Annotated in this window: 31 protein-coding genes (1 of these 31 running past the window's edge); 18 read left to right on the top strand and 13 right to left on the bottom strand. The window is 46.6% G+C overall.

Going from position 1 to position 57,671, the window contains the following annotated elements:
• Positions 1-672 carry the 3' portion of a thiazole synthase gene (locus IKG78_RS18805; protein WP_085490344.1) on the top strand. It extends 99 nt beyond the left edge of the window, so the window shows 672 of its 771 coding nt (coding positions 100-771); its start codon lies beyond the left edge, outside the window; the stop codon is at positions 670-672.
• 130 nt (positions 673-802) lie between these two features.
• Positions 803-2,068: a 2-iminoacetate synthase ThiH gene (gene thiH / locus IKG78_RS18800; protein ID WP_290946419.1), complete on the top strand. Its 1,266-nt coding sequence runs from the start codon at positions 803-805 to the stop codon at positions 2,066-2,068.
• Between the two features lie 129 nt (positions 2,069-2,197).
• Here the strand turns inward: thiH and IKG78_RS18795 are convergent, their stop codons facing one another.
• Positions 2,198-2,986, bottom strand: coding sequence for a type II secretion system protein (locus tag IKG78_RS18795; RefSeq protein ID WP_290946417.1), 789 nt, complete (start codon positions 2,984-2,986; stop codon positions 2,198-2,200).
• Between the two features lie 165 nt (positions 2,987-3,151).
• On the opposite strand from IKG78_RS18795, the gene thiE reads away from it, so the two are divergent.
• The 7 genes from thiE to IKG78_RS18760 all read left to right on the top strand — a co-directional run bounded on the left by thiE (position 3,152) and on the right by IKG78_RS18760 (position 14,988).
• On the top strand, positions 3,152-3,784 hold the full coding sequence (thiE, locus tag IKG78_RS18790; protein WP_290946410.1) for a thiamine phosphate synthase: 633 nt from the start codon (positions 3,152-3,154) through the stop codon (positions 3,782-3,784).
• A gap of 124 nt (positions 3,785-3,908) precedes the next feature.
• Positions 3,909-4,733, top strand: coding sequence for a type III pantothenate kinase (locus tag IKG78_RS18785; protein ID WP_290946403.1), 825 nt, complete (start codon positions 3,909-3,911; stop codon positions 4,731-4,733).
• Between the two features lie 18 nt (positions 4,734-4,751).
• Positions 4,752-6,242, top strand: a complete 1,491-nt coding sequence (locus IKG78_RS18780; RefSeq protein ID WP_290946395.1) for a hypothetical protein — start codon at positions 4,752-4,754, stop codon at positions 6,240-6,242.
• A gap of 51 nt (positions 6,243-6,293) precedes the next feature.
• Entirely contained in the window at positions 6,294-8,342 is a 2,049-nt protein-coding gene (locus IKG78_RS18775; RefSeq protein WP_366075861.1) for a nucleoside-diphosphate sugar epimerase/dehydratase, read from the top strand.
• 3 nt (positions 8,343-8,345) lie between these two features.
• Positions 8,346-10,334 carry an OmpA family protein gene (locus tag IKG78_RS18770; protein ID WP_290946384.1) on the top strand — a complete coding sequence of 663 codons (1,989 nt, stop codon included), beginning with the start codon at positions 8,346-8,348 and terminating at the stop codon, positions 10,332-10,334.
• Between the two features lie 262 nt (positions 10,335-10,596).
• Positions 10,597-12,765, top strand: coding sequence for a GNVR domain-containing protein (locus IKG78_RS18765; protein WP_290946376.1), 2,169 nt, complete (start codon positions 10,597-10,599; stop codon positions 12,763-12,765).
• Positions 12,766-12,981: 216 nt separating this feature from the next.
• Entirely contained in the window at positions 12,982-14,988 is a 2,007-nt protein-coding gene (locus tag IKG78_RS18760; RefSeq protein WP_290946465.1) for a glycoside hydrolase, read from the top strand.
• Positions 14,989-15,023: 35 nt separating this feature from the next.
• On the opposite strand, the gene IKG78_RS18755 is transcribed toward IKG78_RS18760, so the two are convergent.
• A complete protein-coding gene (locus tag IKG78_RS18755; RefSeq protein ID WP_290946371.1) occupies positions 15,024-15,611 on the bottom strand; it encodes a flavodoxin family protein in 588 nt (195 codons plus the stop codon).
• Positions 15,612-15,706: 95 nt separating this feature from the next.
• Between IKG78_RS18755 and IKG78_RS18750 the strand changes: the two genes are divergently transcribed.
• Complete coding sequence (locus IKG78_RS18750) at positions 15,707-16,762, top strand: phosphatidylglycerol lysyltransferase domain-containing protein (protein WP_290946368.1); 1,056 nt, start codon at positions 15,707-15,709, stop codon at positions 16,760-16,762.
• 22 nt (positions 16,763-16,784) lie between these two features.
• On the top strand, positions 16,785-17,159 hold the full coding sequence (locus IKG78_RS18745; protein ID WP_290946366.1) for a hypothetical protein: 375 nt from the start codon (positions 16,785-16,787) through the stop codon (positions 17,157-17,159).
• Between the two features lie 119 nt (positions 17,160-17,278).
• On the opposite strand, the gene IKG78_RS18740 is transcribed toward IKG78_RS18745, so the two are convergent.
• From IKG78_RS18740 to dnaK, 3 genes are all read right to left on the bottom strand, one after another.
• The gene (locus IKG78_RS18740) at positions 17,279-17,926 is read right to left on the bottom strand and encodes a hypothetical protein (RefSeq protein WP_290946362.1); all 648 of its coding nucleotides are present in this window, start codon (positions 17,924-17,926) and stop codon (positions 17,279-17,281) included.
• A gap of 145 nt (positions 17,927-18,071) precedes the next feature.
• Complete coding sequence (gene dnaJ, locus IKG78_RS18735; protein ID WP_290946359.1) at positions 18,072-19,214, bottom strand: molecular chaperone DnaJ; 1,143 nt, start codon at positions 19,212-19,214, stop codon at positions 18,072-18,074.
• Between the two features lie 306 nt (positions 19,215-19,520).
• The gene (gene dnaK, locus IKG78_RS18730; protein WP_290946355.1) at positions 19,521-21,422 is read right to left on the bottom strand and encodes a molecular chaperone DnaK; all 1,902 of its coding nucleotides are present in this window, start codon (positions 21,420-21,422) and stop codon (positions 19,521-19,523) included.
• Between the two features lie 614 nt (positions 21,423-22,036).
• On the opposite strand from dnaK, the gene IKG78_RS18725 reads away from it, so the two are divergent.
• Positions 22,037-22,294: a type II toxin-antitoxin system Phd/YefM family antitoxin gene (locus IKG78_RS18725; RefSeq protein WP_014545032.1), complete on the top strand. Its 258-nt coding sequence runs from the start codon at positions 22,037-22,039 to the stop codon at positions 22,292-22,294.
• Positions 22,287-22,604: a type II toxin-antitoxin system RelE/ParE family toxin gene (locus IKG78_RS18720; RefSeq protein WP_290946351.1), complete on the top strand. Its 318-nt coding sequence runs from the start codon at positions 22,287-22,289 to the stop codon at positions 22,602-22,604. Before IKG78_RS18725 ends, IKG78_RS18720 begins: the two co-directional genes overlap by 8 nt.
• Positions 22,605-22,618: 14 nt before the next feature.
• On the opposite strand, the gene IKG78_RS18715 is transcribed toward IKG78_RS18720, so the two are convergent.
• The 3 genes from IKG78_RS18715 to IKG78_RS18705 all read right to left on the bottom strand — a co-directional run bounded on the left by IKG78_RS18715 (position 22,619) and on the right by IKG78_RS18705 (position 26,187).
• On the bottom strand, positions 22,619-23,191 hold the full coding sequence (locus IKG78_RS18715) for an FISUMP domain-containing protein (protein WP_290946461.1): 573 nt from the start codon (positions 23,189-23,191) through the stop codon (positions 22,619-22,621).
• A gap of 81 nt (positions 23,192-23,272) precedes the next feature.
• Positions 23,273-24,367, bottom strand: coding sequence for a fibrobacter succinogenes major paralogous domain-containing protein (locus IKG78_RS18710; protein ID WP_290946349.1), 1,095 nt, complete (start codon positions 24,365-24,367; stop codon positions 23,273-23,275).
• Between the two features lie 242 nt (positions 24,368-24,609).
• A complete protein-coding gene (locus tag IKG78_RS18705; RefSeq protein ID WP_290946347.1) occupies positions 24,610-26,187 on the bottom strand; it encodes a leucyl aminopeptidase family protein in 1,578 nt (525 codons plus the stop codon).
• 102 nt (positions 26,188-26,289) lie between these two features.
• Between IKG78_RS18705 and IKG78_RS18700 the strand changes: the two genes are divergently transcribed.
• On the top strand, positions 26,290-27,267 hold the full coding sequence (locus tag IKG78_RS18700) for a porin family protein (protein WP_290946345.1): 978 nt from the start codon (positions 26,290-26,292) through the stop codon (positions 27,265-27,267).
• 6 nt (positions 27,268-27,273) lie between these two features.
• Complete coding sequence (locus IKG78_RS18695; protein ID WP_290946343.1) at positions 27,274-28,260, top strand: calcium/sodium antiporter; 987 nt, start codon at positions 27,274-27,276, stop codon at positions 28,258-28,260.
• A gap of 137 nt (positions 28,261-28,397) precedes the next feature.
• Here the strand turns inward: IKG78_RS18695 and IKG78_RS18690 are convergent, their stop codons facing one another.
• The 5 genes from IKG78_RS18690 to lepA all read right to left on the bottom strand — a co-directional run bounded on the left by IKG78_RS18690 (position 28,398) and on the right by lepA (position 35,065).
• Positions 28,398-30,482, bottom strand: a complete 2,085-nt coding sequence (locus tag IKG78_RS18690; RefSeq protein ID WP_290946341.1) for a hypothetical protein — start codon at positions 30,480-30,482, stop codon at positions 28,398-28,400.
• Positions 30,482-31,351, bottom strand: a complete 870-nt coding sequence (locus IKG78_RS18685; protein WP_290946339.1) for a PHP domain-containing protein — start codon at positions 31,349-31,351, stop codon at positions 30,482-30,484. The genes IKG78_RS18690 and IKG78_RS18685 overlap by 1 nt, the downstream gene beginning before the upstream one ends.
• 2 nt (positions 31,352-31,353) lie before the next feature.
• On the bottom strand, positions 31,354-31,950 hold the full coding sequence (locus IKG78_RS18680) for a hypothetical protein (protein ID WP_290946337.1): 597 nt from the start codon (positions 31,948-31,950) through the stop codon (positions 31,354-31,356).
• 357 nt (positions 31,951-32,307) lie between these two features.
• Entirely contained in the window at positions 32,308-33,165 is an 858-nt protein-coding gene (locus tag IKG78_RS18675; RefSeq protein WP_290946334.1) for a S26 family signal peptidase, read from the bottom strand.
• A 79-nt stretch (positions 33,166-33,244) separates the two neighbouring features.
• Entirely contained in the window at positions 33,245-35,065 is a 1,821-nt protein-coding gene (gene lepA, locus IKG78_RS18670) for a translation elongation factor 4 (RefSeq protein WP_290946332.1), read from the bottom strand.
• A gap of 240 nt (positions 35,066-35,305) precedes the next feature.
• On the opposite strand from lepA, the gene IKG78_RS18665 reads away from it, so the two are divergent.
• From IKG78_RS18665 to IKG78_RS18655, 3 genes are all read left to right on the top strand, one after another.
• Positions 35,306-35,731 carry a peptidylprolyl isomerase gene (locus IKG78_RS18665; RefSeq protein WP_366075869.1) on the top strand — a complete coding sequence of 142 codons (426 nt, stop codon included), beginning with the start codon at positions 35,306-35,308 and terminating at the stop codon, positions 35,729-35,731.
• A gap of 2 nt (positions 35,732-35,733) precedes the next feature.
• Entirely contained in the window at positions 35,734-36,747 is a 1,014-nt protein-coding gene (locus IKG78_RS18660; RefSeq protein WP_290946328.1) for a hypothetical protein, read from the top strand.
• A gap of 195 nt (positions 36,748-36,942) precedes the next feature.
• Positions 36,943-57,671: hypothetical protein (locus IKG78_RS18655; RefSeq protein WP_290946326.1), on the top strand; the 20,729-nt coding region annotated here is incomplete at its 3' end.

Below are 57,671 nucleotides of genomic sequence, written 5' to 3'. Positions count from 1 at the left end.
AAGGATGCAGGCGCTCAGATTGTAACGCTTGCCGTTCGCCGTGCAAACACGAAGGAACACGAAAATATCCTCGACTACATTCCGAAAAACGTCACGCTTTTGCCGAACACGTCGGGCGCTCGCAATGCCGAAGAAGCTGTCCGCATCGCTAGGCTTTCTCGTGAACTCGGTTGCGGCGACTTCGTGAAAATCGAAATCATGCGCGATACCAAGTACTTGCTCCCGGACAATGCCGAAACCATCAAGGCTACTGAAACGCTTGCGAAGGAAGGCTTCGTGGTGATGCCTTACATGTACCCGGACTTGAACGTGGCTCGCGACCTCGTGAATGCAGGTGCTGCAGCCGTGATGCCGCTTGCATCTCCGATTGGTTCGAACAAGGGCCTTTGCACTAAAGACTTTATCCAGATTTTGATTGACGAAATCGAACTCCCGATTATCGTGGATGCAGGCATCGGCAAACCGTCCGAAGCTTGTGCTGCCATGGAAATGGGCGCTGCTGCCATTATGGCAAATACCGCCCTTGCAACGGCAGGCGATATCACGCAGATGGCTTCTGCATTCAAGCTTGCAATCGAAGCAGGCCGCAAGGCTTACCTTGCCGGGCTTGGCCGTGTGCTTTCCCGTGGCGCATCTGCCTCCGATCCCCTCACCGGATTCTTGAGGGACTGATTTTTTAGGTACTAGGTCTTAGGTATTAGGTTTTAGGAAAATAATTGCACCGAAGGTGCCTATCTAATCTAGCCCTTATAGCCTACAACCTATAACCTAACATTGACTATTGACTAACGGCTATTGACTTATGGAAAACGAACGCAAAGACAACAATTACTTTTTTGATTCTGGAAATCTCTCGCCGGCGGCTTTAGAACGCAAGCACAGGATCGAAACAGATCCGTCTGTCCGTACGGACATCATGGAATACTTGCCGGGAATGGAAGTGATTCATTCCGATATCCGCGACAAGGTTCTGGCTGCATTCGATAGCTACGATGCGTCCAAATATACGGCGCGCGATGTGCAGTTTGCTCTGCAGCACGACACATGCTCTATTGAAGATTTCAAGGCTTTGCTTTCTCCAGCTGCCGCTCCGTTCCTTGAACAGATGGCTGCCAAGGCAAAGATTGAGACGGGTCGCCATTTCGGCAACAACGTCTATCTCTTTACGCCGCTCTACATTGCGAACTACTGCGAAAACTACTGTGTCTATTGCGGTTTCAACTGCTACAATCACATCAAGCGTATGCAGCTGAACATGGAACAGATTGAGCATGAGATGAAGGTCATCGCCGATAGCGGCATGGAAGAAGTTTTGTTGCTCACGGGCGAAAGCCGCGCAAAGAGCAGTGTCGAATACATCGGCGAAGCTTGCAAGCTTGCCCGCAAGTACTTCAAGCTCGTGGGTGTCGAAGTTTACCCGGTGAACGTTGATGAATACAAGTATCTGCACGAATGCGGTGTTGATTACGTGACGGTGTTCCAGGAAACCTACGATCGTAAACGTTATGAACAACTTCATTTACTCGGTCACAAGCGCGTATTTCCGTACCGCTTTGATTCTCAGGAACGAGCGTTGATGGGCGGCATGCGTGGTTGCGGTTTCTCTGCATTGCTTGGCCTTTCGGATTTCCGCCGTGACGCACTCGCAAGCGCTCTGCATGTGTATTACTTACAAAAGAAATATCCGCATGCCGAAATGAGCCTAAGCTGTCCACGTCTCCGTCCGATTGTGAACAACGAAAAGATCAGTCCGCTCGATGTTCACGAAAAGGAACTTTGCCAGGTGCTTTGTGCTTACCGCATATTCCTTCCGTTTGTGGGCATTACGGTTTCGAGCCGCGAAAGCAAGGAATTCCGCAACGGCATCGTGAAAATAGCCGCAACGAAGGTTTCTGCAGGCGTCTCGACCGGTATTGGCGACCACGAAAGCAAATACAGCGGTCACGACGATGGGGAAGGCGGCGATGAGCAATTCGAAATCAACGATGGCCGCAGTATCGACAAGATGTATGCCGACATGAGCGGCGAAGGCATGCAGCCCGTGCTGAACGATTATTTGTACGTTTAGAGGCTGGTAAACTGGGATTTGTAACGAAACTTCAGTTTTTCCGACCTTTAAAAAGAATGTAAAAAAGCCCCATCAGTTATGAGTGGGACTTTTTAGAAATTAATGACAAATGACTTAACAGCTAATCTTTTATCTGCTATTTCTACAACCCTTTCTGCCGTAAGTAGAGAAGCAAACTCCGTGATCAGATTTGAATGCCGATTGCCAGTTTCCATTATGGGGATTTAGGAACACTTCAACACCAAATCCTTCATTACCAGGAGTCCATTGGACGCTCATCGTATATCGAGTATTGGCGTTCTCTTTACCACGGTTGAGAGCTTTGCTTATAAATAAGGGTTGTTTTGGGGCTGTGCGATACCATTCTTGTTTGCCATCAGGGGAGTAGAATGTTGATGTGAATGTTTCTCCCCCTAGTTTCTCTTTTCCTGCAAGTCGTGCTGCAACAATGTCTGCGACTCCTTCAAAACGTGCTTCTTTAAGGGCATTGTACCATGTTCCTGATGATCCAATCAGTTCGCAAATGTTAATTGATTGGCCGCCAATTTTATTATTGGCTTTATCGTGGCTACCTTGGACATTTATAGATGTTGCATTATGCAATTCTATTACAAATAAAGTTGCTCCTTTATCTGATGAAAGACCCGTTGAAAGATTTGTTGCTAAATTTGCTGCTTTTGTTTTACTTGCGGATGCTGGCGTGTACTTTGAAAATGCATCCAGGTCTTCAATCAGAGCCTTGTTTAATGCATCTCTCAAGTAGTATAGTTTCATCAAATCTACTTTTTCACGTGTTTTTTCCGCTACTCCAAATAAATTCGGTAATGCGACCGTTGCTAAGAAACCCATGATTGCAAAAACCACCATGAGCTCGATGATTGTCACCCCTCGACGAGATTTTATATTTGAATTAGTCATAATCAGCCTCATTGAATCATATTTTTTAGAAATGCAAAACAATTTTGCTGCTTTTGGGGAAATATACATAAAAAAAAATTATTTAAAAGTGACATGACGCACTTTTAAATTCTAGAAGGAAGTATTCCAATGTGGAAATGCCGTTTTTTTGCTAATTTGGGCAATATGAAATCGTTTGATACTACGCTTTATTTCATTACGGATAGTACTTCCGTACCTCCAGAACGCTTCTTGTCGGTCGTTGAATCGGCCTGCAAAGGGGGAGCGACGCTCATTCAAATTCGCGAAAAAAGCCGCACGACACGCGAATATATTGAACTTGCATCGGCAACGCACGAAATTACGAAGCGTTATAATATACCGTTGATTATTGATGATCGCGTTGATGTGGCTCTAGCGGTCGATGCTGAAGGTGTGCATGTTGGACAGACGGACATGCCGGTGAAGACCGCTCGTCAATTGATGGGTGCAGATAAAATAATTGGTGCGACAGCAAAGACCGTTCCGCAGGCTCTAGAGGCTTACGAGCAAGGCGCAGACTATCTTGGTGTCGGCGCTATTTACCCAACAACGACAAAGGTAATCACTATACTCACTAGCGTTGATACGCTCAAGGAAATCGTGAAGGCGGTTCCGATTAAGGTTAATGCTATTGGAGGTTTGAATAAGAACAACATAGATGTTCTCAAGGGCTCCGGAATTGCTGGAATTTGTGCGGTCTCGGCTATTATGAAATCCGCGGACCCAGAACTCGCGACGCGTGAACTGAAACAAGCGTTTTTAGGTATTAGGGGATAGGAGTTAGGTATTAGGTTTATAATTGTGGCTTCGCCACCTTATATGGATACACGAAGTGCATGATTCTATTCCTAAAACCTAAACCCTGAAACCTATAACCTGTTATTTACTATATTTCGCTACGATGAAAAAGAATTTGAAAAAATCTTTGTCGTTTGTTGTCGATGTGGGTAACTCGCATACCGTTCTTGGTATATTCAAAGATGACAAAGTTGTGGATCATTGGAGGCTTACGACTCGTAAGGAAACGACTTCTGATGAAGTGATGAACCGTGTTGGTGGTCTCATTCATTTTTCAAAAATCAAGCCGGAATCGGTTACGCATGTAGGACTTTCTACTGTGGTGCCTTCGTTGGAACGCCCGTGGGTCAAAGCTTTGCAAACGCTTCTCAAGCGCCCGGTACAAGTGGTGAGTTCCTCAAATTGTCTCAATTGTCCAATTGCGTATCCAAATCCGAGCTCGCTTGGTTCCGACCGCCTTTGCAATGTAATCGCTCTTCGGGAACGCGGCTTTTCAGATGCTATCGTTATTGATATGGGTACGGCAACCACTTTTGACGTAATGAAGGATGGTGGATTTGCCGGTGGAATCATCATTCCTGGGATTAGCGCAAGCTTGGACGTGCTTACCGAAAAAGCGGCTCGACTCCTGCCTGTTAGCATTGAATGGCCAAAAAATCTCATTGCCAACAATACTGACGATGCCATTCGTGCCGGACTCCTGTTTGGATTCATGGCCGAACTTGAAACGCTTGTTGCAAAAATCAAGCATGAAATGGGAAAAAAGGATGTTCCTGTGTTTGCTACGGGTGGATGGGGGCGTACTGTTGTGGGACACACCAAAATCATTGATACGTACGATCCTTACTTGACGCTTGATGGCGTCCGTCTAGTAGCGCTTCGCGGTGATTCTGCTGCCGAAGTCATTGACAAAGATGCCGAGGAATAATTCATTCGAGAGGTGTTTATGAGAGCATTTCTAGTGGCCCTTGCTTTAACGACGATGGTTTTTGCCGAATCGGGACGCTCTCCGGTCTTTGGTTCGGAACGAACTCGCAACTTGCGCGGACTGGATTATGCTCCGATGCTTATGGAATACCATCGCCAGACGGTTGGTGAGGAAAATCATTTTTTCACTTATCCGCGTCGCGATACGACGTTCCATAAGAATTTCGAAAAGAATAATTCCAATGCAATGGTGTTCTTTAAAAGCGATAGTGGTTCTTCTCACAAGTTTGCGATTGCTGTAAGTCCGATTCTCGGAATCGATTACAAGTCATCGTCTGCGTTGGGCGATACAATTTGGCCCGCTATTGATGGAGGGCTTTTCATTCGTGGCTTTGCCGATTCTCTCGATTTTGACCTTGATGCGAGAATTTATTCTGAAGGTCATGCTGCTAAAAAGCCGAAAAGTTATGATCATGAAGTTTTTGATGTCCAGTCTAAGGATAAGGGCGATGGTGGAATTGACTATGTGAGTTATGCTCGCTATCGTGCTCACCTTGGGCTTAACTATGGTTGGGTTCGTGCTCAGCTAGCTCGTGATGTCTTGCACTGGGGGCCCGGATACTACAATAACCTTTCGCTCAACCAGTTTGCGCTTCCGTATAATATGCTTTCAGTGGATCTCATTTTTGGTCCTTTGCGTATTTATAGCGTCTATGCCGACTTTCGTGTGAATTCCTGGAGCTACAGCAAAGATAATTTGAATGATCGCAATTTTTATGGTCATCGTTATGAGCTCGCTTTGGGAAAATTTACTTTAGGCATTTCTGAACTTCAAATTCTTTACAATGAGAATAAACCGTGGCTCTTTGTTCCCATTGTGCCACTATTTATTGAAAAGGGTAACTATTCTGAACGTGTGAACAATGGGGCGCTCGCTTTTGACATGAACGTTCAGCTATTCAAGAAAGCTCGTCTCTATGGCGAGTTCTTCCTTGACGACATGGAATCGCCTTATGCTGTTTATCAGAACCGTTACAGCAATAACCGTTGGGCGGCTATGTTCGGTATGCAAGTTGCTCATGACACAGAAGTGAAAAATAAGTTGCTTCAACTTGGGTCTATCGCTGAAATTGCGCGTGTAGAACCGTTTGTCTATTGCCATTACGATACGGCTCGAGCTCAGATTGCGCATTTGGGACTTCCGTTGGGCAATCCAAACGGTCCGAACTCTCTAGCCATTGATTGGACTCTGTATGGTCAGCTCCATTGGAATCGTGCTGCCAAGTTCTTTTTCGGACTCCATAACAAGTGGCTTTGGAAAGGGATTGATTATGGCAGCGATATTGATGATCCGTATAAGACGCAACGCAAGAAATTTATTCAAGGAGCACCACTCCAATACACAATTTCACCCTCATTTAGCTATATCGGGAGGTATGCTTCATTCGAAATAGACTTGACTTTTGGCGATATAAGGGCGTTTTTTGTCCGTTCTACCTTGCATTGGTAGAATTTTATAACTAATTTTTAAGTGATATTTTACAAAAAGCAGATACAAAGTATGAATATAAACATGGCGAAAATAACACAACTGTTTGTTAATTTTAGAGTTCGTAAACGTATTTTAGCGTTAGCGGATGGTTTTATCGTTGTTGTTGCCGGCCTTTTTTCAAGCTTCTTCCTTTCTTTATCCCCTTCATCTATAGATCCCATTAGAAAAACCGATTTACTGGCAATTTTCTTTTTGAGCGTACTCATGTGCTTTGGAAGTTTGCTCTTTTTTGGCGCTTACAACAAACTATGGAGATACTTAAATCGTTCTGACTACTTGAGTTGCGTTAAAGGAGTCTTTGTCGGTATTCTCGTAACGCAGGTGTTTTTTTATATCGTTAGAGGTGACCTGCACTGGCAGTTCGCTATCGCGCAAATGATAATGGCGTGTATTGGCGTCTCGCTCTTTCGATACATGTTCAGGAATGCGTTCATTACTCTTACTGAAACTGGACGAATCGAAGGACGGAAAAGGCGTACCATGATTATTGGTGCGGGTAATGCGACAAAGCTTTTGTTGGATGAAATTCGTTATAGTTCGAATGATGCCGAAAAGGGACTTGAAACATCCGCTGCGGCTGAAATTTATCCCGTCTGCCTTATGGATGACGACCGTTATAAAATTGGCAAGCCGTTTGAAGGCGTGCTTGTTGCTGGCGGTACTAGCGATATTCCCAAAATTGCAAAACTTGAAAATATTGAACAAATTCTTTTTGCCATTCCGAGCTGCCCTCCTAAAGATCGTCAGACTATTTTGGATATCTGTAGCAAGACCGGACTTCCGGTGAAGGTGCTTCCTTTTATCGGAAATCTTTTGGACAGCTCCAATGTCGGTAATGGTACGACTAATTTTGCAACTCAGATTCGCGATATCAAGGTTGAAGATTTGCTTGGCCGCGATCCTATCAAATTTGACAACAAGGATATTCGCGCCTATATTGAAGATAAAGTCTGTATGGTGACTGGCGGTGGTGGTAGCATCGGTAGCGAACTTGTTCGTCAGATCGCCAAATACAATCCTAGGCAAGTTATCATTGTCGATATTTACGAAAACAATGCTTATGATATCCAGCAAGAACTTGTGATGGAATATGGTAAGTCGTTGAATTTGGTGACGATTATCGCTTCAGTCCGTGACTATTTCCGCATGAACCAGATTTTCAAGAAATATCATCCGGAAGTGATTTTCCATGCTGCGGCCCATAAGCATGTTCCGTTGATGGAAAATAATCCAATGGAAGCAATTAAGAATAACGTTGTTGGAACGTTCAATGTGGCAACACTTTCGATGTTTAACAACGTAAAGAAGTTTGTGATGATTAGTACCGACAAGGCGGTGAACCCGACTAACGTCATGGGTGCTTCGAAACGCTGCTGTGAAATGATTGTCCGCTTTATGTCTTTGCAGAAAGACAGCAATACAGAATTTGTTGTCACGCGCTTTGGCAATGTGCTCGGCAGTAATGGAAGCGTGATTCCGCTGTTCAAACGTCAAATTGAACAAGGTAAGCCTGTAACGGTGACGCATCCCGATATTATTCGCTACTTTATGACGATTCCTGAAGCTGTAAGCCTTGTGCTTGAAGCTGCTAGTATCGCTCATGGTGGTGAAATCTTTGTGCTCGATATGGGCATGCCTGTAAAGATTGTGACGCTTGCCGAAAACTTGATTCGCATGTATGGCAAGGTTCCATATAAAGATGTTCCAATCAAGTTCACTGGTCTTCGTCCGGGTGAAAAGATTAAAGAAGAGCTTTTGATGGATGAAGAAGGACTTGAAAAAACTAAGAATAAACTTATATTTATAGGTAAGCAGATCGATATCGATACATCTAAGTTTATTAATGAATTGTGGAAATTGAAAGGTGCTGCAGCTGAAAATAATGATGAGGTTGCAATTCGGGCTCTGCATGAAATCGTTCCGACGTTTACAACTCCGGAGGAATTTAATAGGACTGTTTTACAGCAGTCGAGCCTGAAAGATTCTAATAAAGATGATAATTCGAGTGGGAAAGAACAAATAGATTTCAACAACCAATCAATCTCAAAAGAGGGATAAACAATGAAGAAGGTCGCTTCGTTAGCGTTGCTAACAACAACTCTCGCCTTTGCTCAGGCTGGAATCATGGGCGGCTCAGAAGGTTTGCATCAAATTAATGCAAAAACTCTGGGACAATGGCAGGTCAACTTTGGTACAGGCGGAAACATTTCGTTTGGTTCCTGGGGCTTGTCTCGTGGTGGTGTCTATGAAATGAACGGGAAAAAGTATTCGTTCAATGACGTAGATTACTCTCAGGCCGGCAATTTTTTTGTAAGTGTGGGCGTGTTGGATTTCATCGATATCGGAGCTTCTCTTCCGGTGTACTATGAACATGCTAACTCCAACGGTCCTAGCGGTGCTGCGAACATGTGGACTACAAGCCGTGGCGACCTAGATCTCTTTGCTAAGGTTGGTCTTCCGTTTGCTTCTGACAGTTCGGGATTCTTCAAAACAGCCCTTATGCTTGACCTTTACATCCCGACTGGTGAAATAAGTGCCGGTGTGCGTCCTCGCCATACTTGGTACTTGAATGGAAATGGATATACGCATCCGTTCACCGCTGACGATTTTGTCTTCGGTGCGGGTCTCGCATTCTCGTTCGATTTTACCAAGGTGGGGGCGCCGATTACGTGGAACCTCGCTGCAAGTTACGTTTATCCAATCAATAATGACCAAACCAATACGCTTGTCTATAGTACGGGTATCAACTGGCTCGCTCTTCCGTGGATGACTCCGTTCCTCGAATTCTCTGCGGAAATGCGTCTCCAGAGTGTTGGCAGATACAAGTTTGACCCGATGGTGGATCCGATGCTCATCACTCCGGGTTTCCGCTTCCATCTCCCGTATAACATTGAATTTGCTATCGGCCTTGAAGTGGCTGTCCGTCTGTTCAAGACCGGCTTTGATCATGATGAAGATGTCAAGGGTGGTGAAGATCACACGATTTACTATGTTGGCGAACATGGTGAAAGAGTCTCTTATGGCTATGCTAGCGCCCCGCTTCTTTCCGGTGCAGCACTCTTGAGCATTGCTCTTGATGCAAAGAGAACGCCGAAGGATACGGATGGTGATGGTGTCCCGGATGGTGACGATAAGTGCGCTCGTACTGCAAGGGGGCTTGAAGTCGATGCTGATGGTTGCCCAGTTGAAGATGCTATTGCTATTGCTCGCGAACGTGCTTTGGCAGATTCTCTTGCTCGCGTAGATTCTGACAAGGATGGCATTGTCGATCTCAAGGACAAGTGCCCGAATACTCCGGCTGGCATCGCTGTTGATTCTCTTGGTTGTATGCTTGACTTTGATAAGGATGGCGTTGGCGACGCTCAGGACAAGTGCCCGAATACTCCGGTAGGCATCACTGTTGATGCTTCGGGGTGCCCGCTTGACTTTGACAAGGATGGCGTGCCTGACTTCCTCGACAAGTGCCCGAATACTCCGGCTGGCGTTGAAGTTGATTCCCTCGGCTGCTTGCTCGATACGGATAAGGATGGCATTGCTGACTTTAAGGACAAGTGCCCGGGTACTCCGGCTGGTTACTCTGTTGACTCTCTCGGTTGCTTGCCTGACTTCGATAAGGACGGCGTACCTGATGTTATTGATCAGTGCCCGAATACACTCCCAGGCGTTCGCGTTGATGAAAAGGGTTGCCCGCTGAACAAGAAGGAAGACCTCGATCAGTTCAAGAAGGGTATTCAGTTCAAGACTGGTTCTGCAAAGCTTACCACGAGCAGCTATAGTACGCTCAAGGATATCGCAGAATTGATGAAGAAGATTCCTGAAGCTAACCTTGAAGTGCAGGGTCATACGGACAACAAGGGTTCTGACAAGAAGAACCAGAAGCTCTCCGAAAATCGAGCCAAGGCTGTCGTGACCTATCTCAAGAAGCGTGGTGTTGAAAAGGATCGTCTCCGTGCTGTTGGTTATGGTAGCTCTAAGCCGATCGCCGACAACGACACTAAGGCGGGCAGAGCCGAGAACCGTCGCGTAGAACTCGTTCCGTTCACAAAATAAGGACGTGCAATCTCTATAAGTAGTTAGGAATGGATGTATCCAATAATTCCGATTGGGTACATCCTCACTTAGAAAAGAATCCATATTGTGTATGCATTATGGATTCTTTTTTTTTAAATGAATTTTGTATAATTTTCTTATTTTTTTTGTTAAAACGACAAATATTAAATGACAGATAAATTGAAATAATCTATTTTTGTGATAAATAGGCTACATTACCCAAAAAACATTAGATTGTTTTGCCTAATTCTCAGGAAATGGTATGTCTGAAAAAGAAGAAAAACAAGTTATAGGCCAAGTCGCAACTCAAGCGTCTCAGGCTAACGATACAATCACTTTGCTCGAAGCAATAATGATTCTTTGGGGCAAAAAGTTCACCCTGCTGATGTTCGTCCTCTGTGGTGCCGCTATTGGGTTTGCCATATCAAATTGGCTTCGTCCGCAATTTACGAGTGACGTTCTTTTGCAGATAGATGTCAAAGGTAACAAGGCTGGCAAGGCTATGGGGGACATGGGTGCACTTCTTGATGTGGCTAGTCCTGCCGATGCTGAAATAGAACTTATCAAAAGTCGTATGGTCTTGAACTATGTTGTTAATGCTGAACATCTTTGTTTCAAGGCTACTCCAGTGGGGGCTGGCGATCGTTTCTTCCATCGTGAAGGGCGTATGGACTTGGATTCGCTTTACATTCCTGAAATTGCACGTGAAGAAAAATGGATGGCAAGAGCAATTGCTTTGGATTCATTTGAAGTTATTTCTCCTGACGAGCAGGTCTTGTTGACTGCAAAAATTGGCGAATTGGCTAGAGCTGGCTATGGCGGAGATACTCTTGATATTCGCGTGTCTAAAATGCTTGCGCTGCCTGGCCAGATGTTTAGGCTTTCTCAAGATAGCGAATTAAGGACGATTGCTGACTTAAAGAAAGCCCTAAAGGTCAGTGAAAAAGGCAAACAAACGGGTATTATTGAAGCAAGCTACAATCATCATTATTCTGATAGAGCTGCTTCCATCCTTAATACGATTGCAAGAACTTATTTGCGCCAGAATGTCGAGATGAGAAGTGCCGAAGCTGCAAAGACTCTTGAATTTTTGGAAAAGCAACTCCCTGGTGTCAAAGCTAAATTGGATAGTGTCGAAAAAGTTTTGGCGGATTACCGCTTTAGCATCGGTTCTGTGGATATGACGGGCGAAACACAGGCTCACTTGCACAAGGAATCTGATTTGCAAAAGCAGTTGCTGGAATTGGAACAGCAACGTCAGGCTGCAACTCGTTTGTTCAAAGAGGAACATCCTAATGTGCAGACGATTGTTAAGCAGCAGAATAAACTCAGAGCTGAAATTGCAAAGTTGAAAAAGAATGCTGAAAAGATGCCGCTTACTCAACAAGAAGTGGCGCGTCTTAAGGAAGATGTTGCTGTTAATAGTGAAATTTATACGAACATGTTGAACAACGTCCAGCAGTTACGCATTGTCCGTGCTGGTGAAGTGGGTAACGTTCGTATAGTTGACTTTGCTCAGATGGATTCCATTCCGAGCAAGCCCAAGAAGATAAACATTATCATTTGTTCTGTCGCTGCATTCCTTATGCTTGGTATTCTTTGGGTATTCCTCATGCGCATGATGCGTAATGGCGTTCGTAGTGTTACTGAAATTGAACGTGAAACGAATGTTAGCGTGCTTGCAAGAGTTCCTGAACATCCGAACAAACTTCGTTCCAAGGCTCAAATTTTTGTGCAGCAAAATCCGGAAGACACGATTAGTGAATCGATTCGTTCTATTCTTACTGCAATTGACTTTTCGTTTAACGTGAACAAGGAACATCAGGTTATCATGGTAGCAGGTCTTGTTCCTCACGTGGGTAAGAGCTTTGTGTCATTGAACCTCGCTGCTTCGTTTGCTCTTGTGGGTAAAAAGGTTCTGTATATTGATGCTGACATGCGTAAAGCTTCTTGTCGCTTTACACATATTGGACTTACGGATGTTCTCATGGGTAAGAGATCCTTCGAAGAATGCGTTTATAGAAAGAGTGGTATTAAGGATTTCGATATTCTTGAATCGGGTAAGTTTAAGTTGGCCGCATTTGAACTTCTGCGTGGCGAAAGTTTTAAAAATCTTATAGATGAAATGCGTCCGAAGTATGATAAGATTATTATTGATACTCCACCGACAAGTTTGTTGGCTGATGCTTACATGATTGCGCCTCTAGTTGATATCAACCTCATTGTTTTGCACTATGGGTTGCATTCTATGGACGCTATCAAGGAATCCTTGCAGAACTTGAACCGTTATACCGATAAGCCGAAGGCGTTCATTTTGAACCATTGCGAACATAGAACCGGTTATGGCTATGGTTACGGTTATGGCTACGGTTATGGTTACGGTTATGGTCATTACGGATCTTATGGTAAGAAGTCCAAGAAAGATGAATAAATCTTAAATTTTTATTTAAAGATGCTCGCCTTTATAAGGCGGGCTTTTTTTGTTGAGCAATTTTTTTCGTGCCTATAAAAAGGACTTTTTATCCATATTTTTACAGGCTATGCAGTCCTTTTTTTCGTAAAATAATTGATTTTTAGAAGAGTGTTTCCCGTTTGTCATTTTAGATACTTGAATAGGAGCTTGTATCCGGGGTACGCTGTGGAACTTATGAATGGGGTTGAGAACGTGACGAGTAAACTGATTTGGATGATTGCGGCAGGACTGGCATGCGGTGCTGCCAATGCACAGACGAAAGTCGTTGTGGATCCTGGCAAAAAATACCAGCTTTTCGAAGGCTGGGGCACTAGCCTTTGTTGGTGGGCCGAGCTTGTTGGCGCTTGGAACGAAACCAATCGCGACCAGTTCCTGGGGGCGCTTGCCGACCCTGATACGGGCCTTGGCTACAATATATTCCGTTACAACATTGGCGGCGGTGACCAGCCAGGTCACAATCACCTCACGAAAGGTGACGGCGGCGGCAAGGTTCCCGGTTACAAGCCCACGGAAAAAGGCAATTTTGACTGGACCGCAGACCCTGCTCAACGTGGCGTGGCCCTTCGGCTCAATAAGGTTGTCAAGGACCCAATCTTCGAGGCGTTCAGCAATTCCCCTCCGTGGTGGATGACCAAGAGCGGCTGCGTCTCGGGCAGTAGCGACGGTTCCGACAACTTGAAAGAAGATTACTTCGACGATTTTGCGGATTATCTTTCCGAGGTCGCTCTACATTTCAAGACAGAATGGGGGCTCACGTTTCGTACGGTCGAGCCTTTCAATGAACCGAGCGCCGGCTGGTGGAAATCGAACGGTGGCCAGGAGGGTTGCGGTTTCAAGAACAACCAGTCCAAGATGATTGTGGAACTGGGTAAGGCTCTCAAGAAGAAGGGGCTCTTCCCGGAAACGTCTGTGAGTGCGGCCGATGAGACGTCCATCAAGCAGGCTCACGACCAGCTGGGCAATTACTCATCCGAGGCGCTTTCTTATTTGGGTCAGGTGAACACGCACAGCTATTCCGATGGAAGTTACCGCAAGCAACTTTATAATAGGGCTTTCGGCTTGGACAAGCGTCTTTGGCAGTCCGAAACAGGTCCATTGAGCAAGAGCGGTGACGAACATATCGCCTTATGGATGGCGAATGTGATTATCCAGGACTTGCGGGACATGAAGGCTGAGGCCTGGGTGGATTGGCAGATTGCGGACCCCGCTGAAAATTGGCGTTCTATCAAAGCAGACCACAAAAAGCAGACCTTCTCTTATATGCCGCGCTATTACATGCATGCAGCGTTCAGCCGTTACATCCGTCCGGGTTCGCGCATTATTGACAGTGACAATGGCAATACCGTTGCCGCCCTGCGTCCTGACGGTGCGCTCGTCATTGTGGTGCGTAACAGCGGTTCCAGTGATGTGAAGTACAATTTTGATTTGACGAAGTTCGTTAAAATCGGGGCTAGTGCAAAGGTTGTGCGTTTTGAACTTCCCGGCAGTCTCACGCCGCAGTCCGATATTGTGACTGCAAACAAATTGCTATCTATGACTGCTAAATCCAACACTGTAACAACGATGGTCATCGACGGTGCTGAAGGCGGAGTATGCGAAGAGAGCAAAATAATCTCTTACGTCAAGATTCACAATGGCGACTGGAACGAATCGACCGAAGTCAAGGTAAATCCTGGCGACTCGCTCGTGATAGGCCCGCATCCCTACGATGGTGGCCGTTGGACATGGAAAGGTCCGAACGACTTCTATTACTTGGGTCGCGAAGTTCGCTTCAAGAATATGCAATGGCAAATCAGCGGTATCTATACGGGAACGTACGTAAACCCGTACGGCTGCGAAAGTTCCCTCAAGGTAAAAGTCGTCGTTGACGACCCGAAACACCCGTACGTGGAACCGGATACGGGGAAGACTAAAATCATTTCGCAAAATGCTCCGGCTGCTCTTGCCAAAGTGACTGTGTCGAAACGCGGGGGAGACTTGCTTGTCAGCACATTGCTCCTTGAGCCGTCCGCAAAATCTGCGCCGCTACAGTTCACGATTCACGACCTGAATGGCGTGCTCCTGATGCGTAGGCGAATAGACGGTTCTGCCGTGATTCCGGTTACATCGTTAGCGCAAAAACCGTATGTCGTGCAAATCCATAGTGCTGGGAAAAACATTTATCGTAAAACGTTCTATTGATGCTTGGGCTTACGGAGAGTCGTGTTTAAAGCTTTTTAAAGAACACTTTTGTGAAGCTTGTTGGCGAATTTTCTGCACTTTGCAATTTCGCGTGAGGTGAGAACTTTGTTCTTGATGGTTCCGCCTTTTTGCAGTACACCCGCAATATTGAAACCGCTCCAGCACAGGATTTCCTTGAGAGCGCGGACGGTCCCCGCCGACTGCCGGAATAAAATGTTGAACGGCCAGGCCGTTGAGCAAGTGGTGATTATGACGGCTTTTTTGCCTTTTAACAAAGGAATCGGGTAACCGCGTTCGCTGTGGTCCATCATGCCGTAAACCCAGCGGTCAAATAACGTTTTCAATTGACCTGTCATGTTGCCCCAATAGCAAGGCGAACCGACAATCAGTCCGTCGCAATCTTGCACCAAACGCAAAACTTCCTTGGCATCATCTTCGGGAAAAATACAATCGTGAGTACTGCGGCATTCCATGCAACCGGTACACGGGCGGAATTGCAGTTTGCCGACATCGACATAAAAAACTTTGTCTCCACAAGCCAACAGTTCATTGCGGACTATGCTCAGCATTTGACAAATGTTGCTATTGGGACGTGGACTGGCATTCAAGATGACGTATTTCACTTTTGGACTCCTTTTTTCTAGTTATTGAACACCTAAGGTGTGAAAAAGTGTTACTCTAAAAAAATAAATCCTAAAATATTTTAAATTGATATAAGGTGAAATATGAATTCGCTAGCCTCTTTATGACTCTTGATTTCAGGACTCCAGAACTTTCGGACAGATCCGCTGTCGCTTTAGCGGTGGCGGCGTCTGGTTATACAGGAAGCGACGCCGGCTTCGCGAACATCTATTTGCTCCGCAAAAAATACGGCACGCAGGTAGCCCTGCAAGATGGTTTCCTATTCCGGTACTACAATGGGGGAGGGAGCCGCCGGGGCTATGCATTCCCGCTAGGAGCTGGCGACCCGTTCAAGGCGCTTGAGCTGATTGTCGATGAAGCGCACGAATCGGGTCGTCCGCTGGAATTTTGCCTTGTCGATGAGCCTCGTTCGCAGATTTTGCGGGAGTATTTTGCAAATGCGGGGGCGAGTGAGGAGCCTGTATTGCATTTCGAGTATAACCGTGGCGATAGCGACTACATCTATTCTGCCGAAAGTCTTGCTGATTTACCTGGGAACACCTATCGCAAAAAACGCAACCATATTTCGAAATTCAGCCGTACTTATGCTCATTACGAACTGCGAAAAATCGCTTGCGAAAATATCGCTGAAGCACTCGAAGTAGAAAAGGCTTGGCTGAACAGCGGCATGGCGGGAGGGCTGAGCAATTCGAATCGTGAAAACGTTTTCGATTCTGTCAATGAATGCGAACAGCCTGCTTGGGCGGAATACTCCGAAGACGAAAAGTCCCGTTTGATGGAATTCTGTGCCATCCAAGAGGCTTTACAAAATTTCGAGGAACTCGGTATGAAAGGCGATTTGCTTTATGTTGATGAAAAACCGGTCGGTATGACTTTGGCTTCCGAAATCACGCCCGGAGTTTGGGATATTCATTTCGAAAAAGTCATCGGCGAATATGCGGTCAATGGCGGCTATGCGATCATCAACAGGTTGTTTGCCGAGAGCCTTGTGGCTGTTGGAGCGAAACTCATCAATCGTGAAGAGGACATCAACATCGAAGGCCTCCGCAAAGCGAAACTTTCGTACTATCCGCTGACGATTTTAGACAAAACTCATGTAACATGTCATTCTGGGGGCACGAAGTGCCGATAGAATCCATAACATATAAAAACAAATGCTTTCTTCCATCCTCTCAAAACAATCCTGTGCATCATGCAAGTTCTGCTGTTCTTTCCGGCGGCAGAGCCTTTGGGAAACTCAGCTTTTCCCTCCCGAAGTTGTCGAAAAACTCAGCCATCCGAACGAATACGGCGTAATGGGGGAGTTCCGCGACTGTCAAATTGTCCTTGGCGGCTACCGCACCGACGACACCGAAGAAGAAGTTCCTTGTACCTTCCTCAATCCGCACAAAGGCTGTATCCTGAAAGCAGAAGATAAACCTTTTGACTGTTCCATCTGGCCGCTCCGCATTATGGACAAGGATGGTGAACTCGTCATCGCGCTCACGCCTACATGCCCTCTATCGGCGCAACGCCCCGGCGCGAGCTGATAGAACTTGTAAAGAATGGACTCGGCGAAAAAATTTTTGAGTACGCTAAAGCGCATCCGGAAATCATCAAAAAATACCGCGATGGTTTTCCGATAATTTATCTTTAGTAAATATCACTTTTAGAAACTTGTATATCCGATTTGCAGAAACCATTTCTTCTCGAGATCGCGGCTAAAGTTCTTCTCGAAACGAATCCCTCCATCTACAATTATCCGGCTAATATCATCATCCAGATAAATATTGGCTCTGAGGCCTAAATTATTTTGGAATGTAAAGCTTTCCCTGTGAAAACCCTTAGTAATGGTTTCTGTTACAAATCGATGCTTGTTGATGACGCCAAACCAGTCGTTAGGTAATATGGGAAAATAGAGTGAGCCATGCATTAGAAAAGACATGATTCCAGCGATGTAAAAATACCGTTCAATTATTATTTCGTTTTCTTTTGAATAAGATAAAGAAAATGGAAGTGCAAGGAGTAAACTCGGTAATTGGAGCAATGATTCGTCAGATACAGTCTGGAAGCGATCCGTGGGTGCAATTTGGAAATGGAGGAAATCTATTCCCACTTGCAGCCCATAACTGTCAAAAGGATAGAAGGACATTCCAATGCTTAAATCACCTACAGGAGTAGTCCCTTTTAAGGATTGGGAATAACCTCCTGAGATATAGACCAGTTCACCAGAATACGATTCGCTTCGTTTACCACGAATATCGCAAAATGCCGATGTTGTCAAAAAAAGTAAAGCTATAATGAAAACTTTTTTCATATAAAATTCCAAAATCGCATTTTGAAAATAATATACAAAAACTCCCGGACATCGCTGTCCGGGATAATTTTTCAATGAGTGTGTAAACTGCGAACAACCTCATACCTCAAAGGCACGAAGTGCCGCGTTTCTCTCGTCTTTCGTCTTATTTGAACAGATTCTTCATTTTTTCCAAGAAACTTTCTTCCTGTGCGGTTTCCCTGTCATGACGGAGATCGGCAAGCTTCTGGTAAAGCTCCTTCTCTTCGCGAGAGATGTCCTTCGGAATATCGACGCCAATTTGCACGTAGAGACTTCCGCGGTCGCCCTGTTTCTTGAGCGGGTAGAGGCCCTGATCGCGCAGACGGAGAACGCTACCGGCTTGAGTGCCAGCGGCAATCTTGATCTGGATTTCGTCACCGCTGATGGTCGGGATACGCTGTGTGCCGCCAAGCACCAGCTTGTGGACCGGAACCTTGACTTCGCAATGCAAATCGTCGCCTTCGCGGCTGAAGAAATCGTCCGGCTTTTCGGCAATTACGACAAGCAAGTCGCCGCAAGCGCCACCGCGCGGACCGCAGTTGCCTTCGCCACGGAGGTTCAGGTACTGCCCTTCGCTTACGCCAGCCGGAATCTTGATGGATATTTCTTCGCTTTCCTGGATGCGGCCTTCGCCGTGGCAGTGAGAGCATGGATTGGCAATTACTTCGCCAGTGCCTCCGCAATTGGGGCAAGCGCTTTCGGAAACCATCTGGAAGAATCCGCCCGACACGCGACGCACGCGACCCGTACCGTGGCAGGTGCTACATTCCTTGACATTCGTACCGCCCTTGCCGTTACATTCCGTACACGGCGTATAGCGTTTTAGACGAACCTTCTTGGTGCAACCATCGAAGATTTCCTTGTAACTGAGAGCTACCTTGATCTGCAAATCGTTTCCACGCGGAGGCCCTGCCTTGCGAGAACTTCTGCGGCCACCGCCTCCGAAACCAAAACCGCCACCAAAGATATCGCCAAACTGGCTGAAGATATCGTTGAGGTCGAAGCCGGCACCACCGAATCCGCCACCGCCAAAACCGCCACCAGGAGCGTTAAAGCCGAACTGGTCGTAGTTCTTGCGCTTTTCGGGATTAGAGAGCACGTCGTAAGCTTCGGCAGCTTCTTTGAACTTTTCTTCAGCTTCCTTGTCGCCCGGATTCTTGTCCGGATGGTACTTGATAGCAAGCTTCTTATAAGCGTGCTTGATTTCATCAGCACTTGCGTCCTTGCCGACGCCCAAAACTTCGTAATAATCTCTTTTTTCAGCCATAATATGCCTTCGGCATTTAGTAGACAGTAGGAAGTAGACAGTAGACAGGGAAAAGCTTTGTTGTCCTTTAGTAACTGCAAACGTCCTAATTCATACTAATAAACAGATACCCTTATTTACACAAAAAGGATTGCTCCCTAAAAGAGAGCGAATCCTATTTTGTAAGTTGCAGATGGAGGATGTATAAACTAATGTTTTAGATCCTTCGCCCTTCGGCAGGCTCAGGGACCTTATTAAAGGTTGGTGAGCTAGTCGAACCACGCTCAGGATGACACTTCCTACTTCCTACCGTCTACTTCCTACTAATTAGTCAACCACTTCCGCATCGACGACTTCCGGGCCATCGCCCTTCTTGTCGTTCTTCGGCTGTTCAGAAGCACCCGGCTGCGGACCCGGTCCCGCCTGGTTTGCACCGGCGGCCTGGGCCATGGAGCTTATCATGCCCTGGAGCTTGTCCATAGCGGCCTTGATCTCTTCCTTGGTGCCGTTATCCTTCTTGGCCTTGATGTCGTCGATAGCAGCCTGGAGCTGGCTCTTGGTATCAGCCGGGAGCTTGTCGCCAAATTCCTTCAACTGACCTTCAGCCTGGTAAGCCATCTGTTCGGCCTGATTCTTGATATCGACGAGTTCGCGCTGTTCCTTGTCCTTGGCTGCGTTAGCTTCGGCATCCTTGACCATCTTGTTGATTTCGTCTTCAGACAAACCGCTAGAAGAAGTAATCTTGATGGACTGTTCCTTACCGGTTTCCTTGTCCTTAGCAGACACATGCACAATGCCGTTTGCGTCGATATCGAAGGTCACTTCGATCTGCGGCACGCCACGCGGCTTCTTCGGAAGGTCGGTCAAGTCGAACTTGCCGAGCGTACGGTTATCACGGGCAAATTCGCGTTCGCCCTGGAGCACGTGAATCGTCACAGCCGGCTGGTTGTCTTCGGCAGTAGAGAACACCTGGCTCTTCTTGGTCGGAATCGTGGTGTTACGGTCGATGAGCTTGGTCATCACGCCACCGAGAGTTTCGATACCCAAAGAAAGCGGGGTCACGTCGAGCAACAGCACGTCCTTCACGGAGGAGTCACCGCTCAAAACAGCGCCCTGAACTGCAGCACCGATAGCCACCACTTCGTCCGGGTTCACAGTCTTGTTCGGTTCCTTGCCGAAGAACTTGCGAACAGCTTCCTGAACGGCCGGGATACGGGTAGAACCACCCACGAGGATCACTTCGTCAATCTCGGACAGCGAGAGACCCGAGTCCTTGATAGCCTTGCGGCACGGTTCCATAGAACGTTCCACGAGGTGAGCGGTGAGCTGGTCGAACTTTGCACGGCTGAGGGTGAGGTCGAGGTGTTTCGGACCAGAAGCGTCAGCAGTGATGAACGGAAGGTTGATGTTCGTAGAAGTCGTAGCAGAAAGGTCGATCTTAGCCTTTTCAGCAGCATCCTTCAAACGCTGCAGGGCCATCTTGTCCTTCTTCAGGTCGATGCCAGGATTTTCTTTCTTGAATTCGTCGTTGATCCAGTCGATAATCACTTCATCGAAGTTGTCACCGCCGAGCATCGTATCGCCGTTGGTGGCCTTCACGCTGAACATGCCATCGTCGATTTCGAGGATGGAAATATCGAACGTACCGCCACCGAGGTCATACACGGCGACCTTTTCGCTCTTCTTGGAGTCGAGACCGTAAGCAAGAGCAGCTGCCGTCGGATCGTTCACGATACGGAGAACTTCGAGGCCTGCAATCTTACCAGCGTCCTTTGTAGCCTGACGCTGAGAGTCGTTAAAGTAAGCCGGAACCGTAATCACAGCCTGAGAAACGGACTGGCCGAGGTAATCTTCGGCGATCTTCTTCATGGTCTGGAGGACGGCTGCAGAAATCTCAGGAGGTGCAAACTGCTTGTCGTCAATCTGGACGCGGACCGGATCGGAACCCGTGCCGACGAGCTTGTAAGGCATGTTCTTTTCGGCAGCGGAGCATTCGCCAGCCGTACGGCCCATGAAACGCTTGATTGAATAAATCGTCTTTTCCGGGTTCGTGATTGCCTGGCGCTTTGCAACGTGGCCCACAAGACGTTCACCGTTCTTGCCAAATGCGACGATAGACGGCGTAGTGCGGAAACCTTCAGCGTTAGCGATAACAACCGGCTTGCCACCTTCCATAACGGCCACGCAGCTGTTGGTCGTACCCAAGTCAATACCAATAATCTTACCCATGATGGAATCTCCTATTTTAAATTCTTGCGGCTCCTTGGAGCCTTTTTTGTTTCGCCGTCAATAAAGCAAAACTCGTGCCAAAAGCAAAAAACGCCCGTTTTGTTTCGTTATGAAACAAGAAAGCCCCCTAAACTATGGTAAAAACGCCGTGTTTCATATTTGAACGTAAAATTGATTTCCAAAAATACAAAACAAAACTGAGCAAAAATACAAAACGAAAACTGTCAATTTTAGTTGCCTCAGGCGGACAAATGGCATATACCTAACCAACCTAAGTGGGTGGGGGAGGCATCCCCCTGGTTCGCACGTCGTTGCTCTCCACCCCCTCGCCTAAGGGGACACCCCTTAAAACCCCCGAATTGTCATGCCCGAAGAAATTTTCATCCAACTGTTATTTTTTTTGGCATTATTGAAATTTATATTATGAATATGGAAATTAAGATCAATATAAATATCGAAAACGATATTGAATGTAATGTAGAAAACGTTGTTGAAGATGATTGCAAGATGCCCTCATCCAAGCGCGATTGACTATATGTAGTATCAGAACACCGCGATAAATCTTGACATATCATAATTATGATATTATATTATCATAATAAAGGGAGATCTCCATGCCGAACATTCGACCGATTTCTGACTTGCGCAACAACTTTACGAGTGTTGCAGAAACCGTACACAAGTACGACGAACCCATGTATCTGACCAAGAATGGCGTGGGCGACATGGTCGTGATGTCCATCGAGTGTTATGAAAAGCAGATGGCCCAGCTGGAACTCTATTCGAAACTTGCCGAGGCTATTTCCGAAGTGGAGCGTGGTGCGGAATGCGCCGATGCTGAAAAATTCCTGAAGGACCTGATGAATGGCTAAAAAGTACGAAGTCGTCGTCACGCCTTCGGCACAAAGGGACCTGACAGAGATCAAGATTTATTTTACGAACATTCTAAAAACGGCTTCAAATTCCGTTTTTGAGAAATTCCTTGAGCAGGTCAGGCTGTTGAAGGTGCATCCGTTCACCTATCCCGTCCATCAGGATTCGCTGCTGAAACTCGTCGGCTACAGGGTCATTCCTATCGACAACTATCTGATGTTCTATGTGGTCAGGGGTGATACGGTCCAAATCCATCGCATACTCTACGCCAAGCGAAATTACACTCAACTATTGGGCATAGGCGAATAATAATTCAGATTTTCCTAGTCCTTGAGACAGCGAACCGATCTTGCATCGAATTTGAAATCCCAGGAATATGCAACCGCCATGCTTGATGAAAAAATAAAATTACTAGCATATTGGTCTGTATATTGGTCAATCGTCCAGTAAATGATTGTTTTGCCAAAGCCAAAGCTTCCGGTTTGTCCTTTGATATTTCTGTATCCAGATAATTGTACATCAAATCCAAAGTCATCATCTTCATCGGCACTTGATAAAATCGTTCTAAGCTCAACAGCTTCTTTTTGGCTAGGAATGTGCCATCCTTCGGGACAAATACCTTGTCTAGGTTCATCAAACGGTTCACAGTTATGGTTATAGCCACAATGTGAATCTAAGGTATCAACGGCAGCAGTCCAATCATAAAGACGTCCATATTTTTCGCAATATTCATCATTGTCTTCGTAACACCAACTATGTTTTCCTACAGCTGCGTTACCGGAATCTGGGGCGTATTTCAAATCTTCAGCCATCCAAATTTGATTGCCAATTACAACTGTTTTATAGGAACGTCCATCTCGAGAATCAAGTAACGGGTCTCCATAAACTGGCGTTATTGCGTTAGAACTGCTTGAAATAGCTTCACTAGAACTACTACTCGACTTTACGCTACTGCTAGAATTGTCATTGCGAGAACTCTAAGAGTTCGTGTCAATCTCACTACTGCTGGATGCTGGAGTAACGTCTTCATCCATGACGCAACGGACTGAGTATCCTTGATACTTGACGTAGGTGGTCAGGCGCCAATTGTCGTCGTCATAGTACAGACGCATGTAGTATGCGTAGTCGCTTCCGTGCTCAGTAGAACTCCAGAACATCGCGAATTCGCCCTTGCTGTAATAGTTTCCCCAGCCGTCCCAGTAGCCGGCAGGCAATGCTGAGAAGCCAAAAGCATCTGTGCCGTTGCCTCCGATATACCATCCGGATGTAGATTTGAGCACCTTGTCTGCTGTTGATTTTCCACCAACTGCTGTGAATAATGTTTCCCATTCTGCCTTGCTTGGCAAATGCCAACCTTTTGGACAAACTCCCTGAATATTTTCAGCAGGAAGAGAACACGTGTGTTCGTAGCCACATTCGCTTTCTGACTTGCCTACCGCAATAGCCCAGCGGTAAAGACGACCGTAGGTAGCGCAGTTGGCAGCACTCTCGTCACTGTAACCGTAGCAGTAACTAAAGTCCTCGATCTCATAGGCTAGGTTCTGTGCCATCCACATCTGGTCACCGATTTGTACGGTTTTATAAACCTGACTATCGCGTTCGTCTAGAATTTCACCATATTTACCCGCTACAAGAAATTCTTGATTTAGGTATTCCGTTGAAAAACACTTATACTTCGTGCAGTCGTATGTTCCCGATGGCACTACTTTCGCTTCGGCATAACTTTGCGGAACATTGTTTTTACTTGATGAAGACTCTACTTTGCTTACAGAACTGTTACTCGACTTTATGCTGCTACTGGATCCTATCGTTCCTTCGGAACTCCATGACGATGTGGCAATCTTACTGCTGCTGGATTTTTTGTCAGTGCTGGAACTGGATCGGAGATTCCCAGACGAGTCGGGGATGACAGAAGAAGACGATTCAACTGAAGAATCGTCGTCCGAGCGTGGGGCTAAACCGCTGCTGTCGTCACCGCAGGCGGCAAGGTAAAGACCTGCTACAACAAGTGCACAAATAGGTTGCTTCTTTATAAAATGGATCGTTTTACTAAGGCTGCGAAAAATCCTCATAGATATTCCTTTTCCAAACTCTTTTTTAACAAAATACAAATTTTTTTATGGGAAAATTCTCGCATTCATGGTAATGATAAAATAAACTGCATGACATTTATCTACAAAAGTCATATGACTTTTGCAGATTTATATGTTCGCATTGATCCTGATGTCAAGAAAAAATACGAGGTATGAATTTTGACGTTAAAAGGGGGGCTTATATTCCCGAAATTGATTGAAAAATCTAATTTCAGTTTCTTTTAGCACACTCTATATTCGTCTTCGCAGGCGATAGCGTCGGTTTCGAGGTTTTCGCCGTCTTCGTCCGCTTTAGACATTCTTCTGGCAAGTTCGATGAGCGTCTGCACGCCAAAGCCCGTTGCGCCGTATTCGGTGTATTTCCAGGCCTTGTTCACGAAGGCGGTGCCTGCGATATCCCAGTGTGCCCACGCAGTGTTCTCCGGCACGAATTCTTGCAAGAAGAGGGCGGCTGCAATGGCTCCAGCGTCGCTTCCCGTGTTCTTGAGGTCTGCGAATTTGTCCTTGAGTGCATCGGCGTATTCTTCTTCGAGCGGCATGCTCCAGAATTTTTCACAGCAGGCTTCACCGCAGTTGATGACCTTGAGTCCAAGGTCGTCGTCGTTGCTGAAGAATCCGGCGACAGCGTAGCCGAGTGCGCGGACCATAGCTCCTGTGAGTGTCGCCAAATCGACGATATGCGTTGCTCCGATTTCACCGGCTTCGGCAAGACCGTCCGAAAGCACGAGGCGGCCTTCGGCATCGGTGTTATCGACCATGACCGTCTTTCCATTTTTCGCCTTGAATATGTCTCCCGGCAGCACGGACTTGAATCCGATGGCGTTTTCGGCGAGGCAGCACACGGCGCTCACCTTAATCGGGAGTTCCAAAGTTGCGATGGCTTGTATGGCGGCAAGCACGGTCGCGGCACCGCTCATGTCGCTGATCATTTCGGGCATGGATTTAGGCGGCTTGAGGCAGAGTCCGCCCGTGTCAAACGTGAGACCCTTGCCAACGAGAACCAAGTGGTCGCTGGAGGTGCGGGCGTTTTTGTCCGCGTTTTTTGTGGACTTCACTGCACTTTTCGCGGCTTTTCCGGCAGACTTTGTGCCGTTGTAGGTGAGCGTAACCATGTACGGTTCGTGCGAACTGCCCTTGCCGACAGTCACAAGTCCCATGAAGCCTTCTTTTTCGAGCTGCTTCATGTTGCGGACTTTGATGGAAAGACCCGGCGTGTATTTCGCGATGGTGTTTGCGTTTTCGACAAATTCTTCGGGATAAAGGTCGGAGGCGCAAGTGTTAATCAAATTCTTGGCGAGGATCACCGCTTTCTGTTCTACAGCGACTTCTTCGGCAATCTTCTTGAATGCGGCGGCTTGTTCTCCCGCGACAATTTCAAACGTGACTTGGAAAGCGTCCTTTTGCTTGCTCTTGTATGCATCGAACTTGTAATCGGCGTAATGGAGACCATGCAAAATGCTCTTGATCTGCTCTGGCGCGGCATCGGCAAGCATGACGGACACCATCGGAATTTGGCGTTTGCTTGCTCTTTTCGCGAGGCGGTAGGCGGCCATGCGCAAGTGGTCGAGGTTCGAAAGTCCGCGTTCCTTGGCAGCATCCACAAAAATGGTGGAAGTTCCATCAATTTCTAAAAGTTCCAAATCTTCAAACGGGCCGTCTTCCATGCCGTTCAAGACGGATTCGACTTGTTTTTCTGCGTTTTCCGACAATACATTGGAAAACTGGACGGATTTTTTAACGAAAAAGAGGGCACTGACATTGGCTTTGCCCGAAGCGGTAGATACAATATTTGTTTTCATATACCCTAATCTAGTATTTTATTATGGACCCGCATGTATTTTATACTGGTCTCATAAGGATAAAAAATCTATAATATTACTGATTACATTGGAGGATTTGCTATGAATCTGAAATACATTGGAATTTTAAGTGCTTTTGCTGCTTCTGTTGTCATGGCTCAAGAAGCTGCTCCTGCTGCCGAGACTTCTGTGCCTGCCCAGTCTGCGGTTGAAGCTCCTGTTGTCGAGGCACCTGCGGCAGCCCCTGCGAAAGAATCTGCTGAAGTGTCCGCACAAGCTGTGCCAGAGGCTGAACCTATGGCCGTTCGCGGTGCCGATGCCGCTCAGCCAGTACAGAAAAAGAAAAAATTTGTCTATCGCCCGGTTTATAGGCCTGGCGAGGTGGAACATCTCGGTCGCCCAGTGAAAACGATTTACGTTTCGGAACCTGTCGTTGCCGATACCATTGACATGAACCAGCTTCGCGGCCTCGTTCCGATTAAATTCACGTTTGGCCTCCAGGGCTTTATTGGTGCAGGGTACCTTTCTGGCGACAACGGCTATTATGATTACGAATACGACAGCTATTCCGGCTTGACTTGGAGCGTTGGTGCATTTGCATTGTTCCCGCTCGATGAATACAACATGGCCTTCAAGGCGGGTGTACTGTTTGAGCATAGCAAGGTTCGCAGCAGTTTCGAAACTTATGATAAAGATAAAGAAAGCGTAAGTGAATGGCGTGCGTCCTTTAGCCAGTACCGTATTTCTATCCCGTTGCTATTGTCGTTGAAAGCGGCTAGGTCTAGAATCCATCTCGATGTCGGTATCCAGCCGTCTATTGCTGTTGCAGATGAATTTAAACTTAAGAACTCCAAGGATAAATCAGTTGGCGGTACGTATGACATGATGGATAACGAAAGCCGCGAACCTCTGGACTGGTCGATTGTCCTTGGTGTTGGTTTCCGCGTCAACCGTTACGTTGGCTTCGATGCTAGATTCAACTGGGGCATTGACAATATGTACGACGACTTTAACGAATGGCGCATTAATGATTTGTCATCGAAGTCGTTTGCTATCGGTGCTACGTTCTACGTGTTTTAATAGCAAATGATACTTTCTGTATTGGCGGTCGTCATAGGCCTTGTCGTTTTGGTCTGGAGTGCAGACCGGTTTGTGGATGGGGCCGTTGGCGTGGCCCAATTTTTGGGCATGAGCACGTTCCTTATCGGAATGCTTGTTGTTGGCTTTGGAACTTCGGCTCCCGAAATGGTCGTTTCCATTTTGTCGGCGATGAACGATACTCCGCAACTCGCTCTTGGTAATGCTTACGGCTCTAACATTGCAAACATTGCTTTGATTCTAGGGGCGACAGCGCTTGTCGCTCCTGTTGTCGTTAAAACTCAGGCCATGTTGCGAGACATTCCGATTCTTATTTTGATGACGGTTCTTACGGTTTTGTTGCTCAAGGACGGTAACGTATCTTTCGCGGATGGTGCCGTTTTGCTCGTTGCTTTTGTGGCTTTGACTTTGTTCAATGTCTTCATGGAACTGAAGGAAAAACGTAACCGAGAAAAGGAATCAGAATCCTCCGGGGAACCAGCTCCTGTTAAATCTTCTATCGGGAAGTCTGTTTTGTGGTTGCTTGTCGGGATAGCGCTTTTGATTGCAAGTTCGCGGCTGCTGGTGTGGGGGGCGGTCAACATTGCTCAAACTCTTGGCGTGAGCGATTTGCTGATTGGGCTTACCATAGTCGCTGTCGGCACGTCTCTGCCGGAATTGGCGAGTTCGATTGCTGCTGCCCGTAGGGGTGAAAACGATTTGGCTGTCGGCAATGTCATCGGTTCTAATGCGTTCAATACGCTTGTCGTGGTCGGAATTGCGGCTGTGATTGCTCCGATAAACTCTACCGACCCCGAAGTGTTGAGCCGCGATTTGCCGATAATGTCTGCCCTCACGCTTTTGCTGTTTTTCATTTGTTTTCCGCTCAAGAACAAGGTGGGCAAGCGTGTTGGTGGCTTTGGACGTATCGGCGGAGCGCTGTTCTTGTGTCTCTATGTCGGTTATCTCGTGTTGCTCGGAATACAGAGCATTTAATCGTTTGGCGTCATTCTGAGTGACCGTTAGGGAGCGGAGAATCTAGTCATTTCTTGAGTTGCATAGTAGAATTGACTGGATCCTTCCACCTTTGGTGTCAGGATGACGAAAGTGCTGCAGCCCTGATGACGAAAGTGTTAATTTCCGAATGTCCAGACGATGCCGTAAGCGAAGCGGAGGCCTTCGGGCGTGTAGCCTGATTCCGGCATGTAAATGCTGTGGTTGAAGTTCTCTATGCGGCTGTAAAGTTCAAACGAGAGAATCTGCATGCGGGCTTCGAAATCCATTGCCAAGTAATGGGATAGTTCGACGACTTCCGGTTCGCCTTTTTCGTTGATGGTGCAATCGTAACGGTTATTGAACCATTGGAAATCCACGCGGACGCTAACACCAAGCCTATCCTTGACAAAACGGTTTTGCCAATGGATACTGCCCTTGTAGTAAAGCGATGGCGTGTCGAATAGCTTTGTGCGAGTGATTTTCTGACCGCGCTCAAAGTAAAATTTCCAGTTTCCGAGGCGGAACCCGATTTGCATAATCCAGTCGAGCGTATGGGCGTGATCGAGGTTTTCGTAACGGAATGCTGATTCGAGGGAATCGTTTGAGCGGGCGATTGTCGTATCTCTTGTTTCATACGTCTCATAATTGGCGATATATGTTGTATCGACAAAGGTCGTGTCTAGCTTTCCGCGAATAGCCCAGCTCGGTTTTATCAGGTCGTTTGCGTGTTCATATCGCAGCCCTAGTCCGTAAAACACGTCTCGCATTTTCCATGAAATCGTGGCGGTGGCACGGTCGCGAACTTCGTAAGTCAAGTCTTCATTAGGGAACGCGATTCTGCCAGTTTCGATAAGCTTGATATGGTTTACATCCGGGAATTTGTTGTCATGGCGGTACGATGCGTTTAACATCAAGTGATAGGGGAGTAGGTATGTTCCGTCTAATGAGAAGGCCGGTGCAAATTCGACCGTATCCAAAAGTGAACTGTTGCGTTGCATTCCCGCCTGCGCGCGGAACAGGACTTTCCCGAATAACGTATCGGAGACTTCGGCGTAGCCTATTTCGCGGTCTTGATAATATGTTTTCTTTTTCGTTTCGTTGCCAGATTCTTCGGTATTGACAAATTCATATTCAAAACGGAATCTGGGATTCAAGAACATGTTGTAACGGGCTTCAAAATTACCGAGAATCGTTTCGTAATTGCGAACTTTACTTGTATCGTAATAATTTATTTTATTTACGGGGTAACCCCATTCGTTAAGCGTTGTATCGGTATTTTTCTTGATTCTTGAAAGGTGTTTCAACTCCATTTCGTGATTGCCGTAATGGAATTCTGTACCGAGCGTCAAGTCTTTGATGGGGTAGAATTCAACGCCTCCGCCGTAAGTACGCGTTTCAATAACAATGTTGTACGGGTCCGTTTGGAAATTGCGAACCGTTGGGTCGAGCGTGTCGAGCAAGACTTTGTGCGTCGTGTTGTCAGCATTGTCGAGACTGAAATAGTTTATCTTAAAAAATGCCTTGCCGTAGCCGAATCGCCATGTGACAATTGGTTGGATGTGCATGCTGTTCATCGCAATATTGCGTCCACCGAAGGGGATTTCTACGGAGTCGCGACCCAATGCAAAGTAGGGCGAGTGCGTCACCGGCTGGTATTCAAAAGGCTTCGAAAGCATGTCGGAATGGCTTGCTACGCCAAGGTCGAGTGTCACCGAGTCCGTGATTAGGCGGCGGAATTCCAAGCGAAGTGCGTTCCCTTCAAACGGACCGCGTTCCCAGTTGACATCTGTAATCGGCGTATCGACGGGAATGCCGTGGCGTTCTTCAAAGAGAATCCCGTTTTCTCCATTGAGTGCAAGTGTTGATGCGTCAAAGCTTAAGCGTGTTGTGTAAATGCCGGCGAGTTTGCTGGGGTAGCGCTTGCTGAGCGTCCCGATTCCAAGGGATGTTGCCGGGAGTTCCGGACTACCTAGGATAGAAGTTCCCAGCACCCATTCGGATTTTTGCCCGGAAACGTCGTAAGTACGCTGCATGACTTCGCGAAGCGGAATCACCCAACGGCCAGCGTCTGTTTCTCTAGGGGCTGGGTCTGGGGCGTTTGGCGTTTCAAAAACAGAATCTTGCGGAGTCGGGAGCATGCTCTTTTTGGCATGGATGACATCAGCATAAACGCTTGATACAAGCGCAGACAAAAAAGCTAAAAGAAAAATACCACGATTCATTAGAACCATTCTGCACGAGATTTTTCGCGCCTCTCTCGAAGTGCTTGGACTACGGTGTAGGGCATTTTCATGCAACCTGGGGGGTAAGTTCCGCTTTCCGTGTGGAAGTCCGAACCGCCCGTCCCCACGAGACCGAACCTTTGCGCCATTTCTTTGTACTTGCGACCAACGGCTCCTTTTTGCGCTGGACTATAGACTTCCATGCCCTGGATGCCCCATTCCACCATGTTCTCGATGAACTCGTCGCTGAGACCAGACTTGTACGGGTGGGCGAGTACGGCAATGCCGCCTGCGTTTTCGATAAGCCTAATCGTTTCCTGCGGGTTGAGGCCTTTCTTTTCGACGAACGCGATGCAGCCGTCTCCCAAGTATTTCGTGAACGCTTCGGAGAAGTTCGAAATGTATTCTTCATCGACAAGCGACATGGCGATGTGCGGGCGACCGATAATTTTCCCTTTGCAGTACGAATGCACTTTGTCGAACGTGATGCCGATTCCGAGCGCATTCAGTTTTTTGATAATCGCCTTCACGCGTGCGATACGCTGCTTGGCGAAGTCCTCCAGTTCCATGTTGAGGGCGAGGTTCGTCGGGTCGCAGAAGTACCCCAGGATGTGGATGTCCTTGCCTTGCCACACCGCTGAAATTTCGATTCCCGGAATGATTTCAAGCCCGATTTCCTTGGCTGGTTCTTCGGCGAGTTTGTAGCTGTCCAAGTTATCGTGATCCGTAATGGATATGCAACGAAGCCCTTTGCGTTTGCAAAGCATGAGCAGTTCATCGACCGAGAGCGTTCCGTCGGAAAGCTTGGTGTGCATGTGCAAATCTGCATAGCCGCCATTTTCAGTGATGATGGTCGAATACTTTTGCATGGCTAGCCTTTGGCTTCCTTGGTGTCTTTAGCGTCCTTGGCATCATTTATAAAATAGCGTGCCATCATCCTAGCAGGGGAAATTGTCTTGAGCTGGTGGAGGCTAATGTTCAAAAACGGGTACTCGTGGACGCAATCAAAACCGGCCCGCAGTGAAGCTCCGCTTACAAGCGCAAGGTACAAAAATTGCGGCTTGTAAGGCCCCGGATAGACGCAAGCAAGAGGTGCATAATTTTTTATTTGGTATTCAAGCTTTTCAAACAGCGGTTCTCCGTAACGGCAACCTTTATCGGTATAGTACGTGACGGTCGCTTTTTTCTTTGAAAAGATGATTTCCAAATCACCGTGTGCAACGAACAAAATGGACTTGAAAGCCTCGGGAGGAAGATCATCTACGATATTTTTTGCAATTTTTTTGTCTTCAGGAACAAAAAATACAGTCTTTTCATGGTCTTGCAACGATTTCGGGAAAGAAAAATGCTTTGGATTCTTGATTTTCCCTGCCTTGTACAAAAACCACCGATACAGTAGGGGCTTCCAAAAAAGTAAGCGCATCGCATAGAACTGCTTGTCATCGGCAAAATACGGTGAAGAAAACAAAAGAACTCCTATTTTTTATTTCGACAAAAATATATTAAATTTAAGGGCTTGTGCTTTTTCATGACTATGAACTTTACATTAAAAGCATACTTGTTTTTTGCTTGAGCTTTGCGTTGTTGAAAAAATGTGAGCAAACGCAATTTTTTTTATGATCTTGCTAGCTACTGTTTGCAAAATGAGGCTTATATCTGTTTTTTTGCACGCAATGATTCTAGATTTATTCCATTAAATGGGCTACCCGGAAAATGAAGTTAAGACAAAGAAATAAATTGCCGTATTTTTGGAATATGATTCGCTTGGCGAGTATGTGGAAGTTTAAAAATTTTAAACTTTGGAGAATCTTTAAAAGGTAAAGCTTTATTTTGCTTTCATGACCATCTTTACGAATCTTTTGGCTTGTAAAAATTTATGGTCTATTTGCTTTTGGAATTTGTTTGCAACCTTGTTGGCGCGACCGAGGAGGCGGCTTTTGGTGAAATAACCAATTTCTCTTGAATCTGCACAGTGGTTCGCTTTTTCACAGACGAGGTAATAACAGTCTTCAGGAACAACATAAAATGAAATTTTTGAAGAATCTTTTCCGCTGAAAAGTTCGCGCTTAATGTGAATAGGGGCGTTTCCCGGTTCTGCTTGGAAAATCTGGAGCTCGACAAGGTATCTGTCTTGCCATGGCATGTAATCAATTTCTTGTAAACTTACAAGACGGTTGCCGAGCTTGGTGGAGCCTATGCGTTCCAAGGGCATTTCGCGATTGCCCTGCCAAAGGCTTGACTTTATGTAGATTTTTTCATTTTGCTCATGCATGAGCGAAATTAGATAATCTTGTTCTACATCATTTAATTTATTGAAGAAAAGCGTGTCGCCCTTGCGCGGAATGTAGATGCTACGAGTTTCAATGAATGCGTCTTCGCCATTCCACTTGAAATTGCTGTGTGGCGTATAGACCTTGTGGTTGCTTGTTATGGTGATGGAATCGCCTGGAACGCCGAGAACTCTGCGCACCATGTTGTCTTGATTGCGCATGACGCCCCAGACAAAGTCTCCGTCTTGAATTTTTTCTGTACAGCGGGGGAGCTTGCACATCCACATGACGTTGTTCTTTTTGAATTTCGGGTACAGCGAATTGTCTTGCATGCGGACGGGTTCTATGACATATTCACGAACGCCTATCATGACTCCCAAAACCACGCAGAGGATAAAGACAAGAAAGAACACGTACGCCTTGGAATGGCGCCGTTGTAAAGACCTGACTTTTCTATCCAGTGCAGACATATTTGTGTAGGAATCCTGTGGATTAGTCCCCGTTGCCGGTGGAATCGTCGCTGAGCGAAAGCACGGCGAGGAACGCCTTCTGCGGCACTTCCACGGAGCCGATGCTCTTCATGCGCTTCTTGCCTTCCTTCTGTTTTTCGAGGAGCTTGCGCTTACGGGTGATGTCGCCGCCGTAGCACTTGGCAAGCACGTCCTTGCGCACGGCCTTCACGGTCGAGCGGCTGATAATCTTTCCGCCGATAGCACCTTGGATGGCCACATCGAACTGCTGGCGTGGAATGAGGTCCTTGAGCTTGACGCAGATGGCGTTTGCGTAGGTGTGAGCCTTGTCGCGGTGGATAATCACGGAGAATGCATCCACCGGGTCGCCGTTCAAGAGAATGTCGAGTTTGACGAGGTTGTTGCGCTTGTATTCGCTTGGCGTGTAGTCGAGTCCTGCGTAACCGCGGCTCAGCGATTTAAGACGATCGTAGAAGTCGAACATGATTTCGGCAAGCGGGAGGTCGTACTTGAGAATGACCTTCGATTCGTCGATGTATTCCATGGTCTCGAACGTGCCGCGCTTTTCTTCACAGAGCGTCATCATGGCGCCGACGTATTCCCTGGGCGTAAAAATTTGTGCCTTGACGTAGGGCTCTTCGATGTAGTCGTAGCGGCTAGCGTCGGGGAGCTTGGAGGGGCTTTCGATTTTCACCATCGTGCCATCGCTCATGAAAACGTGGTATTCCACGTTCGGGACGGTCGTGATGATATCGACGTTGAATTCGCGATCCAAGCGTTCCTGCACGATTTCCATGTGCAAAAGTCCGAGGAATCCTGTGCGGAAGCCAAAGCCGAGCGCTTCGGAGGTTTCCGGTTCCCAGCAGAGGGCGGAGTCGTTGAGGCGGAGCTTTTCGAGCGCTTCGCGGAGGTCCTTGTAGTCTTCCGGGTCGATGGGGTAGATGCCCGAGTAAATCATCGGGAGCACGTCTTTGTAGCCCGGAAGCGGCTCGGTGGCCGGGTTCGCGGCATCGGTGAGCGTGTCGCCAATCTTCACGTCGCTAATCGTCTTCACGTTTGCAAGCACGTAGCCGACCATACCTTCGGTCAGTTCCGGGCGCGGGTCGCGGCGCATGCTGAACGTACCGACTTCGGTCACCACATATTCGCCGCCGGTCTTCATCATGCGGATTTTCATGCCCGCCTTGAGCGTGCCTTCGACAATGCGGATGTAGTTGATCACGCCGCGGTAGCTGTCATAGACGGAGTCGAAAATAAGCGCCTTGAGCGGTTTGTTTGCATCGCCTTTGGGGGCTGGAATTTCATCGACAATCTTGTCGAGCACTTGTTCTACGTTAAGGCCTGTCTTGGCTGAAATGCGTGGAATCTGGTCCGGATCGTAACCGAGCAAGTCCCCGACGAGTTGGGCGATGTGGTCTGGTTGTGCCCCCGGTAAATCGACTTTGTTCAAAACCGGGATGATGGTGAGGTCGTTTTCGATTGCAAGATAGAGGTTCGAAAGCGTCTGGGCTTCGATGCCCTGGCTTGCATCTACGACGAGAATGGCGCCTTCGCATGCGGCGAGTGAACGGCTGACTTCGTAAGTGAAATCGACATGCCCCGGGGTGTCGATCATGTTCAGAATGTATTCTTCGCCGTCTTTTTCATAGACCATGCGGATGGCGTGAGCCTTGATGGTAATGCCGCGTTCGCGTTCCAGGTCCATGTCGTCCAGGAGCTGGTTCATCATTTCGTTTTTGGAGACCGTCTTGGTCAGTTCAATCATTCTGTCGGCTAATGTGGATTTGCCGTGGTCAATGTGGGCGATTATGCTAAAATTACGGATATTGTTATTTTGCGGCATATTAAAATGTTGATGAGTTTTTGTACAAATATAGAAATCTTGTGCCTGTTTTTTGGAACATGTTGTGGACGCTTCAAAAAAAAACTATATTCTTGTGGACATTTGGTTCTTTCATAACGATCTATCTACGGAAGTTCAGTTTTGTTAAAAAAATTTATAATCTGCGTCTCTTTGCTCCTTGCTGCAAATGTTTTTGCCGAAGGAAAAAAATTCAACAAGGACTACACGGGAATTTCCCAAATACTTGCTGAGATTACGACTCACGAAGGAAAAATCGTTGTCGATTTGAACTTCAAGGCTGCTCCGAATACGGTGGCCAACTTTGTCGATCTTGCAAACAAGGGCTTTTACAATGGTCTTCTGTTCCATCGTGTCATTCCGGGATTCATGATTCAGGGCGGCGACCCGAATGGAGACGGAACGGGCGGGCCTGGTTATACCATTGATGATGAAAAGAACGACCTCAAGCACGAGACGGGTGTAATTTCCATGGCGAATCGCGGCCCTGATACTGGTGGTTCGCAGTTCTTTATCACGCATCTCCCGCAGCCGCATTTGGATGGTAAGCATACAGTGTTTGGTAAAGTCATCGAAGGGCATGATGCGGTCTGCCGTATTGACGTGAACGATCCGATTTTGAACATTACAATTGTGGAAAAGAAGTAAATATGAGTTCCAAAAAAGCGACATCTAAAGCGCCTGCAAAGGCGAGTGCTTCTGAAAAGAAAACGGCTAAGCCGGCTCCGAAGAAGGCTGCCGAAACGAAGCCTGCAAAGGCGGCGGCCCCAGCTAAAAAGGCGGCTCCAGCGAAAGAAGCTCCTGCCAAGAAGTCTGCTCCGGCAAAACCGGCAGCTCCGGTTAAGGCTGCTCCAGCAAAAAAGCCTGTCGTGAAAAAGGAAGCTCCCGTAAAGAAGGAACCTGCAAAAAAGGAAACTGCGGCGGTTGCTCCTGCAAAAAAGCCTGCTGTGAAGGATTCCAAGACCGAAGTTTCCAAGAAAACGGAGACCGTGAAAAAAGTTGAACCGGCGGTCGTGGCTGCTCCTGAGAAAGAAGTCAAGGCGGCAGCTGCGGTTGCAGCAAAGAAGCCTGCCGACAAGGAATCGGATAAAAAGACGGAAAAAATGGAAGTCGTCGAAACACACGAAAAACACGAAACGAAAAAATCTTCGTCTAAAGTCGAGTATCCCTACTCGGTTCTGCTTGAAGGCGGCAAGAAACCGTGCAAGTTCATTATGTTTGTCGAAATAGATGAACAGGAAGAACGTGCTAACAAGAAAAAGGTGACTTCAGAAATGAAGAACCTTGAAAAGAAACCGACTTCCGCTATCCGTCACAAGATTTCCTTGGCCGAAGAAACACAGGAAGAATTGACGGAACGCATCTTGAAGGAGCTCGAAGAGCAGAATGCCGCGTTCACGCGTGAAGCCGCGACGCAGATTTGCACTCGCTGCAATAGAAATCTCGTTTCTCCGGAATTCTGGGTCGATAAGCATCTCGGTTACTGCGAAGAATGCGCCACTATCTTGCACTTGGGACAGTCCAAGGAAGCCCGCAAGGTGGAATACCAGTTGGGGGCTATGGGTGGCGACTCTTTGGATGAAGCGGATGACGATGAATTCGAAGGGCCGGACGCCGCTGATTTGAAGGAAGCAGAAGAAGAACTTGCCGATTTCGATGCGTAACTCGAATTATTTACAATAAAGTAAATGAAAACCGGAGCGTCTGCTTCGGTTTTTTTTATCATGTTTTTTTCAGCGAACCACTTATCTCAATCCGCCATTCCTACTCCTATTTGCTCCTTTTTTGGAAATCTTTCTGTAATCTTCTTGTAAGAAGACTATATTTACATTAGAATATATTCTGAAAAAAGGGTTGTTATGGCTAAAAATCCGGTTTTCTACGTCTTGACGGCACTCCTTCTGCTGTGTGCTTCGTTGGTTGCTCCTTCTGCCCATGCCGCTGACCCGGCAATAACGTTCTACGGTACGAATTGCCTTGGGGCTGGTTGGTACTTCCATTTGGTATGTGACGATTCGAAGAACGAATGCAAGTTGTCGCAACGTTACACGGAGGATCCTCCTTCAGCCGAAGATATTACATGCTGGGAAGGTGTAGTTCAAAATCTTGAAACTACTAATAATAAGTCTAGCAAAATCATTTTGGATGGCGACCTCGATTTTGGAGGCTATGACCCCACGAGTCCCACGAACAATGGGTGTAATTTACAGTTGACAGCTATAATCGGTGGTTCGCATGCCGGTTTCGATGGACAAAACCATACTATTCATGGATTGTGCTACAGATCGAATACTGATGACAGTTATTTTGCTTTATTTGAAAAACTTGAAGGCGGAACCTTCCAGAACGTTGTTTTTGACGGTGTTTATATAGAAGCTCAGTTCGGGGCGGTGCTGGGATATGAACTTGTTGATGCTTCGGTTTCTAATGTGACTATTAAGGATGCTCGCTTGAATGGCGAACGAATGGGTGGTCTGGTGTATAGGACCACTGTGTCTTCTGATAATAGCATTGCCATAGAAAACATAACCTTGGAAAATGTTCAATACGAATCGAAAGATATTGGAACAGCATTTAATTATAACGAGTCTGGCTGTTTTGGCGGCATTTCCTGTTCTGTTACAGGCGGAAACGTTTCAATTTCTGGGGTGAACGCAACTAGTTTGTCGATAAGAAATTCGATTGCACCTCAAATGCCTGAAGATGTGACTTTGGGTGGCATTGCCGGTTACTTTTCTTCGAATAAAACGAGCGTTTCAAATTCCACGATTGATGGAAGTATTGTTTCTACGTCTGGTTGCGTGGGTGGTATCGTCGGTTATGCTTATGCTACGGATTTGATGATTAATACTATTGGGTCGAGTATCGATCTTTCTGGCGAAAAAGTTGGTGGCATGCTTGGTCTTGTTGATGGTTTTGGCGATAAACATATCATAGTCAAGAATACTTATTCGTTAGGTAAGATTGAAGGAAATGGGGGCTATATTGTTGGCGAGTTTTCTTCTTCTGGGCTGCAATTGTCTGCAAAGGATTCCCTTTACAACAACTTCCACTACAACACTGAGGATGCAGTTTCTCTTGGTGTCGGCAATTACCCGAGTTCCTATGGTAATTCTTGGGCTCAAGGTTCTCTTTACGATAATAATAATGGAACAAACGATGTCGAAAATCAGGGGAACATTTTTGGCAACGTTCGCAATGAAGTGTCCGGACTTTCTGCAAATGAATCGTTTGGTTACCATTTCAATGTTTTGAATGATCTTCAAAAAAATCAGGTCGCGTCATATATGGATTTCTTTGAAGGGTCTAGAGCATGGGGTTCTGATGCGAAATGGCCTCTAGTCCGTGTTGCAAATGGCGTTGCCAAAGAATCTGCTATGAAGTCGGCTTTATTTGCTGCCCTTATGAATTACAATCTGGAATCTAAAGGGCAACCTGCGGTATGGGTTTCTAAAAGCGGAGTCAACGATGGTCTCCCGGCATTTGCCGAAAGCTCCGACAAGCCGAACCATTTGGTGCTTCTGGAAACAACATATTTGAATTTGACATCTACTCAAAGTGAATCTTTGACGAATAAACCCGTATCCATACGCGATTCTTCAAATTCTGGAGATGGCACTTATATCCCTTATGCTCCAATAGCCGTAAAGACGGGCTTGGTCTCTTATACCGACGAAAACGGCGAAATGACCAGTGATTTAAAAACGGACTTGGGAAAGATTATTGATTACGTTAATGGCAATTCGGGTGCGACTGTATCGATTGTGGATGGCGACGGTAATCCAGTCACTTCGTTCGATGGTTCTTTTTCTGATGTTCAATCCTGGACCATTTCTGTACCCAAAGACTACTTCTGCTTTAAAGAAAATGGAAGTTTGGAATTCCGCCAAGTTAAAGACGTGGACGCTCCACCTGCAGGTGAAGATTGCTTCGAATATTGGTACGATGACAATGCGGACCATTCAAACGGAGCAACTCCTGATGCTTATTCTTATGCACAAGCTTGGTTGAACTCGAATGCAGGTACAATCGTTCTGACATCGGATTCCATTAGCTTTGCTGGAAAGCAAGTTCTCGTTGACAATGACGGCAATCCTACAGATACAGTTTGCGTTGACGCTCCGAATGCGTTCAAGGGCAAGTATCTGACTCTGAGTAGTGGTGACTTGATTCAAAGCGAAACAGGCAAGCTCGATACGATTAAAGGGCTTTGCTATAAGTCTGATGTGACAGAATCGATTGGTTTTGTCTATATAACCGGGGGTGTTGGAATTGACAATGTCGCGTTCTCGGATGTTTATTTTAAGCTGGGTACCGATAGCTATAAGAAGAATGCTGGCGTTCTTATGCTTGAGAGAGGTGTTTCTTTGGGATCTCAGCATATCACAGTTGTAAATTCGGAATTTAGAGCTTATTATGTAGGTGCAATTGCTGGCGATATTGAAGATTGTGATTCAATAGCAAATAAAACCGTAAGCAACGTCAAGGTTGATGGCGTAGATGCGGGGGGTGTTGTTGGTGGAATGTCTTATACATCGTATTATAATAAAACATCGCCAACATTAGTCTCAGATATAAGCGTGAGTGAGGTTTCTTTAAATGGTAGTTATTCTGCGGGGGGGGTAATTAGTTACTTCGGTGGCTCTACAGGACTTGAAATCCAATCTGTTTCTGTAGATGGGAATATAATTGGTTATGATAATGCTGGAGGACTTGTAAGTGTTATATCGTTAGATGTCGGGGCTCCTCTTTCTATCCAAAATGTCAAAGTCCTTGGTCATGTTTCTGTGACTAAAGATGATGTGAGTAATATGCCCTCTTTGGGCGGTCTTGTTGGTGTTGCATTTTTTGATGAAAACACATCAGTATCAAATCTTACCATAAAAAATACATTCTCAAAGGGCAGATTCTCATATACAAGTTATTCTTATGTCGGTTATTTAATTGGTGCTATAGTTGCTGGCCCCTACTATTTCGATAGTGCTCCTGAAGATAAAAAACGCATGATTTCGTTTGATGTCACGGATAACTTCCATTATATAACGGAAGGTTCTTCTGGAGACGTTGGAATCGGAAGATTTGATGCTTGGAAAAATCCTTCTACAGTTGGGGGCGTTACAGGCACGATTACGCGCAACTTCTGTAGTTCTGACCAGAACCTTTCTATCTATAGCCCTGATGGTGATTTGCGTTATCATTCTTCGTTGCCTATAATTGCTGATGATTGGAGCGAATATGCTAACGGTATGATTTCTGAAGAGCAAATGAAGAGTGCTCGATTGGCGGCCGTCTTGAATCTTGGTGCTGCAAACGAGAGCGAAAAAATTTGGACAGTAAAGAGCTTTGCTGGAGTACCTGTAAACGAAGGTTTCCCTGTAATTAGGGAAATCGGTGACTCTCCGTCTTATCCGGTACAATTTAAAATGGCTGATTTTGATGAAAAGGCCAACGAGACGCAAATTGCGGCTTTGAACAATGCTGGTATTGACTATCCGTCTGTGTATGTAGATCCGGCACACAAAGAATTGTACCTCTTTACGGACAATGAAGGTTACATCTCTTTGAATGAAGCTGTCTTTGTCAATAGCCTTGTAGATGGCACAACGAGTTCTTGGTACGATGAAAACGATCAAGTAGTTACTTTTGACACCGATACTCCGGAACAGTATTTTAACGGCAATACCGTTTATACATACAAATCGACGACTGAAACAAAGTATTTCTGCTTCGAAGAGGACGGAAGCAATTTGAATTTCAGCCAAGAAGAATCTGCTTCAAATCCTTCTGGTACAGACAAAAAATGCTTTGGGTATTGGTACAAAGACAATGCTGACCATTCAAACGGAACTCCTGATGCATACGCCTATGCTCAAAACTGGCTAGACAATAACGAGGGTTCGATTGTTCTGACTTCGGAAAAGATAGAGTTTGCTGGAAGTATTGATGAAAACGGAACTACAGTTTGCGTGGATGCCCCCGATGCGTTCAAGGGACATTATCTGAGATTAGGTGCAAATGACGCAATTACAAGCGAGGCTGGCAAGATAGATACCATAGCCGGGCTTTGCTATACGTCTGATGCTTATGGCGATGATGCAAAATTTGCTCTAATCAGTGATGTTTCGGCTAATGTGACAAAACTTGCATTTAAGGATGTTTTCTTTAATGTATCAGGTAGTCGCGGTGAGGTGGGGCTTATAGAATTTTACGAAAGCCCGAGTCTTGTGAGCGATATTTCTGTGTTGAATTCGACTTTTAAATCAAAGTACTATGCGGGTGCTATATCTGCAAGGATGAGTGAAATTGAATTTATAAAAGATATAACGATGAAAAATGTAAATGTGATTGTTAATTATAAACAAATTAACAGTGATGTTGCTGGCGGTATCGCAGCCGTTGTTACTGCAACGAATGGTCTCTCTGTTTCGAACGTGTCGTTAAGTGGCGTTTATGTAGAATGTGATTGTTGGAGTGGTACTGGTGGCGTTTTTGGCAGAATCAATAATGCCAATAAAGAAATCTCTTTGAAAAATGTTTCTGTCAGTGGTACCGTTAAGGGTTTACAACCGGCTGGCCTTGTTGGGTACTTGAATACAACGAAGACTCCTTCTTCAGAGCTATATGCAAATGCTGCATATACGATTGAAAATTCGAACTTTGTAGGAACGGTCGAGGGGGATATCATTAGTTTGGCGTCTGGTGGTCTCGTGGGCACTATCCATGTCGCAACTTCCGGCGAGACGAAGCTCAAAATAAAAGATAACTATGTGGTGGGCGATATTCCTTTGGGTGGAAATGCCGGATATTTGGTATCGTCCATCGACTTCGAAGACAATCTTGATATAAGCAATATCAACTTTGATGTGACGGACAACTATTTTTATGGGGAAAACACCACTGTGGCCGCCAAGGGCATCGGAGCAGTTGGAACAGATGAGTATAATAATTTGGTTGACGATTGGATTGATTGGAAGGCTTCTTCTCAAGCTCAAATTACCGGCGTCATTGCACGCAACTTCCGCAATTCGGTGGGCACGCTCGTTGCCGATGGCGATTTGCAATATGCACCTAAGCCCATCAAGAACGGCGATGAATCGTATGACAACGGTATCCTTGATGTCGATGATATGAAAACGGCACGTTTTGCCGCAGTTTTGAATATGGACGGCGGCGAATGGACTATAAAGAACGATCTTATAAGCACGTTAAACGAAGGCTTGCCGATATTTGCGGACAACAGCCTTTCGCCGATTTACCCGGTTAGCTTTAACCTCGGTGACTTCAATGCCAAAGCCAGTGACGAAAAGAAGAGCGTGCTGCAAAATGCAAGCGACACTTATCCGATGGAATATATCAACGATTATCAAAATGGAATCGTGCTCTTTACGGATAACGAGGGCTTGCTTGCTTCGACGGACGTCGATTTTGTCAATAGCCTTCTGGACGAAAATTCTATATGGAAAAAAACGTCGGGAACGCCTAGTTTGTCAGCGACCACGCAGTATCGCAATGGCAAAGCCGTTTACACATACTCATCGTCGCCTTTGACGCAATACTTCTGCTTTAAAGAATATGATACTGATAATACGCATTTGTATTTCAGTCAGGTCGAACGCGATGAACCGTTAGCTAGCGACGGAACATGCTTTATCAACTGGTTCAATGGCAGTGGCAACGATGCTTCTACATTCGCTCAAAATTGGTTGGATGGCAATAATTCCGGTTCTGAGAAAAGAGCGATATACCTTACTACAAATGTCAATTTTGCAGGAAACGAACCCGACAATAGTGGAAATACCGTTTGTGTGAATGCTCCTAATGCGTTCAATGGTAAATTCCTAGAACTTGGAAATGGCGATTCTTTCGTGAGCCAACCGTCTGAACGGCATGTTACTTATAATGTAGCCGGTCTTTGCTATACGTCCGATGCTGACGACGCCGAAGTCGGTTTTGTCAAAGTGAACAGTGAAAAGGCTAGCTTTGGATCTGTCAATTTCTCGGATGTTTTCTTCAAGTTGACGGGTTCCGGAGATACTAAGGCTGGTACTGCTTTGTACGGCGCTAAAGTATCTTCTTTAAGCTCGATAACTATTTCAAATTCTGTATTTGAGGCCAAATATGCAGGTGCTATTACAGGCTATGTGCAGATTGCTGCCGATCCGGACCTTCTCTCTACAATAAACTATCATGCTCATGTTGAAAAAATCAATTTAAGCGGAGTTACGGTGAATGGTTATTACGCTGGTGCCGCTATTGGTTATGCGACTGCGGATTACGTTGATGTTTCTGATTTAATGGATTATAATACGGTTGTCGTAAATTCAACTCATTACGGCGGCGGTTTCTTCGGTTATTTGACTAACGTCACTGAGATCAATTTCAAGAAATGCACTACGACAGGTTCCGTTGATGGTAAATATGTCGGTGGCCTTGTAGGCTATCTTGGGGTTTATCGTGGGGGGGAAGTGACTATCGAGAAAACGAAAGTTTCTGCCGATATCACTACTTTGTGCGATGGCAATGGAACGTATTGTTCTGCGGGTTCCCTTGTGGGTAATTTTGATTGGATTGCAAATGGTTCTGATGAAATTTATTTACATATCAATCATAACTACTCGGTCGGCAATATCAAGAAAACAGGCGCGGGTGGGGAATCGGCTTACATTGGCTACTTATTAGGTTACCTTGTGAAAGGTAGAACTAATATTCAGTATAACATAACCGACAACTACCATTATGGCACAGATGATGAATTGGCAAAGTTTGGTATTGGCTCATACACAACAGAAAGTAGTGTATGGAATAATCCTGCAATGAACTCTTCACGTTCAGGCTTTATCGCACGAAACTTCCGCAATGCAATTGATGGTAGCCTTGCTGCTGATGGCGATTTGTACTATGATGCAAAGCCGGTCCATCATTATGATGCGGCTACGAATACAACAGAATCGTATTACAACGGTATCATTCCTGTAAAACAGATGAAGAACCGTCGTTTTGCGGCTGTGCTGAATACGGATGAGGCTAACTGGAGCGTATCTCCTGGTTATTACAATGATATGCCTGTATTTGCGACGAGCTCCATGAAACCGATTTATCCGGTATCTTTCGATTTGGATGCGTTCTATGCCAAAGCCGCTGACGCTAACAAGAAAATCTTGAAGGATTCTGTCGCAGCGGGATTGCGCCAGTTTGACGCAATCGATGCAGAGCACAAGGGAATCGTTCTTTATACGGACAACACGGGGGCTATTGAAACTGCGGATGCAGAATTTGTCTTGAGCCTTTTGGCTACGGACGATTCTTGGTCGAATAGTACCAGCGAATTCAGTTCTTCTGCGACTTATACAAACGGAAATACTGTCTATGGTTATAAATCTCCTACAGTGCCGATAGAAAAGCAGTTCTGCGTTACAGAAAATGGCGATAAATTAGGCTTTGGGCAATATGATAATTCCGAATTGCCCACGGATGCCACTTGCTATAAATATTGGTTCAATGAGAATGCTTCTGTAGGGAGTACTTATAAAGATGCTTATTCTCACATAACGGATTGGCTTAGCAATAATCCAAGCGGTGTGCTTAATGTGAATACGGATATCCGTTTTGCGGGATGGACCTTCAACGAAGCGACGAACGAAGTTGTTTGTAACGACGGTAATTATACCGACGGTAACGATGCCTTTAAGGGCAAGATGATTTCTTTGGGCGAAGAACAGACTATTAATGCTGGTGGTTCTGGTCTTGCCAATATGACAGGCTACAAAGTCATTACCGGACTTTGCTATGTCGGCGGCTCCAGAGAAAATCAAGTCGGTTTTATCAGAAATATGAATGGTACTTTGAGGCAACTCGCCTTTGATAGTGCCTATTTCAAATCGGATGTTGAAAATTCTGTCGTTGGCATTATTGTGTCGGGTTCCGGAACCATAAATTCCGTTAATTTATCAAATTTCATTAATCCTCAAAATCCAATCAACATGGGACCGGGGGCTTCTATCAAGGTGACCAATTCCGAATTCCGTGGTGCTATTGTGGGTGCTGTATTCGGAAGAGGTGGCTTGATTCTGAAAGATGCCATTGTGGAGAATGTCAAGGTCTATGGCCAAAAATACGCCGGTGGACTTGTTGGGTATTCTGAAAATGCATTGGATATAGAGTTTGCCGCAGTTCATGCCGATGTCCGAGTTTCTGGAAGCAGTGCTTATGCAGGCGGTCTCGTCGGTTATTTAAATAATGCCGACACGGATAATCCGACGACGATTGTTATTAACGCAAACTACACTATCGGCGATGTAACGGGAATCACGTCTTCGACTCTTGGTTACTTGGTGGGTGGCGTGAACGATGTTGCTGGTTTTGACTTGAACCTAAAGTCCAACTATCATTATGGCACGAATGATGAAGGGGCTGAACAGGGAATCGGTTCTCTTACAGCAGTTCAGTGGAATAATAATGTTGGTATATCTCACAATATTCGCAATGCGGTGGGGAGCCTTGTGGCAGGTACGTTGTACTATGCAACAGACAAACCTGTATTATCGACCACTACATTCTATAGGAATGGTATAATCTCTAACGAGCAGATGAAGAGTCGGTTCATGGCTGCCGTATTGAATTTGAATGGTAAAAATTGGACGGAGAAAGAGAGTGTAAATGACGGTTTGCCGAGATTTGCAGCCGGAGTCAACAAGGCTATTCTTCCGGTGATTTTTGATGTCGAGTCTTACGAAAATTTAGCCGATGATGCTCATAAGGGGATATTGCAAGACTCTGTTGCTGCAGGTTATCGTCAGTATGAAACTTATGGAAGTGGTAATAATGTCCTCAAAGTTTTAATTCTTTATACGGATGCTAATGGAAATCTCATTTCGGACGATGTCGCGTTTGTCAATAGCCTTTTGGGTGAAGATAACTATTGGTATAGTTCTAAAAACAACAAACGCGAGTTTGTGAACACTTCGACTGTATATTCTGACGGAAGCGAAATATACCTATACCGTGAAGGTGTCAGGATTTACATTGTCAATCATTTCTGTGATGATGACGGCAATGGCCGTTGTGAACCCGGTACAGAAAAACTTGTAGAGGACTTGCTAGCTGATCCTCAGAACGGGAGTAGGTATGCTTATGGGCTTGCTCCTGTAGATAAATTTGTATCACCGATTACGACGTCTTTAGTTCCGCCTTTGATGCAAACTGACGAATTTGGTAATTCTGGTTATATCTTGCCGAGTTTCTATGAAATCAATGCTAAGGACCAGAGTGGTGCTCCTGAAACGGGTGCTTTGAATATAACCAGTTTCGAAAATATGCCGGATGATATCATATCTCTGGATTATTCGAATAGTTATAACGATACAATTCATCTGTATTATGTGTCTGATTTGGCTTTTAGTGCGAATGAAATCAAGGTTTCCAATGGCGGTAACAATGTCTCGTTAGCGGTGTCTAGTTTCGGTCGTGGTGCTGATGGTTCATGGAGCGAACCTTTGCTTAAAGACACGATATATCCAGAATCGCTCAATAATATGTGGATGCCGGTGCCTTTGGCTTTGACTGTTGAACCTCTTGATTTTGGCTACACGTTTAATTCATGGGCCTTTGAATTCGGGTATTCTGCACGTCAAGGTACTAGAGTTACTAGAGTCATGGACCATTATGTTGTGAGTCCGGCGACGTTTGCTGCGGATTACACAAGCAGAGCTTGGAAACTTTTGGGTCTTTCTGTAAATGATACTATTTATTTGGACTCCATTTACGTGGGGATGCAGAGCCTTGCTGGAAGTGGAATTACATGGGATGATTTCTATATAAACATCAATCCATCAGCGACGGCTAACAATTACAATGTGACGTTTGATTTGGATAGCAAGGTCCATAAAGATTCTTTGGTCGTCTTCGGCAATAGCTGGGATTTTGGCAATAGTGGTGACTTTGCCAAGGAAATGAGCTTGGATGCCGAAAAACGCAATTTCCCGAAAGCGTATATCTATTCTGCTTCTACAGGAAAATTCTATCCGCTAGCTTGGAGCCACAAGACTCAAGACCAGTTTGATTTCGAACAAGAAAAAATTTATAACGTTGCATTTACGGAGCTGACGTCGCCGTTGTTGGAAAATGCTGCTAATGGCGATGTCTCCGTTACAGATGTGACGATTTATCCGATCAATGCGGTTGGACGTACCGAAGTGGCGTATGGTCGTTCGCAGTCTTATCCATGGATTGACGAGTTTGATGCATCTCCGATTTACGTCGTGGCCGTCGATGACGATGGCAATGAAGTGACGAATGCCGATGCTTACCATGGTCATATCGTTCTTTCTCAGACGCGTGGAAATGTGACGCTCCAACAAGAATCTCGCTTCAATTCGAGTTCGGATCTCTACCATAGCCTTTACGTGCCTGCATCCGCAAGCGACGATACGTTGACGTTTAACGTTTCGGCAAAGGCGGAACCGGGATATGCGATGGTATTGAAGGGGTATGAACATAATTGGGATACTGCACCTGCCGATGAAGATTGGGGCTTGAATGTCGCTACGGATACAGTGTTGAAGTATTCTACAGCGAACATGGGACCGTCTAAGTTCACAGTCCAATTCATACCGCATATTTATAATTTGGAATTCGTCATTCCAAGCGATTTGCTGGATAAAGACATCTTTGTTGCGAATAAGCTTGTTGCAACCAACAAATACGAAACGGATTGGTTCAGCACTCAAGACGATGTGACTGCAAGTACCGTGAAGGCTCCGCAACTCTATGATTCTTATGGCTGCCGAATCTATTGGAAGCCCGATGGTGCTCTGCACAACGCTCTTGATATCAAGGAAGAATTGCAGTACTTGACTCCGTCGGCAAATGGTAATTTTGTCAACAACGAGCTTGTTCCTGATTACGATAACCCGGATTGTGCTTTAGCTCAGTATCACCGTATTAAAGTGGATATTGATACCACTAAGGGTCATTTGTACCTTGTTCAAAAGCTGGCCATTCCATCGCAAACGCCAAGCCTTTACGATTCTATTGAGATTACGCATAAGTTAGATTATGAAAATGGGGTTCCGTACATTAATGTTCCCAAGGTATTCAATAGTGATGGCAATGACATAGGGACAAAGCTTCAAGTTCAGATTGTCGCTAAAGATGGATACTTCTTTGAATCTGTTTGTGCAGACAAGTATGATGGATCATTCTGTGAAGCTTTCCACAATGGCGACAAGCTTGATATTTGGGATGATAATAGAGATGACGGTTCTTGGCACGTCCGCTTTACGGAACTGAATCCGACCTATGTGACTTATGATTTGTCCTTGACGAGAGCCGAGGATTCTACAAAAGTGTATCTGCCTACAGGTGCTGCCCCGACGGGTACGCTCAAGATAGATATGGACAAGGATTCTCTCGTACTTTGGAAACCATTCCGCACGGATATGTGCTTTATGGGCTGGTCTGAAGAAGATGCCACTTCGTTTGATGCTGATGAGGATTCTCTCTACAAGGTGTTCAGTGTAAATAATTACCATGTATTTAGCAAGGATGACGAACATCCGACGAAATTGCATGCCATCTGGGATGCTTGCACGAGCGTTCCGACGACATCGGTGGTGTTGAAAAACGGCAACAGCCATGCTACGCTTGCACTGTACCAGTTGTTCGGCAACGATACGTTACGCCATGTAATTCCTTCTGTTACTGCTGCAAGTGGTATCGTACTTGAATCTTCGTCATACACCGATGCTAGCGGTGCAGTCCGTACGGGCTACGACTTCTATCTGGACGAAGTAAATACGAAACCGGAGTTCGGCTATACCCTTGAAAACTACACGCTGTCGTATTCCTATGAACCTGTGGATGGTTCCGCATCTGTTGGGCCTGTCGCAGTCGATAAGAATGCGGATGAATCTTGGCATGTCGAAGAAATTGCCGGTGAAACGGTTGCCTATACCTTCGATGCGGCGACTTCGCTGAACAAGTTCGATCTTGTATTCCACGTGAATATGGATAGCTTGGTTTATGTGGTGAAGGGTGAAAATCTCGATAATCTTCATAAGTCCATAGAGAATGTGACTGTTGATGCAAATATCGAATTCCCGACCGTCGATCGCGTGGGAGCCTGCTTCAATGGCTGGAATATCGCCCCGGATCCGGATTCTACGAATGGATATGTCAATTTGGACTTCCTCCAATTTTACGTGCTGCAGCATATTCCTCTTGCTGATGTCACGGTCAATACGGTCGATGGAAATGGCGATCCTATCCAGAAGATTGTTTATAACTTGTATCCGGTGTGGTCTGCCGTGGGTACAGGAAACTGCTCCGAAAATACATACACAGTTTCTACCAATGTACCTGTGTCGCAGGGCCAGTTCGTGATATACCAGGTGGTCGATGGCGATTCGGTTAAACGTGTCGTCAATAAAGAAACTCCTGTTGAATTGCTCAAGAATTACAATATCCATTACCGTGTGAAATTTGAACCTGCATTCGGTTACACGCTTGCAGCCAATGCTAGGGATACCGTGCATTATGGTGTCGGAAACAACGCTATTGCTCGCCATATTGCAAATGATTCTATTTACCACTTTAATGATTCTACTGGAGCTTCGGTCGCATCGCTCGCTGTAAGTGGCTTGAGTGCGAATGCTTACGATTTCGCTTTCGACGCGAATGCTTCTGGCAATGTGTTCTATGGCGATTCTTGGCAGCTCTACATCGACCAAAATGCTTCCGAAAATAACGGAGTCATCACGCTCCGCATTCCGTACAGCGATGCACTCCCGCAAGCACTTTACCGTGCAGGCAATTGCCTCGAAGGTTACACCCTTGATAAGGATGACGATACTGACGGGCTTTACAACGCTGTGACGCAGACTCTTGTCGATAAGATTGCCGCTCGTAACATTACGGGGGCTGCGACCCTTTACGCCAAGTGGAACACGGGGGCTTGCGCTAACCAAACTGTATATACCATTACGTCAAGTGATGCAGACAAGGGATTGCTCAAGCTTTCTCGCAAGTTTGACCTGAATGGTACAGATTCGACAACGGCTCGCGTCTATAGCGTTCCGGCTGCAGGACTTCAAGTGCCTTCCAATGGCGATGTCTCGTTCACGGGAATGAGCTTTGATGTTGCTACGGGCGAAACTCTTGTTTGGGATGAAGCTTCTGCGTTCAGCTCCAAGACAGATGCTGTCACATCTACATGGAATGATATTACAGGTCTCTTCACGGTAACTGGAGATGTTTCTGTGAAGGCTCCGCTTTTGACGAACACCTACACGTTTGTCTATAATGCAAATGCAGATGGTGAAAATACGTTCTATGTCGGCAACTTCACCAAGGAAAAAGAATACGTCCTTGACGATGTGACGCAATCGGTCCCGCTCTACAGCGGTGATGACTTGACACGTACGGATAAGTGCTTCGAATTCTGGTCTTTCGATAAGGATGCAACCTCCGGATTCACCTCGTTCGATGCCGATCTCCTCCGCTTGATCCAGCAGAGAGAAGAAAACTCGCTTCAGGTGGATACGCTGTATGCTATTTGGGATGATAATAGTTGTTCGCTCCCGAGCACGTTCAAGGTTGTCTCTGGCATGGGTGAAAAGGGGAGCTTCAAGCTTTATCAGGTGAACGGATCTAGCGCCGATGACACACTCTGGTACGATGTCGGCACCGCTACTAGCGATATTCCGGCTGTGGCTGGAATCAAGCTCGGCGTGAAGTTCATCGCATCTTCTCCGGCTTACTCGTTCGGTGATGAAATTGTCGGTGTCAATGCGGACGACGAATCGAATGTTCTCTTTACGCTTGATAACGGCACGGCTACGGCAGTTCATGGCGAACTGTTCTCGGTCGCAGCTAACCAGAAGAACGTGAAACTCAGCGTGGTGAATACTGCAAATATGCTCCACTTCGCGTTTAACGAAAATTCCGAGGGACTGGCTTCGTTGCCTTACTTCGGCGATGACTGGGAAGGCTTGATCAATTCTGCTTCGTTCAAGGTTGACGCTAATGACGGCAACTGGATTGTTTCGAAGAAATACGATGTCAGCATGACGAGTGCTCAGAAGAAGTTCCCGATGGCCTTGTATAGCGATGACGCATGTTTGTCGGGTTACGCGTTCTCTGCAACGGGTACGACTGCATATACAGAACTTGAAGACGCTGTCGTTACCGAATACTATCGTGGCTCTTACTCTAGTGCAAATCCGATGGTCTTGTACGCTGTCTGGGATACTTATTGCGTGGTCAGCGGAACGAACGTCAATTTCGCCGGTACGGACAAGGGCCAGTATAGGTTTGCAAGAAAGTTTGCTCTCGGTGCCGCAAGTACCGATTCTACTCCGGAACGTGTTTATACCTTTGCGGCTGCAAATGTCTCGCTTCCGTCTGTCAATGGCGACATCTCGTTCACGGATTGGAGCTTCATTACCCAGTCGGGTGCCGGTGTCATTGTGGATACGGATTCTGCAATTGCTTACCGCAAGGATGCAATTTCCGATTGGACTGTGGCTGCACAGGGGAGTCTGTTCAACGTGACGGACGATGTCAAGTACGTCAATGTGCCGCTCCTCAAGAACAGTTATACGTTCACGTATGACAAAAACTGGACTGAAGCTCGCGATGTGTTCTTCAGCGCTTCCAAGTTGAATGATGCGACTTACACAATAGACGATGTGTCGGAATCTGTCGCGTTGCAGCCTACTACAGTCATGGGCCGCACAGATGCCTGCTTGACGGGCTGGGCTTTGGATGCTGCTGGTAGCATGGTTATTGATGCATTCGACGCCGCTGCACTCCGCAAGCTCGACTCGCTCGATGCTGAAGGCGAAGATATCAGCACGCTGTATGCCGTTTGGGCGGATGCCGGTACGGACTGCACACCTGCTGTATTCAATGTCACTACGGAAACGTTGTCTGAACAAGGCCAGTTCGAGGTCTATCAAGTTGTCGGAACGGGTTCCAATGATACGCTCTGGTACAATGTTGCTCCGGGTGAAAACGGCGGAATTGTTATCCCGGCTGTTGAAGACTTGCCTCTCGGAATCAAGTTTACCACGGCTTCTCCGGCTTACACGTTCGATGGAAATGTAGCTATAACCGAGACGGGGGTCGCTCCGAGAACTTTGACCAACGGCGATACGATTTATGTCGCCGCAGCCCAGAAAAACATCTCGCTCAGCGTAGATGCTAATGCCGTGAGCTACAAGCTTGCGTTCTATGAAAACGCAGGAGGCTCTGATGAGAAGAAATCGTTCTTCGGTGATTCCTTCGAGAATTTCATGACCGCAACATCATTCTCTGGCGAAGATGATGACGGAAACTGGACTGTGACTGCGAACTACAGCGTGAACAGTCTGGACAAGAGTTTCCCGATGGCGATGTATCGCGACGGTTACTGCATGCAGGGCTTCACCTTTGTTGATGGCGACAATACTGATGGCCTTTATAGCGAATTCAATGATGAATTTATCGCTGCGTTTGCTCGCCTCAATAAGGATCCGGCTACAACTACGACACTGTACGCTTACTGGGCCGAATGCACGGATGGCGTGACTGTGAAACTTGTGGATACGGATAAGGGTTCGTACAAGTTTACGAGAACGTTCGATATCGGTAACTCGACCGTAGAACGCGTTTATGAAGCCTCTACTGATAACTTCAAGATTCCGTCTGTGAACAATGATGTGTCGTTTACGGATGTGGAATTTGTGATGGGCAATACTTCTGGATATATCCTTGATACTCAGAACAAGATTCAGGTCAAGGGTGATGATGCGACTGCAATTTGGACGGATTACACGGCTGGCGACAAGCTCACTGTGGATGGCGATGTCGATTCTATCAAGGCTCCGGTCTTGAAGAGTACATACAGGTTTGCTTACGACAGGAACTTTGCCGATGGCAAGGATGTGTTCTATAGCCCAGATATGAAGTTCAGTGAACTCTACACGATTGCTGACGATACGCAGTCAAAGAACCTGCAATCGTTCGAGGTCATGGCCCGTACAGACGCTTGCTTGATAGGTTGGGCTTTGGATGCTGATGGTAATAGGGAAGTCGGCTTGTTCGATATCGAAACACTCCGCACGCTCAATGCGCTTGAAGCTGAAGGCGAAGATATCAGCACGTTGTACGCCGTTTGGAAATCTGCAGAAGCAGGTGTCTGTGAACCGAAGACGTTCAAGGTCGTTTCTGGTATGGATGATGCAAAGGGGACCTTCCAGGCCTACCGCGTGCTTGATTCTGATACCACTTGGTACGATATCGGTGCTAACGGCCTTGAATTCCCGACGCTCGAAGGCATGGCTCTCGGATTCAAGTTTACGGGCGCTTCTACTTATAGCTTCGGTACGGAAATTACCGTTAGCGATGGTGTGGATACAAGAACGGTCACCAACGGCGATACTATCCTCGTTGCTGCGGCCCAGAATAACTTGACGCTTACCATGGACGGCAATGCTGTGAAGTTCTACTTCGCGTTTAACGAAAACACAAGTTCTATTGCTAACTCTAATGCAAACGCTCCGGTGAATGTATTCTTCGGCGATTCTTGGCAGGATCTCATGACTGCGGAATCGTTCAAGACGGATGCGACGACTGGTGATTGGATGGTGACAACGGATTACACTGTTGAAAGTGCCAACAAGAACTTCCCGATGGCCTTGTATCGCGATGACGGCAACTGCTTGCAGGGTTACGCCTTCTCCGATAACGGCTATGCAACATATACGGAATTGGATGATATTGTCATTGCAGAATACAACCGTTCTACGATTCCGCATGGTCGCTACAATCCGATGGTGCTGTATGCAATTTGGACTCCTTGCGCTCTTGCAGGAACGGTTGTTCATCTCGCTGATACAGACAAGGGTTCCTATACATTCTCTAGAACGTTCAGCTTGGGCAATACGACGACCCCGGCTCGTGAATACGTTGTGTCTTCTGCGGACTTCAGAGTCCCCTCAGATGATATCTCGTTTAACAGCGTGGCGTTTGATGTGACGGCTACCGACGTGATTCTTGATAATGCTGCTATTGCTGTCAAGGGTGTTGGCAGTGCGAATACTTGGACCGATTACACGGTTGGCGATATGCTTACGGCTGGCTCTAATCTCGGTTCCGTCAAGGCTCCTCTTTTGAAGAACTCCTACAAATTTGCCTACGACAAGAATTGGGATAACGCAAGCGAAGTGTTCTACAGTCCGTCCATGGTCGATGCTGCTACTTATACGATTAATGATGTCTCTGAATCGAAGAGCTTGCAGTCGTTCGAGGTCATGGCCCGTACCGATGCATGCTTGACGGGCTGGGCTTTGGATGCTGCTGGAAACAATGTCATCGATGCATTCGGTGTCGAAGCTCTCCGCACGCTTGCCTTTGCAACGAACGTCGATACTCTCTACGCAGTTTGGACGGCGAAGGGCACGGGTTGCACGCCGAAGACGTTTACGGTCAAATCTGCTATGCCGACCGCTCAGGGTAGCTTCAAGGCTTACCGCGTGCTCGGTACTGATACCACATGGTACGATGTCGGCGCGAACGGCCTTGAAATCCCGACGCTCGAGGGCATGGAACTTGGCGTGACGTTCACTGCTGCGTCTCCGGCTTACACGTTCGGCAATAATGTGTCGATCGATGTGGGTGGAACGGCTCCGCTTAGCATTGCGAACGGCAAGACTTTCGAAGTTGCTGCCGCTCAGAAGAATGCAAAACTCAGCGTAACTTCCGATGCTGTTGATTATACTGTTGCGTTCAACTCGAACGACAAGGGGGCCGCTTACTTCGGCGATTCTTGGAGTTCGCTCATTTCTGACGCTACGTTCTCGACAGACGCTGATGATAACTGGATTGTGACGGCAACTTACAGCATGAACAGCTCTGACAAGAGCTTCCCGACGGCGATGTACCGCGATGGTTACTGCTTGCAGGGTTACACGTTCACGGCAGATGACAAAACTGAAGGTTTGTTCTCTGAATTGGATGATGGATTCGTCGCCAAGTTTGCTGAACTCGGCTTGGCTTCTCCTGTAACATTGTACGCATACTGGGATGCTTGCTCTGCTACCGGCGCAACAGTTAAACTGACCGATGCCGACAAGGGTTCGTACAAGTTTACGAGAACATTTGATTTGGGTGATAGCAAGGTTGCAGAACGCACTTACACAATCGCGGCTGCGAACTATACGATTCCGTCCAATAACGACGTGTCGTTCAATAGTGTCGCGTTCGAAGTCAAGAGTGGCGTGAACTACATCCTCGATACCGAAGCGAAGTATGCTTACCGTAATGCTTCTACCTGGACTGAAATAGATGGCCTCTTCACGGTGGATTCCGATGTCGATTCTATCAAGGCCCCGATCTTGAAGAGCTCCTACAAGTTCATCTATGACAAGAACTATAATAACGGCAAGGCTGTGTTCTACAGTCCGTCTAAGGTCGATGCCGCAACTTACACGATTGCAGACATTTCTCAGTCGAAGTCTCTCCAGTCGCTCAAAGTCATGGCACGCACGGATGCTTGTTTGACGGGCTGGGCTTTGGATCCGGCTGGCAATGCGTTGATAGGCGAGTTTGATGGCGAAGCTCTCCGTGTGATTAATGCACTTGAAGCTGTGGGTGAAGATGTCAGCAAGTTGTACGCTGTCTGGACGGCGAAGGGTGCTGGTTGCACACCGAAGACGTTCTCTATCACATCCGATATGCCGACAGCTCAGGGTAGCTTCAAGGCTTATCGCGTGCTTGGTACTGATACCACGTGGTATGATATCGGTGCTAACGGCCTTGAAATTCCGACGGTTGAAAACATGAAACTCGGCGTGAAGTTCATCGCTGCGTCTCCGGCTTACACGTTCGACGCAGATGTCGTTGGTCGCGATGCGGACGGCTCTAGCCTCTTCGATGTGGCTAACGGCGGCATGTTCACCGTTGCAGCCGCCCAGAAGAATGTTTCGCTTAGTGTGAATGCTGCTGCGGTCGTCTATACCTTCGCATTCAATTCGAACGACAAGGGGGCCGCTTACTTCGGTGATTCTTGGAGTTCGCTCATTTCTGACGCAACGTTCTCGACAGACGCTGACGATAACTGGATTGTGAAGGCGAACTACAGCGTGAACCGTACGGACAAGAGCTTCCCGATGGCGATGTACCGCGATGGTCGTTGCTTGCAGGGTTATACGTTCACGGCAGACGACAAGACGGATGGTCTGTTCACGGAATTGAATGACGCTCTCATCGCGAAGTTCGAAGAACTCGGCAAGACTTCTCCTGCAACGCTCTACGCTTACTGGGGCACTTGCACAAGCTCCGGCGTGACCGTCAAGCTTGCCTATACCGACAAGGGTACGTACAAGTTTACGAGAACATTCGATTTGGGGGGTGGCAAGTCTGCGGAACGCACTTACGAAGTCGCAACCGCGAACTATACGATTCCATCCAATAACGATGTGTCGTTCAATAGCGTCGCGTTCGATGTCAATAGTGGCGTGAACTACATTCTCGATACCGAAGCGAAGTTTACTTACCGCAAGGCTTCTACTTGGACTGAAATCGATGGCGTCTTCGCTGTGGATTCTGAAGTCGATTCTATCAAGGCTCCGATCTTGAAGAACTCTTACAGGTTCGTCTATGACAAGAACTATAACAACAGCAAGGCCGTGTTCTATAGCCCCGACATGATATACAGTGCTACTTATGCACTTGAAAGCGTCTCGCAATCTCGCAGCTTGCAGACATTTGATGTCATGGCTCGTACGGATGCTTGCTTGACCGGTTGGGCTTTGGATCCGGCAGGCAATGCGATGATAGGCGAGTTTGATGGCGAAGCACTCCGTGTGATTAATGCACTTGAAGCTGTGGGTGAAGATGTCAGCAAGTTGTACGCCGTCTGGACCGCGAAGGGCTCAGGTTGCGCACCGAAGACGTTCTCAGTTACTTCTGGCATGCCAGCTTCACAGGGAAGCTTCGAACTTTATCGCGTATATGCTTCTGAAACCACTTGGTACGATGTCGGTTCGAACGGCGTTGAAATCCCGACGCTTGCAGGCATGATGCTCGGCGTGAAGTTCACCGCCGCCTCACCGGCATACACGTTCGGCCCGAACGTCACTGGTGAAGACGTTAGCGGCAACAGGCTCTTCAACGTCGTGAACGGCAAGACCTTCGAAGTAGCCGCTCTCCAGAAGAATGTGACGCTGAGCGTAACTTCTGATGTTGTGACCTACACGTTCGCCTTCAATGCTAATGCAGATGAGGCTAGTGTGTTCAGCGGAATTGGCTTTGCTTCGACGGGCAACTTTGTAATTGGCGACACGCTGCCGATGAACCTCTACCGTACTGATGCAAAGCTTGTTGGCTGGTCGTTTGAACCTCTTACAAACGCTGAGACAGGCAAGGTATTCACGAAGTTGAACGACGAATTTGTGAACGCGTTCGAAAGCCGCGCCAAGGCCGACACGTTGTACGCCGTATGGGCTGTCGAACAGGCCCGTAAGACCTACGAAATCAAGATTACGAACCTGGTGGAAGAAGGCTCGTTCGAGTTGAAGAACGCATCCGGCGTTTACACGGTCAAGCCGGG

The sequence above is a fragment of the Fibrobacter sp. genome, assembly GCF_017545445.1.
Lineage (GTDB): Bacteria > Fibrobacterota > Fibrobacteria > Fibrobacterales > Fibrobacteraceae > Fibrobacter.
The sequence above is the reverse complement of the archived record's forward strand: the minus strand, read 5'-3'. Positions and strand labels throughout refer to the sequence as shown.

Coding starts and splice junctions, on each gene's coding strand:
- thiH (WP_290946419.1), top strand. CDS start 803: ATGGAAAACGAACGCAAAGACAACAATTACTTTTTTGATTCTGGAAAT.
- IKG78_RS18795 (WP_290946417.1), bottom strand. CDS start 2,986: ATGACTAATTCAAATATAAAATCTCGTCGAGGGGTGACAATCATCGAG.
- thiE (WP_290946410.1), top strand. CDS start 3,152: ATGAAATCGTTTGATACTACGCTTTATTTCATTACGGATAGTACTTCC.
- IKG78_RS18785 (WP_290946403.1), top strand. CDS start 3,909: ATGAAAAAGAATTTGAAAAAATCTTTGTCGTTTGTTGTCGATGTGGGT.
- IKG78_RS18780 (WP_290946395.1), top strand. CDS start 4,752: ATGAGAGCATTTCTAGTGGCCCTTGCTTTAACGACGATGGTTTTTGCC.
- IKG78_RS18775 (WP_366075861.1), top strand. CDS start 6,294: ATGAATATAAACATGGCGAAAATAACACAACTGTTTGTTAATTTTAGA.
- IKG78_RS18770 (WP_290946384.1), top strand. CDS start 8,346: ATGAAGAAGGTCGCTTCGTTAGCGTTGCTAACAACAACTCTCGCCTTT.
- IKG78_RS18765 (WP_290946376.1), top strand. CDS start 10,597: ATGTCTGAAAAAGAAGAAAAACAAGTTATAGGCCAAGTCGCAACTCAA.
- IKG78_RS18760 (WP_290946465.1), top strand. CDS start 12,982: ATGAATGGGGTTGAGAACGTGACGAGTAAACTGATTTGGATGATTGCG.
- IKG78_RS18745 (WP_290946366.1), top strand. CDS start 16,785: ATGCTTTCTTCCATCCTCTCAAAACAATCCTGTGCATCATGCAAGTTC.
- IKG78_RS18740 (WP_290946362.1), bottom strand. CDS start 17,926: ATGAAAAAAGTTTTCATTATAGCTTTACTTTTTTTGACAACATCGGCA.
- dnaJ (WP_290946359.1), bottom strand. CDS start 19,214: ATGGCTGAAAAAAGAGATTATTACGAAGTTTTGGGCGTCGGCAAGGAC.
- dnaK (WP_290946355.1), bottom strand. CDS start 21,422: ATGGGTAAGATTATTGGTATTGACTTGGGTACGACCAACAGCTGCGTG.
- IKG78_RS18725 (WP_014545032.1), top strand. CDS start 22,037: ATGCCGAACATTCGACCGATTTCTGACTTGCGCAACAACTTTACGAGT.
- IKG78_RS18720 (WP_290946351.1), top strand. CDS start 22,287: ATGGCTAAAAAGTACGAAGTCGTCGTCACGCCTTCGGCACAAAGGGAC.
- IKG78_RS18710 (WP_290946349.1), bottom strand. CDS start 24,367: ATGAGGATTTTTCGCAGCCTTAGTAAAACGATCCATTTTATAAAGAAG.
- IKG78_RS18705 (WP_290946347.1), bottom strand. CDS start 26,187: ATGAAAACAAATATTGTATCTACCGCTTCGGGCAAAGCCAATGTCAGT.
- IKG78_RS18700 (WP_290946345.1), top strand. CDS start 26,290: ATGAATCTGAAATACATTGGAATTTTAAGTGCTTTTGCTGCTTCTGTT.
- IKG78_RS18695 (WP_290946343.1), top strand. CDS start 27,274: ATGATACTTTCTGTATTGGCGGTCGTCATAGGCCTTGTCGTTTTGGTC.
- IKG78_RS18690 (WP_290946341.1), bottom strand. CDS start 30,482: ATGAATCGTGGTATTTTTCTTTTAGCTTTTTTGTCTGCGCTTGTATCA.
- IKG78_RS18685 (WP_290946339.1), bottom strand. CDS start 31,351: ATGCAAAAGTATTCGACCATCATCACTGAAAATGGCGGCTATGCAGAT.
- lepA (WP_290946332.1), bottom strand. CDS start 35,065: ATGCCGCAAAATAACAATATCCGTAATTTTAGCATAATCGCCCACATT.
- IKG78_RS18660 (WP_290946328.1), top strand. CDS start 35,734: ATGAGTTCCAAAAAAGCGACATCTAAAGCGCCTGCAAAGGCGAGTGCT.